At 35.0% G+C, this 57,671-nt stretch carries 64 protein-coding genes and 1 pseudogene (1 of these 65 running past the window's edge); 15 read left to right on the forward strand and 50 right to left on the reverse strand.

Translation table 11 applies throughout. The features are described from left to right. Positions 1-182: 182 nt before the first annotated feature. Together ACFWDE_RS11040 and ACFWDE_RS11045 are read right to left on the reverse strand one after the other, a co-directional pair. Positions 183-989: an ABC transporter permease subunit gene (locus tag ACFWDE_RS11040; RefSeq protein ID WP_002199699.1), complete on the reverse strand. Its 807-nt coding sequence runs from the start codon at positions 987-989 to the stop codon at positions 183-185. Beyond that, positions 982-1,875: an ABC transporter ATP-binding protein gene (locus ACFWDE_RS11045; RefSeq protein WP_377892270.1), complete on the reverse strand. Its 894-nt coding sequence runs from the start codon at positions 1,873-1,875 to the stop codon at positions 982-984. The genes ACFWDE_RS11040 and ACFWDE_RS11045 overlap by 8 nt, the downstream gene beginning before the upstream one ends. 164 nt (positions 1,876-2,039) lie before the next feature. On the opposite strand from ACFWDE_RS11045, the gene ACFWDE_RS11050 reads away from it, so the two are divergent. Beyond that, positions 2,040-2,633, forward strand: a complete 594-nt coding sequence (locus tag ACFWDE_RS11050; protein WP_377892273.1) for a TetR/AcrR family transcriptional regulator — start codon at positions 2,040-2,042, stop codon at positions 2,631-2,633. A gap of 24 nt (positions 2,634-2,657) precedes the next feature. Here the strand turns inward: ACFWDE_RS11050 and ACFWDE_RS11055 are convergent, their stop codons facing one another. The 8 genes from ACFWDE_RS11055 to ACFWDE_RS11090 form a co-directional block, all read right to left on the reverse strand. Beyond that, the gene (locus ACFWDE_RS11055; RefSeq protein WP_377892275.1) at positions 2,658-3,689 is read right to left on the reverse strand and encodes an oxidoreductase; all 1,032 of its coding nucleotides are present in this window, start codon (positions 3,687-3,689) and stop codon (positions 2,658-2,660) included. A 272-nt stretch (positions 3,690-3,961) separates the two neighbouring features. Then, the gene (gene parC, locus ACFWDE_RS11060; protein WP_377892278.1) at positions 3,962-6,385 is read right to left on the reverse strand and encodes a DNA topoisomerase IV subunit A; all 2,424 of its coding nucleotides are present in this window, start codon (positions 6,383-6,385) and stop codon (positions 3,962-3,964) included. Between the two features lies 1 nt (position 6,386). Then, on the reverse strand, positions 6,387-8,351 hold the full coding sequence (gene parE / locus ACFWDE_RS11065; protein WP_377892281.1) for a DNA topoisomerase IV subunit B: 1,965 nt from the start codon (positions 8,349-8,351) through the stop codon (positions 6,387-6,389). A gap of 376 nt (positions 8,352-8,727) precedes the next feature. Further along, positions 8,728-9,141 (reverse strand): CoA-binding protein, encoded by a 414-nt coding sequence (locus tag ACFWDE_RS11070; protein ID WP_002014313.1) that lies wholly within the window; start codon positions 9,139-9,141, stop codon positions 8,728-8,730. 135 nt (positions 9,142-9,276) lie between these two features. After that, complete coding sequence (locus ACFWDE_RS11075; protein ID WP_002066653.1) at positions 9,277-10,518, reverse strand: S1C family serine protease; 1,242 nt, start codon at positions 10,516-10,518, stop codon at positions 9,277-9,279. Positions 10,519-10,721: 203 nt separating this feature from the next. Next, positions 10,722-11,399 (reverse strand): response regulator transcription factor, encoded by a 678-nt coding sequence (locus tag ACFWDE_RS11080; protein ID WP_002087776.1) that lies wholly within the window; start codon positions 11,397-11,399, stop codon positions 10,722-10,724. A gap of 18 nt (positions 11,400-11,417) precedes the next feature. Then, positions 11,418-11,870, reverse strand: a complete 453-nt coding sequence (gene nrdG / locus ACFWDE_RS11085) for an anaerobic ribonucleoside-triphosphate reductase activating protein (protein ID WP_201040719.1) — start codon at positions 11,868-11,870, stop codon at positions 11,418-11,420. Then, positions 11,867-13,723 carry an anaerobic ribonucleoside triphosphate reductase gene (locus ACFWDE_RS11090; RefSeq protein ID WP_377892287.1) on the reverse strand — a complete coding sequence of 619 codons (1,857 nt, stop codon included), beginning with the start codon at positions 13,721-13,723 and terminating at the stop codon, positions 11,867-11,869. The genes nrdG and ACFWDE_RS11090 overlap by 4 nt, the downstream gene beginning before the upstream one ends. Before the next feature lie 225 nt (positions 13,724-13,948). On the opposite strand from ACFWDE_RS11090, the gene plsY reads away from it, so the two are divergent. Next, positions 13,949-14,545, forward strand: a complete 597-nt coding sequence (plsY, locus tag ACFWDE_RS11095) for a glycerol-3-phosphate 1-O-acyltransferase PlsY (RefSeq protein ID WP_002066645.1) — start codon at positions 13,949-13,951, stop codon at positions 14,543-14,545. Between the two features lie 108 nt (positions 14,546-14,653). Continuing rightward, the gene (locus ACFWDE_RS11100) at positions 14,654-14,944 is read left to right on the forward strand and encodes a HesB/YadR/YfhF family protein (protein ID WP_002146331.1); all 291 of its coding nucleotides are present in this window, start codon (positions 14,654-14,656) and stop codon (positions 14,942-14,944) included. Positions 14,945-14,971: 27 nt separating this feature from the next. Here ACFWDE_RS11100 and ACFWDE_RS11105 read toward each other — a convergent pair whose 3' ends face one another. Then, a complete protein-coding gene (locus ACFWDE_RS11105) occupies positions 14,972-15,391 on the reverse strand; it encodes an acyl-CoA thioesterase (RefSeq protein WP_000495819.1) in 420 nt (139 codons plus the stop codon). Positions 15,392-15,500: 109 nt separating this feature from the next. On the opposite strand from ACFWDE_RS11105, the gene ACFWDE_RS11110 reads away from it, so the two are divergent. Beyond that, a complete protein-coding gene (locus ACFWDE_RS11110; protein WP_002111131.1) occupies positions 15,501-16,793 on the forward strand; it encodes a glycoside hydrolase family 18 protein in 1,293 nt (430 codons plus the stop codon). A gap of 86 nt (positions 16,794-16,879) precedes the next feature. On the opposite strand, the gene sspN is transcribed toward ACFWDE_RS11110, so the two are convergent. The 4 genes from sspN to ACFWDE_RS11130 form a co-directional block, all read right to left on the reverse strand. Continuing rightward, the gene (gene sspN, locus ACFWDE_RS11115) at positions 16,880-17,014 is read right to left on the reverse strand and encodes an acid-soluble spore protein SspN (protein WP_000527988.1); all 135 of its coding nucleotides are present in this window, start codon (positions 17,012-17,014) and stop codon (positions 16,880-16,882) included. Between the two features lie 43 nt (positions 17,015-17,057). Beyond that, the gene (locus tag ACFWDE_RS11120) at positions 17,058-17,201 is read right to left on the reverse strand and encodes an FbpB family small basic protein (RefSeq protein ID WP_002014298.1); all 144 of its coding nucleotides are present in this window, start codon (positions 17,199-17,201) and stop codon (positions 17,058-17,060) included. A 132-nt stretch (positions 17,202-17,333) separates the two neighbouring features. Further along, positions 17,334-18,281: a 3'-5' exonuclease gene (locus ACFWDE_RS11125; RefSeq protein ID WP_377892295.1), complete on the reverse strand. Its 948-nt coding sequence runs from the start codon at positions 18,279-18,281 to the stop codon at positions 17,334-17,336. Between the two features lie 118 nt (positions 18,282-18,399). Next, positions 18,400-18,975, reverse strand: a complete 576-nt coding sequence (locus ACFWDE_RS11130; RefSeq protein WP_377892297.1) for a TlpA family protein disulfide reductase — start codon at positions 18,973-18,975, stop codon at positions 18,400-18,402. Between the two features lie 483 nt (positions 18,976-19,458). Between ACFWDE_RS11130 and ACFWDE_RS11135 the strand changes: the two genes are divergently transcribed. Continuing rightward, positions 19,459-19,674, forward strand: coding sequence for a hypothetical protein (locus tag ACFWDE_RS11135; RefSeq protein ID WP_377892299.1), 216 nt, complete (start codon positions 19,459-19,461; stop codon positions 19,672-19,674). A gap of 11 nt (positions 19,675-19,685) precedes the next feature. Next, a complete protein-coding gene (locus ACFWDE_RS11140) occupies positions 19,686-20,018 on the forward strand; it encodes a YmzC family protein (protein WP_377892301.1) in 333 nt (110 codons plus the stop codon). Positions 20,019-20,040: 22 nt separating this feature from the next. Here the strand turns inward: ACFWDE_RS11140 and ACFWDE_RS11145 are convergent, their stop codons facing one another. The 3 genes from ACFWDE_RS11145 to acnA all read right to left on the reverse strand — a co-directional run bounded on the left by ACFWDE_RS11145 (position 20,041) and on the right by acnA (position 24,987). After that, positions 20,041-21,699, reverse strand: coding sequence for an ABC transporter ATP-binding protein (locus ACFWDE_RS11145; RefSeq protein ID WP_377892304.1), 1,659 nt, complete (start codon positions 21,697-21,699; stop codon positions 20,041-20,043). A gap of 188 nt (positions 21,700-21,887) precedes the next feature. After that, positions 21,888-22,133, reverse strand: coding sequence for a CPBP family intramembrane glutamic endopeptidase (locus ACFWDE_RS11150; RefSeq protein WP_377892394.1), 246 nt, complete (start codon positions 22,131-22,133; stop codon positions 21,888-21,890). 130 nt (positions 22,134-22,263) lie between these two features. Further along, on the reverse strand, positions 22,264-24,987 hold the full coding sequence (gene acnA, locus ACFWDE_RS11155) for an aconitate hydratase AcnA (RefSeq protein ID WP_078180396.1): 2,724 nt from the start codon (positions 24,985-24,987) through the stop codon (positions 22,264-22,266). Between the two features lie 278 nt (positions 24,988-25,265). Here acnA and sspO point away from each other — a divergent pair, with 278 nt between their 5' ends. Further along, the gene (gene sspO, locus ACFWDE_RS11160; RefSeq protein ID WP_002033549.1) at positions 25,266-25,415 is read left to right on the forward strand and encodes a small acid-soluble spore protein O; all 150 of its coding nucleotides are present in this window, start codon (positions 25,266-25,268) and stop codon (positions 25,413-25,415) included. Positions 25,416-25,452: 37 nt separating this feature from the next. On the opposite strand, the gene pdaB is transcribed toward sspO, so the two are convergent. Then, the gene (pdaB, locus tag ACFWDE_RS11165; protein WP_377892310.1) at positions 25,453-26,178 is read right to left on the reverse strand and encodes a polysaccharide deacetylase family sporulation protein PdaB; all 726 of its coding nucleotides are present in this window, start codon (positions 26,176-26,178) and stop codon (positions 25,453-25,455) included. A 46-nt stretch (positions 26,179-26,224) separates the two neighbouring features. After that, positions 26,225-26,488: a hypothetical protein gene (locus ACFWDE_RS11170; protein WP_377892312.1), complete on the reverse strand. Its 264-nt coding sequence runs from the start codon at positions 26,486-26,488 to the stop codon at positions 26,225-26,227. A 121-nt stretch (positions 26,489-26,609) separates the two neighbouring features. Between ACFWDE_RS11170 and ACFWDE_RS11175 the strand changes: the two genes are divergently transcribed. Together ACFWDE_RS11175 and ACFWDE_RS11180 are read left to right on the forward strand one after the other, a co-directional pair. Next, positions 26,610-26,753, forward strand: coding sequence for a small acid-soluble spore protein P (locus ACFWDE_RS11175; RefSeq protein WP_002111142.1), 144 nt, complete (start codon positions 26,610-26,612; stop codon positions 26,751-26,753). A gap of 124 nt (positions 26,754-26,877) precedes the next feature. Then, positions 26,878-27,258 (forward strand): Hsp20/alpha crystallin family protein, encoded by a 381-nt coding sequence (locus ACFWDE_RS11180; protein ID WP_002014278.1) that lies wholly within the window; start codon positions 26,878-26,880, stop codon positions 27,256-27,258. Positions 27,259-27,316: 58 nt separating this feature from the next. Here ACFWDE_RS11180 and ACFWDE_RS11185 read toward each other — a convergent pair whose 3' ends face one another. Beyond that, positions 27,317-28,555: an MDR family MFS transporter gene (locus ACFWDE_RS11185; protein WP_377892316.1), complete on the reverse strand. Its 1,239-nt coding sequence runs from the start codon at positions 28,553-28,555 to the stop codon at positions 27,317-27,319. Positions 28,556-28,639: 84 nt separating this feature from the next. Beyond that, positions 28,640-29,032, reverse strand: coding sequence for a hypothetical protein (locus ACFWDE_RS11190; RefSeq protein WP_002087793.1), 393 nt, complete (start codon positions 29,030-29,032; stop codon positions 28,640-28,642). A gap of 137 nt (positions 29,033-29,169) precedes the next feature. On the opposite strand from ACFWDE_RS11190, the gene ACFWDE_RS11195 reads away from it, so the two are divergent. Then, positions 29,170-30,372, forward strand: coding sequence for an alanyl-tRNA editing protein (locus ACFWDE_RS11195; RefSeq protein ID WP_377892320.1), 1,203 nt, complete (start codon positions 29,170-29,172; stop codon positions 30,370-30,372). Between the two features lie 234 nt (positions 30,373-30,606). On the opposite strand, the gene ACFWDE_RS11200 is transcribed toward ACFWDE_RS11195, so the two are convergent. Then, the gene (locus tag ACFWDE_RS11200) at positions 30,607-31,050 is read right to left on the reverse strand and encodes an NUDIX hydrolase (RefSeq protein ID WP_377892322.1); all 444 of its coding nucleotides are present in this window, start codon (positions 31,048-31,050) and stop codon (positions 30,607-30,609) included. A 104-nt stretch (positions 31,051-31,154) separates the two neighbouring features. On the opposite strand from ACFWDE_RS11200, the gene ACFWDE_RS11205 reads away from it, so the two are divergent. Beyond that, positions 31,155-31,736, forward strand: coding sequence for a DUF6434 domain-containing protein (locus ACFWDE_RS11205; protein ID WP_377892324.1), 582 nt, complete (start codon positions 31,155-31,157; stop codon positions 31,734-31,736). A gap of 8 nt (positions 31,737-31,744) precedes the next feature. Here the strand turns inward: ACFWDE_RS11205 and ACFWDE_RS11210 are convergent, their stop codons facing one another. From ACFWDE_RS11210 to ACFWDE_RS11250, 9 genes and pseudogenes are all read right to left on the reverse strand, one after another. Beyond that, positions 31,745-32,842, reverse strand: a complete 1,098-nt coding sequence (locus tag ACFWDE_RS11210; RefSeq protein ID WP_377892327.1) for an acetyl-CoA C-acyltransferase — start codon at positions 32,840-32,842, stop codon at positions 31,745-31,747. Beyond that, positions 32,835-34,298, reverse strand: a complete 1,464-nt coding sequence (locus ACFWDE_RS11215; RefSeq protein WP_377892330.1) for an acyl-CoA synthetase — start codon at positions 34,296-34,298, stop codon at positions 32,835-32,837. Before ACFWDE_RS11215 ends, ACFWDE_RS11210 begins: the two co-directional genes overlap by 8 nt. A 65-nt stretch (positions 34,299-34,363) precedes the next feature. Then, on the reverse strand, positions 34,364-34,939 hold the full coding sequence (locus ACFWDE_RS11220) for a biotin transporter BioY (protein ID WP_377892332.1): 576 nt from the start codon (positions 34,937-34,939) through the stop codon (positions 34,364-34,366). 123 nt (positions 34,940-35,062) lie between these two features. Further along, positions 35,063-36,676 (reverse strand): long-chain fatty acid--CoA ligase, encoded by a 1,614-nt coding sequence (locus ACFWDE_RS11225; protein WP_377892334.1) that lies wholly within the window; start codon positions 36,674-36,676, stop codon positions 35,063-35,065. Between the two features lie 135 nt (positions 36,677-36,811). Continuing rightward, the gene (locus tag ACFWDE_RS11230; RefSeq protein WP_377892337.1) at positions 36,812-37,462 is read right to left on the reverse strand and encodes an ABC-2 transporter permease; all 651 of its coding nucleotides are present in this window, start codon (positions 37,460-37,462) and stop codon (positions 36,812-36,814) included. Continuing rightward, positions 37,463-38,314, reverse strand: a complete 852-nt coding sequence (locus ACFWDE_RS11235; RefSeq protein WP_377892340.1) for an ABC transporter ATP-binding protein — start codon at positions 38,312-38,314, stop codon at positions 37,463-37,465. It abuts the gene before it with no gap. An 81-nt stretch (positions 38,315-38,395) separates the two neighbouring features. Continuing rightward, entirely contained in the window at positions 38,396-39,184 is a 789-nt protein-coding gene (locus ACFWDE_RS11240; protein WP_377892343.1) for a helix-turn-helix domain-containing protein, read from the reverse strand. Positions 39,185-39,526: 342 nt separating this feature from the next. Next, positions 39,527-39,655: pseudogene (locus tag ACFWDE_RS11245) on the reverse strand (GNAT family N-acetyltransferase); the annotation flags it as partial. Next, positions 39,652-39,855 carry a hypothetical protein gene (locus ACFWDE_RS11250; RefSeq protein WP_377892346.1) on the reverse strand — a complete coding sequence of 68 codons (204 nt, stop codon included), beginning with the start codon at positions 39,853-39,855 and terminating at the stop codon, positions 39,652-39,654. The pseudogene ACFWDE_RS11245 and the gene ACFWDE_RS11250, both read right to left, overlap by 4 nt. Before the next feature lie 152 nt (positions 39,856-40,007). Here ACFWDE_RS11250 and ACFWDE_RS11255 point away from each other — a divergent pair, with 152 nt between their 5' ends. Next, on the forward strand, positions 40,008-40,820 hold the full coding sequence (locus ACFWDE_RS11255) for a GNAT family N-acetyltransferase (RefSeq protein WP_377892349.1): 813 nt from the start codon (positions 40,008-40,010) through the stop codon (positions 40,818-40,820). A gap of 324 nt (positions 40,821-41,144) precedes the next feature. Then, entirely contained in the window at positions 41,145-41,348 is a 204-nt protein-coding gene (locus tag ACFWDE_RS11260) for a CsbD family protein (RefSeq protein ID WP_377892351.1), read from the forward strand. A gap of 87 nt (positions 41,349-41,435) precedes the next feature. Here the strand turns inward: ACFWDE_RS11260 and ACFWDE_RS11265 are convergent, their stop codons facing one another. The 12 genes from ACFWDE_RS11265 to ACFWDE_RS11320 all read right to left on the reverse strand — a co-directional run bounded on the left by ACFWDE_RS11265 (position 41,436) and on the right by ACFWDE_RS11320 (position 49,703). After that, complete coding sequence (locus tag ACFWDE_RS11265; protein ID WP_377892353.1) at positions 41,436-42,422, reverse strand: HoxN/HupN/NixA family nickel/cobalt transporter; 987 nt, start codon at positions 42,420-42,422, stop codon at positions 41,436-41,438. Continuing rightward, entirely contained in the window at positions 42,409-43,041 is a 633-nt protein-coding gene (locus tag ACFWDE_RS11270) for an AmiS/UreI family transporter (protein WP_377892356.1), read from the reverse strand. The genes ACFWDE_RS11265 and ACFWDE_RS11270 overlap by 14 nt, the downstream gene beginning before the upstream one ends. Before the next feature lie 18 nt (positions 43,042-43,059). Next, positions 43,060-43,881, reverse strand: coding sequence for an urease accessory protein UreD (locus ACFWDE_RS11275; RefSeq protein WP_377892396.1), 822 nt, complete (start codon positions 43,879-43,881; stop codon positions 43,060-43,062). Continuing rightward, on the reverse strand, positions 43,878-44,495 hold the full coding sequence (gene ureG, locus ACFWDE_RS11280) for an urease accessory protein UreG (RefSeq protein ID WP_000594929.1): 618 nt from the start codon (positions 44,493-44,495) through the stop codon (positions 43,878-43,880). Before ureG ends, ACFWDE_RS11275 begins: the two co-directional genes overlap by 4 nt. A gap of 14 nt (positions 44,496-44,509) precedes the next feature. Further along, positions 44,510-45,208, reverse strand: coding sequence for an urease accessory protein UreF (locus ACFWDE_RS11285; RefSeq protein ID WP_377892398.1), 699 nt, complete (start codon positions 45,206-45,208; stop codon positions 44,510-44,512). Beyond that, positions 45,186-45,641 (reverse strand): urease accessory protein UreE, encoded by a 456-nt coding sequence (locus ACFWDE_RS11290; protein ID WP_000582803.1) that lies wholly within the window; start codon positions 45,639-45,641, stop codon positions 45,186-45,188. Before ACFWDE_RS11290 ends, ACFWDE_RS11285 begins: the two co-directional genes overlap by 23 nt. 18 nt (positions 45,642-45,659) lie before the next feature. After that, complete coding sequence (gene ureC / locus ACFWDE_RS11295) at positions 45,660-47,372, reverse strand: urease subunit alpha (protein WP_377892359.1); 1,713 nt, start codon at positions 47,370-47,372, stop codon at positions 45,660-45,662. Between the two features lies 1 nt (position 47,373). Then, positions 47,374-47,703, reverse strand: a complete 330-nt coding sequence (locus ACFWDE_RS11300) for an urease subunit beta (RefSeq protein WP_377892360.1) — start codon at positions 47,701-47,703, stop codon at positions 47,374-47,376. 14 nt (positions 47,704-47,717) lie between these two features. Next, a complete protein-coding gene (locus tag ACFWDE_RS11305) occupies positions 47,718-48,020 on the reverse strand; it encodes an urease subunit gamma (RefSeq protein WP_002066603.1) in 303 nt (100 codons plus the stop codon). A gap of 142 nt (positions 48,021-48,162) precedes the next feature. Then, positions 48,163-48,414 (reverse strand): DUF2164 domain-containing protein, encoded by a 252-nt coding sequence (locus tag ACFWDE_RS11310; protein WP_002111161.1) that lies wholly within the window; start codon positions 48,412-48,414, stop codon positions 48,163-48,165. A 17-nt stretch (positions 48,415-48,431) separates the two neighbouring features. Next, positions 48,432-48,884, reverse strand: a complete 453-nt coding sequence (locus tag ACFWDE_RS11315) for a peptidoglycan recognition protein family protein (RefSeq protein ID WP_377892363.1) — start codon at positions 48,882-48,884, stop codon at positions 48,432-48,434. A 15-nt stretch (positions 48,885-48,899) separates the two neighbouring features. Further along, positions 48,900-49,703 (reverse strand): protein phosphatase 2C domain-containing protein, encoded by an 804-nt coding sequence (locus ACFWDE_RS11320; RefSeq protein ID WP_377892364.1) that lies wholly within the window; start codon positions 49,701-49,703, stop codon positions 48,900-48,902. 143 nt (positions 49,704-49,846) lie between these two features. Here ACFWDE_RS11320 and ACFWDE_RS11325 point away from each other — a divergent pair, with 143 nt between their 5' ends. Then, the gene (locus ACFWDE_RS11325; RefSeq protein ID WP_377892365.1) at positions 49,847-50,656 is read left to right on the forward strand and encodes a YitT family protein; all 810 of its coding nucleotides are present in this window, start codon (positions 49,847-49,849) and stop codon (positions 50,654-50,656) included. Positions 50,657-50,676: 20 nt separating this feature from the next. Here the strand turns inward: ACFWDE_RS11325 and ACFWDE_RS11330 are convergent, their stop codons facing one another. Continuing rightward, on the reverse strand, positions 50,677-51,048 hold the full coding sequence (locus ACFWDE_RS11330) for a VOC family protein (RefSeq protein ID WP_377892367.1): 372 nt from the start codon (positions 51,046-51,048) through the stop codon (positions 50,677-50,679). A 236-nt stretch (positions 51,049-51,284) separates the two neighbouring features. On the opposite strand from ACFWDE_RS11330, the gene ACFWDE_RS11335 reads away from it, so the two are divergent. Continuing rightward, on the forward strand, positions 51,285-52,817 hold the full coding sequence (locus ACFWDE_RS11335; protein WP_377892369.1) for a BA3702 family sensor histidine kinase: 1,533 nt from the start codon (positions 51,285-51,287) through the stop codon (positions 52,815-52,817). Positions 52,818-52,890: 73 nt separating this feature from the next. Here ACFWDE_RS11335 and ACFWDE_RS11340 read toward each other — a convergent pair whose 3' ends face one another. From ACFWDE_RS11340 to ACFWDE_RS11360, 5 genes are all read right to left on the reverse strand, one after another. Then, the gene (locus ACFWDE_RS11340; protein ID WP_377892370.1) at positions 52,891-53,682 is read right to left on the reverse strand and encodes a phosphotransferase; all 792 of its coding nucleotides are present in this window, start codon (positions 53,680-53,682) and stop codon (positions 52,891-52,893) included. 210 nt (positions 53,683-53,892) lie between these two features. Further along, on the reverse strand, positions 53,893-54,507 hold the full coding sequence (locus ACFWDE_RS11345) for an alpha/beta hydrolase (protein ID WP_002146286.1): 615 nt from the start codon (positions 54,505-54,507) through the stop codon (positions 53,893-53,895). Positions 54,508-54,534: 27 nt separating this feature from the next. After that, positions 54,535-55,473 (reverse strand): ring-cleaving dioxygenase, encoded by a 939-nt coding sequence (locus tag ACFWDE_RS11350; RefSeq protein ID WP_377892372.1) that lies wholly within the window; start codon positions 55,471-55,473, stop codon positions 54,535-54,537. Between the two features lie 319 nt (positions 55,474-55,792). Next, positions 55,793-57,367 (reverse strand): glutamate synthase-related protein, encoded by a 1,575-nt coding sequence (locus tag ACFWDE_RS11355; RefSeq protein WP_377892373.1) that lies wholly within the window; start codon positions 57,365-57,367, stop codon positions 55,793-55,795. Positions 57,368-57,438: 71 nt separating this feature from the next. Continuing rightward, positions 57,439-57,671, reverse strand: partial view of an alkene reductase gene (locus ACFWDE_RS11360; protein WP_377892374.1) — the end only. The gene runs 895 nt beyond the window's last position; only the last 233 of its 1,128 coding nucleotides appear in the window; the start codon falls outside the window, past its right edge — the gene reads right to left on this strand; the stop codon is at positions 57,439-57,441.

Here is a 57,671-nt window from a genome sequence, read left to right on the forward strand (position 1 = left end):
CATAAAAATTCCATATAGTTTTTTAACATCGTTTTTTATCGTTACATATACACTAATTTAATAGTGTTAATTATATTTTCTAATAAACAGACTGTAGATTATCGTTAATAAATAATGTATATTTTAGAAATCTTTTTCCTACAAAAACGAAAAAAGCCCACTTTCTCAGTGGACTTTCTAATTTACAACGGTAAATCCCTCTTCCTAAATACTACAATTGCTACTATGAAGATACAAAGTGCTCCAGCAGTTAAACCTATACTTACCGGCCATATATTATATGTTCCTTCAGCAATTTCTTTCGGACGAAACAATGTAAACAAGGATATATTTCTCATCCACTCTAACTTATCGCTTAATTTCCCTACCATATCTAATACGAAAAATAGGATTGTTAAACTTGCTGAATAGCTAAGTGCCTTCCTTTCATCATTACATATACAGGAAAAGAAAAATGAATAGGCACTAACTACTAAAAATATTAGCCCCCCGACTACATTTATCTTCAAAAATAATTCTTTATTTAAATTATTATCTTTTAAAAACCATTCTGCACCTAATATACCAGCTACATAAGTAACAATTACAATAATTAGTAGTCCCAATATGAGAACAGCAGCTTGTGTAATTGCAATTTTCACCCTTGATACAGGTGTTGCTAATAAATATGCCATCGCCCCTTTATCTACATGACGAGCAATTAAATGCGTTGCAACCGTGACGCAAAAAATTGTTAAAATGATAATAAACAATAGGCTATAATATTCACCAGCTAAAAAATCCATTACATTTTGAATTGGGCTTTCCATTCCAACGATTTTTTTTACACTATCAGGCATGGCACTTATTAATTCATTTAACCCTTTCGCTGAAACCATCGATGGGAATATCCAAATTAATAACCATAAATAAAGAGCTGCACCAGTAGCATAGCTCAATATACTTTTTTGAGTTTCTTTCAAACTAGCTAAAAATAGTTGTTTATTCATGCTTTATCCCTTCTTTCTTCTCGTAATAATGCATAAATAAATGTTCTAAATCCGTCGCTCTCGTTTGAAGTGCCGTTACATTATAGTTTGAAAGTATTTGTAAAACAGTTTGATAGTTTCCTTGCACAATAATTGACGCCTCTCTACCTTTCACCCCTTCAAATTGCAAATCACATTGTTTAAGAGACTCGATTTCTTCCTCTGATGATACTGTTACATCTATTACTTGTCTTCGCATTCCTTGTAAATCATGAATATCTTCTACCGTTACAAGACGTCCATCTTTAATAATAGCTACTCTGTCACAAGTTCTCTCAATTTCAGTGAAAATATGTGATGACATAAGGATTGTTTTCCCTCTTTGCTTTTCCTCTAATATTAAATCTATAAATACTTGTTGCATAAGTGGATCGAGTCCTGATGTTGGTTCATCTAAAATTAGTACTTCTGGATCATGCATAAATGCCGCAACTATCCCTACTTTTTGTTTCATTCCTTTAGACATTTTTCGAATTGGTGTTTTCACATCGAATTGCAAACGTTCTATTAATTCATCTCGTCTTTTTATATCTTTTAACCCACGCATTCCTTGCATCAAATTTAAAAACTCTAATCCATTCATTCCTTCAATAAAAGAAATTTCTCCTGGTAAATAGCCAACTTCTCTTTGAATTTTCGCAGCATCTTCCCAACAATCTAACCCGAAAATTGTCGCTTTACCAGCCGTCGGTTTTATAAATCCCATTAAATTACGAATCGTTGTTGATTTCCCAGCACCATTTGGTCCTAAGTAGCCAAAAATTTCCCCTTCTTTCACTTCAAATGTAATATCAAACAAGCCTTTCCCATTTGAAAACTGTTTTGTGATATTTTGAACTGAAATCATAAGCCCACCTCATTTTTTGAAATATTTTAAGTATGATATTTCAAAATTATTGTACTCTTCATCTTTCATATTCGCAACAACTTTTTGAAATATTTATATGTCCATATTTCAAAATTATTGTTTTCAATTATTTTTTCTTGTATATTTTAAATGAGGTGATTGTATTGAACGGCTTTGAAAAAGTGAAAGAAAAGAAAAAACGTGCCATTAAAGAGGCAGCCTTCGTATTATTTTCAGAACGCGGATTTAATGAAGTAAAAATAGAACATATTGCAAAAAAAGCAAACGTTTCTCAAGTTACAATTTATAATCATTTTGGAAGTAAAGATGCGTTATTTAGGGAACTTATACAAGAATTTATAATATCTGAATTTCAATATTATAAAGAGCTTGCGGAAGAAAAATTACCTTTTCATGATATGATGCAAAAAATGATTGTAAGAAAAATGAATACGGGCGGGTTATTTCAGCCTGATATGCTACTACAAATGATGCAAAAAGACGAAGAGCTCCGAGAATTTATTTATAGTTATCAAAACGAAAAAATCCTGCCTTGGTATTTAGAAATATTAGAACAAGCACAGCGCAAAAATGAAATTAACCCTCATCTTTCAAAAGGAATGATGTTACTGTACATTCAAATGTTCACTAAATTAGGTGATGATTTCGGGGCACAGCTTCTTGAAGGAGATCGAGAAAAACATATACAAGATATAGTTACGATGTTCTTTTATGGACTTTCTGTTCCGCAAAAATAAAAAAGACACAGAATCGTGTCTTTTTTATTTTATCGAAATGACTCTACCAGTTTCACTACTTTCAATTGCCAATTGAATAAGTCTAATAACTTCCAAGCCTTCTTCTGCTGTTACAGGTGGTTTCTCACCATTTACAATACTATCTCTTACACCTTTATAATACATGTCATAACAGCCGACTTCTGTTGGAATACGTACTAACTCTTCTTCTGTTTCTAAAGTAGCAAAATTCTCTTCAGGGTCTGTTCCATAACCATTATCCCCTGGCTTCATTCCAGTCTTTAATTGTTCTTCCTGTGAATCCATGCCGTATTTCACAATAGAACCTTTATCTCCATGCAGTGTAAAATGCGGTCCAGCTTGCTTTACGTAGCTGCTACTATGTAAAATAACGCGCTTTACTCCGTAGTGAAGTACAACATGGAAGTAATCATCAACTTCTGCACCTGGTCGTTGTTTTATTACATCTGCGCTTATCGCATCTGGTTTCCCAAATAATGATAATGCTTGGTCAATTAAATGCGATCCTAAATCATATAATATACCTGATCCTGGTAAGTTCTTTTCTCTCCAACGATCGCGTACATGTGGGCGGAAACGATCGAAATGCGCTTCATATGCGTATACATTTCCTATTCTTTTTTCTTGTAATAATTTCTTTATCGTTAAGAAATCATTATCAAGACGACGGTTGTGATACACACTTAAAACGACATTATGTTGCTTCGCTAATGAAATAAGCTCTTCTCCCTCTTCAATTGAAACAACGAATGGTTTCTCCACAACAACATGCTTACCGTGTACAATCGCTTCTTTTACATATAGAAAATGAGTTGTATTCGGTGAAGTAATAACCACTAAGTCAATATCAGCTCGGTTTACTAATTCATCAATTGTACCAACAACTTCAGCATTTGGTAATGTTTGTTTCACTACTTCTTCTTTTGATGATAAAATAGCACGAATATCATACTCTTCTATCGTTTGTAATAACGGGATGTGAAATGTTGTACTAGAAAATCCAAATCCTACAATCCCTACACCTATTTTTTTCATGCTGCCCCTCCATTTATCCCGCTACTTGCGGGCAGTAAGATCCCTACCTCAAAATTCAACGAATGCAAAGAAGTTAGGTGAGGGTTGGGCTGCCCGTAAAAGCCCGATTGGTTCAACTAATAATCAGTGGGGAATGAAGAAAACCCCCACTGATTAAAGTTTCACTTTATGAGAACGATTTCATTTCATTATTATAACAAGATTATTTTTATATACATAATGATTTGCTTAGAAAAAAGCATCTTGCTATCATTCATAGCAAGATGCTCACTTTATTCCGTTCTTTTCTTCGTCCACGTTTCAATTACTTCACCAGTATCATTAACATCAAGTACTAAACTACCGTTACTATACCGGTCTTTATTTCGAAACGCTTTCGGATCAATTTCTTCTACAATGTGTTTCTCTGTCTTCATGTAAACTAATTCGTCATCTCGAACAATTTCAATACCGACAATGCGGTACGGATTACGTTTTAACTCTTTAAAAATTACAAGTCCTCGCTTCGCCCTCGTTGATTTCTCAATTTCCGATGCCTTTATACGTTTCACAGCACCTCGCTGCGTAACGAGAATAAGTTGATCTTTTTCGCCATTTAACGGTTTACCAGAAGCAACGTAGTCATCTTCTTTTAAGTTAATTGCTTTCACACCAGCTGCTCTTACACCAACTGGACTTACTTCTTCTTCATTGAATATAAGTGCATATGCACCATGTGTTGCAAGAACAATATCACTTGTCCCATCTGTCGCAAATATATCAACAACTTCATCATCTTTTTTCAAGTTTACAGCAACGAACGCCCGTGAATAACGCTGCACTTTATATTGGTTTAATTCTGTTTTCTTAATCATACCGTTTCGTGTAACAAATACGATAAATCGTTTTTCTTCTTCAAAATTCGGTACGACTGTTGCCCAAATTAACGATTCATCTCGCTCGAGTGAAACAAGATTCGCAACGTGTTGACCCAAATCTTTCCAACGAATTTCTGGCATTTCATACACAGGAAGATAAATATAATTTCCTTTGTTCGTAAATAAAAGAACGGTTTCTGTCGTGTTTGTATCGAAACGCTCAAGTAAGATGTCACCCTCTTTCATACCGAAGTATTTCCCGTTCGATGCATTATGCGAACGCCAACCTGTTCGTTTCACATAGCCTTCTTTCGTTACAGTAACGATGACATCTTCTTGCGGAATCATAACTTCCACATCAATTTTAATTTCTTCAATTTCCTCTTCAATTATCGCACGGCGATTATCACTATATGTTTTCTTTACTCTCTTCAAATCTGTTTTAATAACTTGAAAAAGTCTTTTTTCACTTTGTAGAATCGTCTGTAACTCTATAATTTTCTTACTAAGTTCCGCTGCTTCTTGCTCTAGCGCTGTAATATCTGTATTTGTTAAACGATATAATTGCAGTGAAACAATTGCTTCTGACTGCGCCTCTGTAAATCCAAATTTCGCACTCAAATTATCTTTCGCATTACGCTTATCTTTAGACCCACGGATCGTTTCAATCACTTCATCTAAAATTGATAATGCTTTCTTTAAACCTTCTACAATATGCTGACGATTTTCTGCTTTTCTTAATTCATATTGTGAGCGTCTTGTAACAACTTCTTTCTGATGCCCAATATATGCATCCAAGATCTTAGGTAATGTCATAAGTGTCGGACGACGATTATTTATCGCTACCATATTAAAGTTGTATGGAATTTGTAAATCTGTATTTTTATATAAATAATTTAAAATACCTTCAGCATTCGCTTCTTTTTTTAATTCTACAACGATACGAAGACCTGTACGATCTGTCTCATCACGTACTTCAGCAATTCCATCTAGCTTTTTATCTATACGTAATTCATCCATTTTCTTAACAAGATTCGCTTTATTTACTTCATACGGAATTTCTGTAATAACGATTTGTTGCTTCCCGCCACGAATCGTTTCAACCTCTGCTTTTCCGCGAATAATAATTTTACCTTTACCTGTTTCATACGCTTTTTTAATGCCATCTATCCCTTGTATAATACCACCTGTAGGGAAATCTGGTCCTTTAATAACTGTTAACAAGTCATCCACAGAACTATTCGGTTGATCGATACGCATCATTGTAGCATCAATTACTTCTCCAAGATGATGCGGTGGAATTTCTGTTGCATAACCAGCGGAAATCCCTGTAGATCCGTTCACTAATAAGTTCGGGAACATTGCCGGTAATACAACAGGTTCTTCACTCGTATCATCAAAGTTTGACACGAATTCTACTGTTTCTTTATCAAGATCACGTAATAACTCAGATGCGATTGGTGATAAACGTGCTTCCGTATAACGCATTGCCGCTGCTGGATCCCCATCAACACTACCGTTATTTCCGTGCATTTCAACTAAAACATTACGTACTTTCCAAGTTTGACTTAAACGGACCATCGCCTCATATACAGAGGAATCACCATGTGGATGATAATTACCGATAACATTACCTACTGTTTTAGCTGATTTACGAAACGCTTTATCATGTACATTTCCTTCTACATACATAGAATATAAAATACGTCTTTGTACCGGTTTTAAACCGTCACGCGCATCTGGAAGCGCGCGGTCTTGAATAATATATTTACTATAACGTGCAAAGCGGTCACCTAACACGTCTTCAAGCGGGAGGTCATGAAACTTCTCTGCCTGCATGTTATTCCACCTCCGTCTCCATAATCATTTCATTTTCTAAAATATTTCCTTCTTCTTGCATACCAAATTGTACATTACGCTCAATCCATTTACGACGAGGTTCTACCTTATCACCCATCAATGTCGTAACTCGGCGCTCAGCTCTTGATGCATCGTCAATTTTCACACGAATTAATGTACGTGTTTCAGGGTTCATCGTTGTTTCCCATAATTGATCGGCATTCATTTCGCCAAGTCCTTTATAGCGCTGCAACATATAGCCTTTACCGACCTTTTTCGTTACACCACCTAATTCTTCATCAGACCATGCATATTCAATTACTTCACTTTTCCCTTTTCCTTTACTTACTTTATATAAAGGTGGAAGTGCGATAAATACTTTACCAGCTTCAATAAGTGGTTTCATATAACGGTAGAAGAACGTCAGTAGTAACACTTGAATATGCGCCCCATCCGTATCTGCATCGGTCATAATAACAACTTTATCGTAGTTAATATCTTCAACAGCGAACTCATTCCCTACGCCGCCGCCAATTGCGTAAATAATCGTATTGATCTCTTCATTCTTAAAAATATCAGCAAGCTTTGCTTTTTCCGTGTTGATTACTTTACCACGTAATGGTAGCACCGCTTGGAAACGACGATCTCGTCCTTGCTTTGCTGAACCACCAGCCGAGTCACCCTCTACTAAATACAATTCGTTTTTCTGAGGATTACGTGATTGTGCAGGTGTTAACTTCCCGCTTAAAGTACCTTCTGATTTTTTCTTCTTCTTACCAGTACGCGCTTCTTCTCTCGCTTTACGAGCAGCCTCACGTGCTTGCGCTGCTTTAATTGCCTTTCTCACAAGAAGTGTAGCTACATCCGGATTTTCTTCTAAAAAGTAAGCTAAATGCTCAGATACAATTGCATCAATTGAAGAACGAGCTTCACTTGTACCTAGTTTCCCTTTCGTTTGCCCTTCAAACTGGAGTACGTCTTCTGGTACACGTACAGAAACAATCGAAGCTAATCCTTCACGAATATCTGTACCCTCTAAATTTTTGTCTTTTTCTTTTAATAAAGAAACTTTACGAGCATACTCATTGAACACACGTGTCATTGCTGTTTTAAATCCAGCTTCGTGTGTACCACCGTCTTTTGTACGTACATTATTTACAAACGAAAGAATGTTTTCTGAGTAACCATCATTAAACTGAAACGCTAACTCTGCTTCAATTCCATTTTGCTCACCCAAGAAATATACAACTGGATGAATCGAATCTTTCTCTTCGTTTAAGTATGAAACGAAAGCCTCAATTCCTGTTTCATAATGAAACACATCTTCTAAATCATTACGTTCATCTTTTATCGAGATTTTCATTCCTTTTAATAAGAATGCAGATTCACGTAATCTCTCACATAATGTTTCATAATTATAATTTGTTGTGCTGAAAATAGTTGTATCTGGTTTGAAGTGCATCGTTGTACCAGACTCTTTCGTTTTCCCGATTTTCTCTAACGTCGTTGCAGGAGTACCACCATTTTCAAAGCGTTGTTCATAAATGCTACCATCACGCTTAATCGTTACTACTAGCCATTCTGACAAGGCGTTTACAACTGATGCCCCAACACCGTGTAAACCACCACTCGTTTTATAGCCTCCTTGGCCAAACTTACCCCCCGCATGAAGTACAGTTAAAATAACTTCAGGTGTCGGTTTTCCAAGTTTATGCATTCCCGTAGGCATTCCTCGCCCTTTATCAATAACGCTAATACTATTATCTTTATGTATTACGACAGAAATTTCGTCGCCAAATCCCGCTAATGCTTCATCAACAGAGTTATCTACTATTTCATATACTAAATGATGCAATCCACGGCTATCCGTACTCCCGATATACATTCCCGGGCGTTTTCGAACGGCTTCAAGTCCTTCTAACACTTGAATTGCATCTTCATTATATTGGAACTGATGCTTCACCAAACTCCTTGCCCCTTTCCAAATTAAATAAGAACATATGTTTCTATTATAGAATAACGCCTCGACTATAGTTTTGGCAAGTTATCTTATCTCTTTTATATACTATTTTCAATAGAAAAATCCTTGTTTTTTCACAAGGATTCCTCTAGGCTACTATTTCAGAAAAATAATCGTTTGTCAACGAGAAATGGATATGTATTCCAACATTATACATTCCAGACCTTTATCATGATCCAAATGATCAATATCCAAAACGGGATAACAAGTAACAATCCCCAAAAACAGCCTTTAAAAAATCTCATGATGAACACCTCGTTCATCCGCCCTACTTATGTAAAAAGCGAGGGCTGAATCAATCTTTCTACCTTTAAAGTCTATACTATTTTGTCATTACATGCTCTACTTTAATACAACGATCCATTATTACTGTATAGCCTTTTTCTTGTAAAAGTTTATATGTATCTTCATCTTGTACTCCTAATTGTGCCCAGAAAACATCTGCATCAATCTCTACAAACTCTTTCGCAACATCCTTTAAAAATTCTGAGCGACGGAATACATTTACGATATCAACATGTTCTTTAATATCCGTCAGTGAAGAAACCGCCTTTTCTCCGAGTACTTCATCTACTGTTGGATTTACTGGAATAATGCGATACCCAGCATCTTGCATTGCTTTTGAAACCATATATGATGTGCGTTCTGGCTTATCTGATAATCCAACAACTGCAATCGTTTTACTTTTCTTCAATACTTCACCAATTTCCGTACGAGTTGGGTTTTCAATTATCATAATTAATCCCTCCTATACCTTTATTATATCCGATAAAGAAAGTCTCTTTCAACATGAAAGAGACTTTCTTTTATTCCAATTGATGTACGCTAATAAGCAGAAGGAAGAGAACTCTCCACTGATTAAATTTTATATTTATTGATTTTTTGTAGTTGAATTATCTGCTAATGTAGCCGATTTTGTCATTTTCTGACCGTTACGATAGAAAGTAACTTCTACTTTCTCGCCTACTTTTTTCTTTTCATATAAATATTTACGGAATTGAAGTGAATTTTCTACTTTTTGATCATCTAACGCTACTACTATATCATATTGCTCTAAACCTGCTTTTTCCGCTGGTGATATTGGATAGATTTTACCTAATACAACTCCATTTGTTACTTCTTTTGGCACTTTTAATTGATTTACTGCATAAGCTTGCACATCTTCTAATGAAACTACACCGACTCCAAGTGCTGGACGTTTCACTACTCCATCTTTTTCAAGTGATTCAATAACTGGTTTTGCGATGTTAATTGGAATTGCAAAACCAATACCCTCTACTGATTGCTGAGCTATTTTACTTGAGTTAATACCGATTACCTCACCGTTTTGGTTAAATAGTGCACCACCACTATTACCAGGGTTAATCGCTGCATCTGTTTGAATAACTTGTGCTTGCCAATCCGGACGCTTATCACCATCAATATCAACTGGAATTTCACGATCTTTACTACTAATGATCCCTTCCGTTACACTACCATCAAATCCTAACGGGTTACCAATTGCAATTGCTTTCTCACCAGCACGGAGCTTACTTGAGTCACCTAAACTTGCAACTTTATTAACATTTGACCCATCAATTTCCACAACAGCTAAATCTAACCAAGGGTCTTTCCCAACTAATTTCGCATCAACTTTTTTACCATCACTTAATTTTACAGTAAGTTTATTCGCTCCGTCGACTACATGGTTATTCGTTACAATATATGCTTTATTACCTGCTTTTTTATAAATAACACCTGATCCTGAACCAGCTTCTTGTTCTTGACCTGCCTGTTGCATCGCAAATGGATCAACACTTTGTTGCATATTAATCACACCAACAACAACATCTTTCGCGCCTTCGATCATTCCCGGTAAATCAGTTTCATTTTTCGCTTTATTTACAACTGGAACTACAGTTCCTTCTACTTGTTTATTAGAATTGAATGACGAAACAGCTGCACCATTATTTTGCACCCATGGCATGTACGGTGCTGCAAAACTAATCGAAACCGCCCCGACTACAGCTCCAACTAAACCTGTGAAAAAATATCCTTTTTTACTACCTGATTTTTTCATTTCTCTCGTTTCACTATGCTCTTCATTTAAATTCGGTCCGTCGTAATATCCCATGTTTTATTTCCCCTCCCTGGTGAATTCGTACTTTCAGTATAGTCACAGTTTGTGTCCTTCTTGTGAACTCATCGTGAAATCCAATTAAAAAAATACTCCTATCTATCATTGTAGACAAGAAAAGTATTTTTTGTACATTTCACCTACAAAGGAGAGTGTAGATTTGCTATATCCCAAAGCCGGGATGCATAGTAACTTAAAGGTTATTCTTCAAATTTGTAACCTACTCGAATAACAGTGCCGATATGCTTCGCCTTATCTCCTAGCTTATTTCGCAGTTTTTTAATATGTGTATCAACCGTTCGGTCATCACCGTAGTAATCATATCCCCATAACTGATCTAATAAATGTTGGCGTGACAACACAATTCCTTTGTTCTCCATTAAATAAACGAGAAGCTCAAACTCCTTATGTGTCAATATAATTTCTTCTCCATCTACTAAAACTGTTCTAGATAGTCGATTCACTTCTATTCCAGCTAATGACATAGTATTTTCTTCTGATACTCCTACGGCTCCATCCGCACGTTTCAATAACGTCTTTGCACGAGCTACTAATACTTTCGGACTAAAAGGTTTTGTGACATACTCATCTGCACCTAGTTCAAAGCCTAGTAATGTATCATCCTCATCAGAACGTGCTGTCAGCATAATAATTGGTACCGCTGACTCTTTTCTAATTCGTCTACAAACAGACCAACCATCTATTTCTGGTAACATAATATCTAACATAATTAAATCAATTGTATGTTCAGCAAATAATTCTAGCGCTTTTTTTCCATCTTCCGCTTCGATTACTTCAAAGCCTTCATTACGAAAATAATCACTAACAATTTCACGTAATCTTCTTTCATCTTCAACAAGTAATACTGTTTTATTCATATAACCTATCCCGCCTTTTTACTCTTTCAATCGAATAATACGTTGATTGGAGCTTCCGCGAAATGGAAGTGTTAAATCTTTTTTATCAAGTTCAAATCTTCCATCGACCAAAACATCCCCATAATGTAACAATTCTATCATATCATTATTTTGAGCACTCTGTATCTCTTCTAACGTGTAACCTGTATAAATCCATAGATTTTTTTTCAGATCCTTCACTGCTTTTGCTACTTTTTTCACTTCAGCAGCTTGAAAAAATGGATCTCCACCTGAAAATGTTACATCGGTTAATGAATTTTTTTCAATCTCTTTCACAATTTCTTCTACCGTCATTTCAGTTCCATTGCAAACATTCCATGATTTCGGATTATGGCAACCGATACAACGATGCGGACAGCCCGCAAAAAACACGACTGTCCGCAACCCTTCTCCATCTACTACACTATCATGAATGATAGTCATAACTTTCATTTATGCTTCACCCGATCCATCTCTTCACTACGTTTCGCGCTATTCCACTTTGACATATCTCCTACAAGATATCCTGTTATGCGGCGAATTCTTTCTATATTGACCTCGTCTTCATTGCCACAGCTTGGACATTCATTGCCAATAACTCCGTGATACCCACAACATTTACAACGGTCAACAGGATGATTAATTGAACCGTATCCAACGCCATGCTCTGCCATCGCTTGAACAATTTGTTTTAACGCCTTCTGATTATGCATCGCTGCTCCGTCTAGTTCAATATACGTAATATGCCCTCCATTACATAGAGCATGGAAAGGTCCTTCTAAACGAATTTTATTTATCGCTTGAATGTTATAATAAACTGGAATATGGAATGAATTCGTATAGTAATTATGGTTCGTTATACCGCTAATCACACCAAATTCTTCTCTATCTTTTTTCACAAACTTACCTGATAACCCTTCGGCAGGCGTTGCAATTATTGAGAAATTCAGTTGATGTTCTTCCATCGCCTTATCCATTCTCTTCCTCATAAAGGAAATGATTTCATATCCAAGCTTCCACGATTCTTCATTTTCTCCATGGTGCTTTCCTGTTAATGCTACTAAACATTCTGCAAGACCGATAAAGCCAAGACTTAACGTCCCTTGTTTTAAAATCGGCGCCACAGCATCTTCAGGTTGTAACGTTTCTCCACCACGCCATACACCTTGTGAATATAAGAACTGAAAATCTCTTGCTCTCTTTGTACATTGATAAGCAAATCTCTCTAATAATTGCTTAACGCCTAAATCTAAGTAATAACTTAGCGCTTCAAAAAACGCTTCTTTTGAACCACTAATTAGCGCTAATTTCACTAAATTAATAGAAGTAAACGATAAATTCCCTCTTCCAATTGCTGTTTCTTCCCCATGTATATTAGACATAACACGAGTACGACATCCCATATAACATACTTCACTTTCAGGTCGACCATCATAATGCACAGCATTAAACGGGGCATCTAAAAACGAAAAGTTAGGGAATAATCGCTCAACTGTCGTTTCTAACGCTAATTCAAATAAATCATAGTTCGGATCACACTCTTCAAAGTTCACGCCTTTTTTCATTTTGAAAATTTGAATAGGAAAAATCGGTGTTTCTCCTTTACCAAGTCCAGCTTGCGTCGCTTTTAAAAGTTGCTTAATTAAAAGCCGTCCCTCTTTCGATGTATCTGTTCCGTAGTTAATAGAAATAAACGGTACTTGTCCCCCGCCCCTACTATGCATACTATTTGAATTATGAACGAAAGCCTCGCACGCCTGATACGTATCATTTTCTGTTTCTTTCCATGCAAATCCCTCTATTTGTTCTTTCGTAAGCGGATATGACTGCAATCGTTTTTTATGTCTCTCTACTGTTTTTCTCACATATGGAGCTAAATCAATATCAAAGAGTGCAAACGATTGACCACCATGCTGCATATTTTGATTCGCCTGAAAAATAATTGAAGAAAGCGCCAACGCACTTTTAATATCTTGCGGTTGTCTCATATGTCCATGTCCAGTATGAAAACCATTAGCAAGCATTTGCGCTAACGGAATTTGTGAACAAGTCGTCGTTCCTGTTGCATAAAAATCTAAATCATGTGGATATAATATATTTTGATCTATCGCTTTTTTCACTTGATCTGATAATAATTTTTCTACTGCATAATACTTTGCGCTCTCAGATGCGAACGTTCCCATTACTCCCATTGGAGATCGGCCATCTACATTTGCATTTTCCTGCATTAAATCTTGTTCATTACCGTGAATAATTGTCTCAAATACTTTCATTAATTCTTCTCCACGTACATTTTGTTTCAACATTCATAACCCTCCACCAACATGTTGTTGTCTTTTGATTAAAATCATACAACATATAGTTCTTCTGTTCCTGTGAAAAATGTAACATTCCTGTGAAAGTTTTTTAAAAAATTAATGACTTTTTCATTTATAAAAAAGAAATGTGCTCTTTACAAATGTATGGTACAATGAACGGGAAAAACTCTTTTTACCCTTTATCAACACATTTGTATAAAGGAGACTGAACTCATGATTATTACATATCTTTTATTTATCGTTGCCTACTTGCTCGGTTCGATTCCATTTGCATTAGTCGTTGGAAAAATCGGTTATGGAATCGACATTCGTGAGCATGGAAGCGGTAATCTAGGCGGAACTAATACATTCCGTACGTTAGGGAAAAAAGCAGGTTTTATCGTAACAATTGCTGACATTTTAAAAGGTACATTAGCAACAGGTCTACCGATTATTTTCGGGTCAGATATTCACCCACTATGGTTTGGATTAGCCGCTGTTCTTGGACATGTCTATCCGATCTTCGCAAAATTCCGCGGGGGGAAAGCAGTTGCAACTTCTGCCGGGGTATTATTATGCTACTCACCAGTTGTATTTGCAATATTAGCTGTTGTATTTTTCACCCTTTTATTTACAACAAGATACGTATCACTTTCTTCTATGGTAACAGCTGTCGTTGCTGTTATTGCATCAATTGTTAGCGGGGATAAAATCTTCATTATTGCGATGTGTTTATTAGCTGGTATGGTTATTTATAAACACCGTGCAAATATCGGACGAATTATAAATAAAACTGAACCGAAAGCAAACTTTTCAAAAAAGCAAAAATAAGATCGTAACCCACATAACGCAAAAAGAAAACGTGAAGCATATTAATAGCGTCTTTTTGCGTTATTTTTTATACTTAAGAAAAAGCAACATAATTTGGAGGAACTATACATGAATCTTTCCGTAACAAAAGAAGCAGCACAATGGTATAAAAACGAATTACACTTACAATCAGGTGAAACAATACGCTTTTTCGTACAATACGGTGGTTGCAGTACTGTGCAAAAAGGACTTTCTTTAGGTATTCGTAAAGATGATCCTGCGCATCCTGCTGTTCAAATGCAAGAAGAAGGTATTAACTTCTTTATTGAAGGCGATGATGAGTGGTTCTTCGATGGACATAATTTATTAGTGACACTTAACGACGGTGATGATTTCCCTCAATTTAATTATGAAAAATAAAAAAACGTGGCTTCTGCCACGCTTTTTTTATTTCTTTTTAATTTCCTCATATTTCGCATACCACTCAGGATATAATTTTTTAAATGATACAGGGCGGAACCCTTCTTTTTTCGCACAAATATTCGTTGTACTTGCAGTAATACAAAGCTCGCCATCACCGTTATAAATTTCATAACCATATACAACACGAAGCGGGCTCACAGTATCAATCCATGTTTTCACAATGGCCTTTTCACCGTAACGCATCGCTTTACGGTACGAGATTTGCAAGTCTAATACAGGAGAGATAATTCCCTCTTTCTCCATTTCAACATACGAAAATCCTAATTCTTGTATAAGTTTCGTGCGCCCAAGTTCCAGCCACACTAAATAGTTTGAATGGTAAACAACACCCATCTGGTCTGTTTCCGCATAGCGGATTTCAACTTCATGTTCTGCTACAAACATTTCTATTCGCCTTCTTTCACTTCTGCTACCTTGCATACATTTAATCATAATACAGTGGAATCAAAAATAAAATAAAAACAGTGAATCTTTTACCGAAAGGGGCAAACACATGATTCAAATTGTAACTGTTCGTAGCGGTGATAGTGTTTATAGTTTAGCATCAAAATATGGATCTACACCTGAAGAAATTGTAAAAGACAATGGACTAAACCCAGCCGAAACACTCGTTGTTGGTCAGGCACTTATCGTTAATACAAAAGGCAATAACTATTATGTACAGCCTGGTGACAGCCTTTATCGAATTTCTCAAACATATAGCGTTCCTCTCGCCAGTTTAGCTAAAGTTAATAACCTTTCATTAAAATCTATTCTTCATGTCGGACAACAATTATATATACCGAAAGGAACAAAACGAGCAGTAGAATCCATCGCTTATTTACAACCTTCAACAATACCGATCAAAGAAAGTTTAGTAAATGCTACACGTGCTATTAATCCATTTTTAACATATTTAGCCTACTTCAGCTTTGAAGCAAAACGAGACGGCACTTTAAAAGAACCAACAGAAACAGCTAAAATCGCTAATATTGCAACGCAAGGTAAAACCATCCCTATGCTCGTTATTACAAATATTGAAAATGGAAATTTCAGTACCGAACTGGCATCTGTTTTTTTACGCGACGCAACGATTCAAAACAAATTTATTACGAACATTTTGCAAACAGCTGAAAAATACGGCATGCGAGATATTCATTTTGATTTCGAGAATGTAGCACCTGAAGATCGCGAAGCATATAATCGTTTTTTACGAAATGTAAAAACGCGCTTACCTAGCGGGTACACATTAAGTACAACGCTTGTACCGAAAACAAGTTCCAATCAAAAAGGGAAATTTTTTGAAGCTCATGATTATAAAGCACAAGGACAAATTGTTGATTTCGTCGTCATTATGACATACGACTGGGGTTGGCAAGGCGGGCCACCGATGGCGATTTCTCCTATTGGTCCTGTGAAAGAGGTACTTCAATATGCAAAATCTCAAATGCCACCACAAAAAATTATGATGGGTCAAAATTTATACGGTTTCGATTGGAAACTGCCGTTCAAACAAGGAAATCCACCTGCAAAAGCAATTAGCTCTGTTGCAGCTGTTGCACTAGCTCGTAAATACAATGTTCCTATCCGCTATGATTTCACGGCTCAAGCTCCACATTTTAATTACTTTGACGAAAACGGCGTACAACATGAAGTTTGGTTTGAAGATTCACGGTCCGTGCAAAGTAAATTTAATTTAATGAAAGAACAAGGAATAGGTGGCATTAGCTATTGGAAAATTGGTCTACCATTCCCACAAAATTGGCGTTTACTCGTGGAAAACTTTACAATCACGAAAAAAGGCTGACGAAAGTCAGCCCTTTTTTCATATTCCTGTTAAAAATATATCTTTAATTCCCTCACAAAAAAGAAGAATGATAACACTCTCCTTTTTTAACCGTTATCAACAATCGGTTGCTTACCAGTTTGGTCTTGCATTTGCTTTCCTTTATTGCCACCAGCTTTTTTCGATTGTGTTCCAATTTGATTTGGTGCAAAGTCTTTTGAATTCTTTTTCGGATTACCCATTACTATCGCCTCCTTAACACTAGTATCGTACTAGTGTTAAGAATTATTCAGCCTGCTTAAAAAGTTTCATTTCATAACGTTTTTCAATACGTTTTTCAATTCGATCCATTGCATCACGATCACTTAATAATTGTTGTTTATTTTCATTTACAAGTTCTTCAAACGATCTACGGCGACTTCTTCTCATGCTGCTCACCCTTTCTTCTACGTTTTCTTATTACATAGTATGAGCAAATGAAAAACTCTTTAATCAGATTTGCAAGAAAATTTTATGTTTTAACAAAAAAAACCATACGCAAATATTACGCATGGGATTTTTTCACATCATTATATTTAAATATTTTTTAATTTCTTCATCAGCATCTTCTTCATTCACTCTATATTCATGCAGTGCTCGCAATACAGAATCGTATTCTTCTAAAATGTAGCTCTCTAGCTTGAAAATGTCCTCTACACTGTCAATCATAATTCTCGTGTTGCCAATCTCACTTTTCAATGCTGCCTCACACGTTAAGCTCGTACAAATACCAATTACATCGTCTTCCATTTTTTCTGTTAACACATATTTCTTTCGCCCGTTTACCTTCATCCTAATAATTGGGTAAAAAGCTTTTATATCTAAATAGCTCCCGACATTCATACAGCGAATCCATTCGATATCACGTTTATTTCGCATAAGAATTTCTTTTACTGCTTCGTATGCTACCGTTTCATCAAGCACTTCTTTCTGCACTTTTCTTTTTCCTTCTTCCTCCATAGATGCACATCTTTGATAAACTGCCGCACACGTAATACAATCATCAAATGCATTATGAGAACTTAAGCGAATTCCAAGCATTCGCTTTAACGTTTCAAGTTTATGATTAGGCGCGTGCTCCATATATTTCTTTGCTAAAAACACAGTGTCAATCACTTTATTTTTAGGCTCCGGTAGCCCAAGCATATTTACATTACTTTTCAAAAAACGCATATCAAAAGATGCATTATGAGCGACAATTACATTTGTATGTAAAAATGCTAAAAATAAAGGTAATACTTCTTCAATCGTCGGTGCATCTGAAACACGATAATTTGTAATACCTGTTAAACTCGTTATTCGGTCCGGAATTGAACGCTCCGGATTCACATAGGAAACAAACTGATCTACTAGTTCATGATTACGATATTTCACTGCTGCTACTTGAATAATTTTATCATTATAAGGGTTAAATCCTGTTGTTTCAAAATCAATTACAACATAATCTAACGGTAAGGATATATTCCCCACTCCAAATACACTCCTTTATCTCTAAACGTTTATATTTCTTTTATCATATCACGAAGCTTTCACTACTTGAAAAAGAAAAGGCAGAAATGGCCACTTCCCATCTCTGCCTCCTCACTTATTATTTTAATTTCTCAATCCGTTTCTCCATCTCTTTTTGTGTCATCGGTCCAATGAACTTATCTTGAATGACACCTTTTGTATCTATAAAATACGAAGTTGGAATGGTTATTACTTTATAAGCTGTTGTCACATCAATGTTCTTGTCCAATAGAATAGGAAAAGTAATCCCTTTTTCTTTAGCGAAATTTCTTACTTTTTCTTCTCCCCCCCCTTTTTCTGAAGGAGTATAGTTTATAGCTAAAATTTCTACATTTTCTTTATGCTCTTTATAAAAGGCCTCCATATCGGGCATTTCTTGCTGACATGGGCCACACCACGTTGCCCAAAAGTTTAAAATCACTTTCTTTCCTTTTAAATCTGATAACTTTACATTTGTTCCATCTAACTTAGTTAATTCAAAATCAGGTGCACTCTTCCCTACTTCAATACCATTCCTTGCAATCATCTCTTTCATAACAGCTTCACTTTTTTCTTGCTTCCCTTGTACCGCCTGATCTTTATTACCGAACTGTTCATAAGCTGCATATCCCGCTAAACAAACTAACACTACAATAATCGTAAGCTTCCGCCACATTTTATATCACCCTAACGTGTTTATCTTCTTATAACATAATCATCAAAATACTATATACCTTATTTTAGCTTATACGGACAAGCTTGGAAATATTCACATTCGAAATAGTCGGAATATTTTTAACTAAGATGAAATATTTTCCTTTTTATCATATAATTAGAAAAATATATAAAAACTGCGAGGTGATATGTATTTTACAATTACTTATCAACCCTTTTTCTTTTGTTTTCTTCACTTTACCATTACTATGTATTTGTTTTAGCGGCTGGCTATACAAATTCAAATGGGCTGCTATTATTATTTCTTTTACTGTTCCACTTATATTTTTCATTATCGTCTCTGAATTTGATATACATCTAGCTTTACAAAACTTAGACGCTTGGATTGTTTATAGTGCTGTTTATTCTGTACTTTCCTACATAACGGCAGCGCTAATACGAAGAAGACTACACATGTAGAACTTTCAAAAAAGGGGATATTTTTATGAATTCATTTGAAAAAATACTATTATATATTCTTAGTTTTATATTTTCCCCAATCGGGATTATCACATGGATCATCTCACTATTCAGTAAAGATCCTGAAAAAAAACAAGTTGGGCGTATTTGTCTCTATATCGCTTTAATTTCATTTATCCTTTTGGCAGGTCTCGGTATTCTTAGTTTCTTCACGATGACTACCATTACTACTATAGAATAGTTATAGAAAGGATGATTGTTTTGGGAGAACACCCTATTAGCAAAGAACTTCGCTATATACGAATATGTTTAGTTATTTTAGTAATCGTTCTTTTATTTTTCAACGGTGGAAGAGTCGTTGAAATTTATACAAATCATGATTCCATAGAAAATGTTTCCACCAGTAATATGACTCAGATTGCTGAAAATACGTTTGCTATTCAAGAATATAATCCATCACTAAGTAGCGAACATACGGTCAAAATTTCCAAATATAATCCGGATACAAATCAACTTACTCTAGTCAAAGAGTTTAGTACTAGCGATACTGAATCATATACGTACCAACTTAATAATACTGAATAAAGATAAGAGCGCTACATAGCTCTTATCTTTTTATTAGCATTTCTTTAAGCAATGAATTACGATTTAATAACTCTCTAGGATTTCCACATTCAACAATACTGCCTTCTCTCATTACAATAACGCGATCTGCTAGTATTGCCCTCTCTACGTCATGTGTTGCCACAATTCTCGTTACATCTCTTCCTAGCCCTTCAATCATATTCCAAACCACTTCTTGATTGCCCGGATCTAACCCCGCAGTCGGTTCATCTAAAATAATGAGATTCGGATTTGATACAATCGCTCGCAATAGTGCAAGACGTTTTCTTTCCCCTCCAGAAAACTCTTCACCACTTTTATGTAGTACAGTTTGACTCCCTTCAGGTAACCCCCTAATAATCGGCGTTACATTTACAAGTTCAGCATTTTTTTCTAACTGGTTTTCTAAGCCCTCTTCCCCGAAATATATATTCTCTTTTATTGTCGTCCGAAAAAAACGTGGTTCTTGCCATACTGTAGTCATCCGAGCCTCATTACCATAATAAACAACGCTACCGTTAGATGGTTTATATAAACCCGTTATTAGTTTTAAAAGCGTCGTTTTCCCTGCACCACTTTCTCCCACAATGATCACGAATTCCCCAGGATTAATCTCCAAATGAATATTTTTAATTCTACACTTCGCTTCATCATTCTCTTGAAATGAAACATTTGTTATCTTCATTCCCATAGCTTGTTCCACCTCACTGTCTGCCACTCGTTTATCTAAAAAACAAAAAACTCGATCTGCCGAAGCGACTGCAACTTGTGTCATCATTAGTAACTCCCCCACGTAACGGACTGGAAAAAAGAGCATTTCAATTGTAGCTAACACTGCAACAAGTGAACCAACTTCCATTTCCCCTTTCATTATTTTTTGCGCACCTATAATGAGAGCAATGACATATGCTCCTGTTTCAATCACTGTTCCAACTACTCCCATGCAGTGTTGCATCATTGTCTTCTTTATTTCCGATTTATAAGATTGTGCCGTTACTCCTTTAAATAAGCCGATGGCCCATTTTTCTTTTTGTAAACTCCGTAAATCTTGTATACCTTTTACAAACTGTGACATCATCTCTACTACACTTGATTGATTCTTTTGAGCAATGCTTGCAATATTCCTTACCTTTTCTCCCATAAGTACTGGAACAATTGCACTTAAAAATAAAAACGGAGTTACCCACAATATGAACTGCATATCTATATGCTGTAGTGCTATAATCGCACCGATAAATTGCGCGATAGCATGTATATATTCTATTAATATAGATCCATATAACCTGATCCAGTTCGGGATATCAGAAACGACTAAAGTTTCTAACTCACCTTGCTGGATCTTCTCACTCTCTTCAAACGGTAATGAGAAAAAATGACGCAATACATCTATACGCTTCTTTTGTAATATACGTTGACTCGCTTTTGAGCTTACATAATCAAATAAAAGATTATTCATCCACAGCATAAAGCGGCTACCGGCAAACAATGCAATGTACAAATATGCACCTTTTAATTCCTGTTGAATAAGGTTATCTAAAATTAGCCCCATGAAAATTGGTCTAGATAAATTTAAAATGGCAGCTACTAACCCGCTACAAATCGCACTAATTAGCAATAGCTTTTCTTGTAATAGCGGCAACATTATTTTTCTATACTCATTCATTGTTATTCCTCCAATTTTTGCATAATAAAAGGAAAGGGATGAAACCATATGGTTTCATCCCTTTCCTTTTTGTTTACTCATATTAATTTAAAAACTTAAGTTTTAAAGCACAAAATAAAAGTTGCTAATTTATCAGGATCTAACTCTTCTGCCAATGACCTATTAAATGCCGATATTTAGTTCTTTTATTAAATAATTTTCATTAAAATTGCAAGTGTATTCATTGTCATATGAACAACAATAGGAACAATTAATCTATCCGTTTTTACATATAAAAATGCATATACCAATCCTGCTAAAGTATAGGGAATAACACTTGCTAACTCCATATGAAGTAATGCAAATACAAGGGACGTAATTAAGCAAGCAATGTAGACATTTGTTCGTTTTCGTAACGTATCAAGAATGATTTTTTTTGTTAGAATCTCTTCTATCCCACATTAACTGACAATAAGTTTTCCACTTAGAGGCCTTTAAATATGCCGATATTTTTCATACTAAAGAGGGATGAGAAAATCTCATCCCTCTTTAAAATATACATTCAACAAATATTGTTGAATCCTTTTAGTTCGACACTTTAGACTCTTCGATTTTCGAACGAAGAACCATTTGCAAGATACCACCGTGACGGTAGTAGTCAATTTCAACTTCACTATCGAAACGAGCTACTACTTCAAATTGCTTCTCTTTTCCTTCTGAATCGATTACAACTACTTTTACAAGATCGCGTGGTCTAACTGTTTTGTCAATTTGAATTTCAAATGACTCGTTACCAACAAGACCTAACGTTTCAGCGCTTTCGCCATCTTTAAATTGTAGTGGTAATACACCCATTAACACTAAGTTACTGCGGTGAATACGCTCGAAGCTCTCTGCGATTACTGCTTTAATACCTAATAAGTTTGTACCTTTCGCAGCCCAGTCACGAGAACTTCCCATACCGTAGTCTTTACCAGCAACAACTAGAAGGCCTGTGCCATCTTCTTTATATTTCATCGCAGCATCATAGATAGATGTTACTTCACCAGTTGGCCAATATGTTGTATATCCGCCTTCCGTTCCTGGTGCGATTTGGTTTTTAATACGGATGTTTGCGAATGTACCACGCATCATAACTTCATGGTTACCACGACGAGAACCGTAAGAGTTAAAGTCAACTGGTTGTACGCCGTTTTCTAGTAAATAACGTCCAGCTGGTGTATGTTTACCAATTGAACCTGCTGGTGAAATATGGTCTGTCGTTACAGAATCACCAAATTTACCAACTATGCGTAAACCTGATAATGTTTCAACTTCACCTGGCTCTTTAGATAATCCTTCAAAGAATGGTGGGTTTTGAATGTATGTTGAATCATTATCCCAAGTATATAAAGCTTCATTTGAAGTTTGGATTTCATTCCAGCGCTCATTGCTGTTAAATACTTGTGCATATTCTTTTTTGAACAATTCAGATGTAACAACACTTTGAACTACATCTTCAATTTCTTTAGCTGATGGCCAAATATCATTAAAGTACACAGCATTACCATTTACATCTTTACCGATTTCATCATTTTTCAGGTCAATATCAACAGTACCTGCAAGTGCATATGCCACAACAAGTGGTGGTGATGCTAAGTAGTTTGCTTTTACAAGTGGGTGAATACGACCTTCAAAGTTACGGTTACCAGATAAAACAGATGTTACTAATAAATCATTTGCTGCGATTGCTTCTTCTAATTCCTCTGCTAATGGACCAGAGTTACCGATACAAGTCGTACAGCCGTAACCAACTGTTTGGAAACCTAATTGATCTAGATACGTTGTTAAACCAGACTTATCTAAGTACTCTGTAACAACTTTAGATCCTGGTGCTAATGATGTTTTTACGTAACCAGGTACTTTAAGTCCTTTTTCAATTGCTTTCTTCGCAACTAAACCTGCTCCAATTAATACGTATGGATTTGACGTATTTGTACAGCTTGTAATCGCAGCGATTGCAATTCCACCTGTTTTCATCGTTACTTCTTGATCTTTCAATGTAACTTTCACTTCTTTATCAAACTCTTGCTCATTGAATCCAAGTCCTTGTGTTCCAACTGGTGCTACAACAGCCTTATGGAACTCCTCTTTCATATTTGAAAGCGGGATTAAATCTTGCGGACGTTTCGGTCCAGAAAGGTTAGATTCAATTGTATTTAAATCAATTTCAACAAGATCAGTGTAGATTGGATCTTTACTGTCTGCTGTATAGAACAAGCCATTTGCTTTACAATATTCTTCAACAACGCGAATTTGCTCTTCATCTCTACCTGTTAAACGTAAGTATTCTAATGAAATGTCATCGATTGGGAAGAATCCACAAGTTGCACCGTATTCTGGTGCCATATTTGAAATTGTTGCACGGTCAGCTAAAGGCATGCTCTTTAGTCCACTACCGAAGAACTCAACAAATTTACCAACTACACCTTTTTGACGTAACACTTGTGTTACTTTTAATGCAATATCAGTTGCTGTTGTACCACTTGGAAGTGTACCAGTTAATTTTACACCGATTACTTCAGGCACTGGGAAATATGAAGGCTGTCCAAGCATTCCTGCTTCTGCTTCAATACCACCAACGCCCCATCCAAGAACACCGATACCATTAATCATTGTTGTATGTGAGTCTGTTCCAACTAATGAATCTGGGTATGCAACTAAGTCACCTTCAGCATTTTTCACCGCATGAACAACCGGTGCTAAATATTCAAGGTTTACTTGGTGTACAATACCTGTTGCTGGTGGAACTGCACGGTAGTTATCAAATGATTTCTGTGCCCAGCTTAAAAATTTATAACGTTCTTCATTACGTTTAAACTCTAAGTCCATGTTGAATGCAAGCGAGTCTGCCGTACCCGCTCTATCAACCTGTACAGAGTGATCAATTACAAGGTCTACAGTAATTTCTGGATTAATTTTATCAGGATCTCCGCCCATATCTGCCATTGCTTTACGAAGCGAAGCCAAATCTACAACAGCTGGAACACCTGTGAAGTCTTGTAAGATTACACGAGATGGTTTAAATGGAACATCGATATCTTGAACATCTTTCGTTCCCCATTTCGCTAAATTTGTAACATGTTCTTCTGTAATTACGCGTCCGTCTACTTGACGAAGTACAGATTCAAGTAAAACTTTCACGGAATATGGTAATTGAGATACGTTGCCAACCCCTGCGTTTTCAAGCGCTTTCAATTGATAATAATGATACGTCTTTCCATCTAATTCAAAAGTTGCACGTGATTGAAATGGATTATGTTTGACCATTATGTTTCCCCCCTGTTAAACGTGGCTAAGTTGTCTGAATATAAAATGTAGACAAACTTTTCAATACCTTACGATAATATCTTATTACAACTTTCTAAATAAGTAAATAATAAGAAACTTATGGATTATAATAAGTTTTCTTTATCTTTCTAAATTTGAATAGTGTCCATGCTCCTTATAAATACTATTATTGTAAAGTAAAGCACTCTACTTTACGTTCATATATGTTATGAACAATTCATGATTCATCTTTAAAAAACATTATAGAGGTGAGAAAAATGGGTAAACGAAAAGCCAATCATATTATTTCAGGAATGAATGCTGCATCCGCACAAGGACAAGGAACTGGTTATAACGAAGAGTTCGCAAACGAACCTTTAACACCAGCAGAGCGACAAAATAATAAGAAACGAAAAAAGAATCAGTAACGAAAAATCCCAAAAGGTATACCTTTTGGGATTTTCTCTAATGTTTATAACGTAACAACTCCGAAACTGTTACAAATCGATACCCCTGCTTTTTCAGCTCAGGTAAAATTTTTGCTAATGCCGCCACTGTTTGACTACGATCACTTCCTCCATCGTGCAACAGTACAATATCTCCACTTTTAGCATTTTTCACAACATGATTTACAATGGATTCTGTACCTGGATTCGCCCAATCACGAGGGTCTTGATGCCATGACCATAGAACAATTTGATACCCAGCTTTTTTTGCCGTAGTAAATACAGCATCATTAATATATCCACCTGGGGGACGGAACAATAAAGGTTCTTTCGCCCATTTTTCAAAATATTTCTTTCCATTTAAAATATCATGTTCTAATTTTTCATCTGATGAATTGCTCGCATACAAATGATTCATCGTATGATTTCCAATTTCATGTCCTTCTTTCAACACTTGCTTTACTAAATATGGATTACGCTGAACTCTAAATCCAATCATAAAAAAAGTCGCTTCTGCCTTATATTGATGTAATAAATCTAGAATTTGCGGCGTGTATGTTGGATCTGGTCCATCATCAAATGTGATTGCAATAACCTTTTCATTATTTGGCACTTCCCACGTTACATAGCCAGTTGGCTCTAACTCTTTTCTTAATAACATTTTAGCTTCCACTTTATCCACTTGAAATATATGTACTACACAAATTAAAGAAAAAATTAATAGAATAATTTTTTGTTTCTGCATATTAGCGCTAAAAGTTTTGAGGTTGTTGAATTCACAACAACCTTTTTCACTTTTCTATTTGATCTACATTTCGCATAATATTTTGGAGATTACTTTCATATTGCTCAAGTTGTGGACGCTGCGTTTCTGATGCTACTTCAAGTGCATTTTGAATCTGTTCGTACGCCTCCTGAACTTCTTGGCGTAACTCTTTTAAATCATGGCCGTAATTCGGGTCATTTTTCACAATATTATTGAATATATTTTCCGCTTGAACAAACCCTTGCTGTGCAGCCTGAAAAGCCTGTTGCTTATCTTTATGATATGGCATATCATTTTCCCCTTCCTATATGAGTTAGTCCTACTTATCTTTACCCGTTTCCAAAAAAACATTCTCGTATAAATTCGCAAACTTCTCTCATTCTAAATAGGAAGAGGAGGTGTAAAATACAATGGGTAAAAACAATAATCAATCTAATCGTCAAAGCGAGAAAAAAGGGCAATCTTCTGGACAACCTGAACCATTAAGCGGATCTCATAAAGTAAAAAACCGTAACCATTCTCGTCAAAAAAATCATGCGCATCATGATATGTAAAACAAAGCATTCACACTAGCTACTTTTGCCACATACAATGTTTATATTTTTCCATTTATTCTTCACCCCTACTTCATTCATGCATAACATAGTATGAATTGAGATTTTACGGAGGGTGTCTTTCATGGGCAAGAAAAAGAAGGATTGTCTTTTTCATGTTGATGGTTTCGAAGAATGGATGGATCAATTTTGTTCTGATTCTTGTAGCAACTTTAGTTTTCCAAATCAAATTCATATTGACCTTTGTGAAACAGAACAAGAATACATTTTGGAAACAGATGTACCAAATGCAACTGCACAAAATGTACTCATTAAAAAGATGGAGACAGGCCTAAACATTTGTATACTTTATAAAAACACTTCTTTACAGCGGATTGTTCCTTTACCTACTAATATCATTTATAACAAGATGCTAGCCTGTTTAGAGAATGGATGTTTAGCCATTCATATTTCCAAAAACGAAGTTGCCAATAAACATGAAAAGAAAGTTCTTTTTTCAAATTAAGGATTACTATAAACACAAACATGAGCCCGAGCAACCTTTTAGTTTGCTCGGGCTCATGTTATTTCGCATGTATTTCTATTTTAGAATTTCTAATATATCTTTTTTTCATTAAACCTTTTGTCACTAAAAGAACTGGGAACGCTATGCTTGAAAATATAGCTAATATTAAAAATACTATAAAGCCATTTTGATATCCATACTGATCGAGAAGTATCCCGCCAAACCAAGGACCAATTACTACTCCAATTCCTGAAAAGCCCATAGCTCCAAAATATGTCCCTTTCAAATGTGAAACAGCTATCTCATCAATAAATACATCTGTCATTGAAAACATTAATACTTCTCCGAATGTAAAAATAATTGTACATATAGCAGCCCCTAACATAGATTCTACTAGTCCAAATCCAAACAATCCCCCGCTCACAAATAACGTTCCAACCATAATAGATGCTAACGGCGTATACTTTTTACACATTTGAATAACAGGGTATTGAATAACTACTACTGTAATCGCATTTAAAGTTAGCATATATGAGAACAACTTTACTCCATCTTGAAATATATGTGCGTTTGCAAAATATTGAGATAGTGTTGTCGTTAAATGTGAAAAACCACTATTACTCAAAATGATTCCGACTAAAGCAACTAAAAATACTATGTCTTTTCGCAAAATCCGAACCGCACTTAACATTGTGACCGGATTTTCTGTAGTTACTTTCTTTTTATCAAGTGGATATTTCTTAAATTGAAACGCTAATATAACTGTATATAAAATGTACACTCCAGCGGCTACCAAAAAAGGAATCGTTGATTTTGCACTTCCAATCTGTAATCCAACAAGTGGACCCATCGCTACTCCAACATTTATTGCACCGTAACGCAAATTATATACGAGTAAACGATACTCTGGTTTCGTTAAATCTGATAATAAAGCTCTTGATGTCGGTTCAAAAAAAGAACGACATAATCCATTCAAAGCGTTTAATAGAAAGAAACTCAAAACATGCTCTGCAACTGAAAATCCTATAAATACAAACACCCAAACAATCATGGACCATATTATAATCATCTTTCGACCAACTCGATCCGATAAATTGCCCCCAATAAAACTAGCAAACACTCCAACAAGCGCACTCGTTCCAATGATAGCACCGGTCATTCCAGCCGATACGTCTTTAACAGTCGTTAAATAAATCGCTAAAAAAGGAATGCTCATTGAAGTTGCAAACCTAGCAAATAATGTCCCTATAATGATACTCATTCCAAGTGGATGAATATTTTGTAACTTCCCCTTCATCTTTAAACCTACTCTCCCTTTTCCTACATAAAAAAAGAAAGCAAAGGATCTGCTTTCTTTTTCCTTTCTCTACACTTGAGATGTTTATACCCGAGCTGTTCTCGTTATTTCCATATCAATTCCATATGTAAACTGTAATTCCTTACAAACATCTTTAATCAAAATAGCTACATTATATTTTTCATTAAATTCTAAAACAATGCTTTCTACTTCTTCATATGTATACTTATATTCGCCAGTAATTACACTTTTTAAATCAAAGCATTCATTAATACAAAGCTGGACGAGTAATTGTTCATACTTCTCTATCACATCTTCTTTTTTCCAAAGTAACTCCTTTACATATAACCGATCAAATTTCACACTTTCTCGGTTACATTCCGTTAAAATCCGGGTCATTTCATTTAGTTCTCGATATAATTCGGAAATATTTCTGCTTAAACTAAGCAACTTATCCACGCCGTTTTCATATGGCATTTTCATTCCACCCCCGCATTTTCTTTTTCTTATTATAGCAAGAAAATTCTAAAAATAGTTTCTTTCTTCTGAAATATTAGGAAACTAATTTCAATTGCTTTACAATGAAACTAGCTAACACGAAAGGGGAAAGAAAATTGGAGCAAAAATTATATTACAACGATGCTTATCAGCAAACCTTTACAACTAAAGTTATAAAACAAGAGCATGATACAGAAGGAAACTTATATGTTGTCTTAAATGAAACTACATTTTATCCAACAGGCGGCGGGCAACCACATGACACTGGAACTTTAAATGGCATTCCGGTAATTAATGTTGAAGAAATAGATGGAGAAATTCGTCACTTCATTGCAGAACAACTACATACAGAAGAAGTAGACGGGAAAATAGATTGGCAACGTCGTTTTGACCATATGCAACAACATACGGCTCAGCACATTTTATCCGCTGCTTTTTGGGATCACTTTAACATACCGACGATCGGGTTCCATCTTGGAAAAGAAACTATAACCATTGATTTAGAAACTGCCAATCTTTCTACAGAAACTGTTGAGAAGGCCGCACAAATTGCTAATCAAATTGTTTTTGAAAACCACCCTATTCGTATTAAATGGATGAACTTAGAAGAGGCCAAAGCATTACCCCTTCGTAAAGAACCAACTATGACAGAAAATATACGGGTTGTTATCATCGAAAACTATGACTACAACGGTTGTGGTGGAACACACCCGAAACATACAGGTGAAGTAGGCCCTATTCAAGTACTAGGATGGGAGCGCAATAAAGGTGGTATACGCTTAACATTTATCGCTGGTTGGCGCTCTCTTAAATTAATGGGACAACATCAACAAATATTAACAGATGTTTCTAAGCAATTGAACAGTAGCGAAACTGATATTCCAGTAAAAGTGGCACAACTTCTTACCTCTCAAAAAGAAAACGAAAAGGCAGTACAAGCAATGAATGAAAAACTATTATTTGTAGAAGCAAATGAACTATTGCAACAACCTGCAGAAATATACGCTGGAATACTTATTTCTAAAGTATTTACAAATCGTTCCATGCAAGAAATCGCAAAACTATCCGCTATTATTACAGAACAACAAGAACACGCAATTACATATTTTGTTATTGAAAATGAGGACAAATTACAATGTATTCTTGCTTGTGGTAAAGCAGTGACACTCGATATGAATACACTTTTAAAAGATGCCCTCCCTTCTATTGAAGGAAAAGGCGGAGGAAATAAAAAGAGTGCTCGTGGTGGTGGGAAAGTGATTATGAGTGGGGATGAGTTTTTAAATCAACTTGTTTCTTCTTTACAGTCAGCGGTGTAGATTATTTTATGAATGGGATGTCATTGAACTGGATGATATCCTCTTTGCTGCTTTGCTTCATACATAGTAATACAGTAAATGAAATTATATTAACGATTTTTCAAATATATCTATCATAAATCAAAATATATCAACGATTCTATAAGAAATATCGATTTCCCAACAAAATACGACAATAAACACAACTTATAGAGTAAGAGGAGGCTGTTCTACAATAACAGCCTCCTCTTATGTTTACAAACCAATATTTTGTTTTAATCCTTGATAACTTCCTGCGTTCAAGAACTTTTCAGATGCAAGTTTAATGAACTTCTCAGAAAAACCATATCTACTCAATTCTTCTATCGCTACCATTTGTACATCATGAATTGGATTAAGATCAAATTCATTAGACGGAAGCTTGATTTCACCTGCAATCCTTTCAAGCAGAAATGTAATATGCAATAAAGATGGGATAGCATCTGGTTTATCACAAACATAGAGTAGTCTCTTAATCTTAACTTCTAATCCGGTTTCTTCTCTCATTTCTCGAATCATCGCTTCTTCTAACGTTTCACCGTTCTCTACTCTTCCCCCAGGTAAAGACCAATTCCGATTCGCAACTTTTTGTTTTATTAGCAATACCTTTTCACCTTCAATTAAAATCCCAGTAACACGAACTTGCATTACATTTTCCATATGTAATCTCCTCTTCCTATTAAATTTATAAATTAATCCTTCCACAAAAAGAACGTATGTTTTATAATTAAAGAAAATTATGGAAGAAAGAAGTTGTTATATGCATGCGCCCACCTTTAACAAAGTCTATATCTCTTGAAGATTTCCAAAACTATTATTGGTTAAAAGCTGAACTACAAATATTTTGTCGTGAGCATGATTTACCAGCTAGTGGCTCTAAAATCGAAATAACCGAGCGTATCTCACACTATTTAACTACAGGTAAAATATTAAAAAACTGTTCTCATCAAAAGGTAAGTAAAACTTCCCTCTCTTATAAAGATCTTTCTCTTCAAACAATTATTACTGAAAATCACCGCTGTAGTGGAGATGTGCGTGCTTTTTTCAAAGAAAAAATTGGAGCAAACTTCCGCTTTACAGTAGCCCTTCAAAAGTTTTTTAAAAAGAATACCGGAAAAACGTATGAAGACGCGATAACGTTTTGGTACGAAGAAAACGAACGTAAAAAAGAACCATCCTATAAAACAACTATCGGTACACAGTTTGAATACAATCGTTTTACTCGCGCTTTTTTCGAAGACCCATACAACAAAGGAAAATCAAAAACAGATGCTATCGCTGCTTGGAACAAAATAAAAGCAAAACCTGGTAACAACGCCTATATTCCTGAAAAAATAGAAAACTAGTTATCTTGCTAGTTTTCTACTTTCTCAAATAATAGAGCAAGCCCTATTCCTCCCCCAATTCCTAATGTAGCAATTCCATATTTCATATACTCTCTTTTAGCCTGATAAAACAAGCGTGTTACAAGCATAGCTCCAGACGCACCGTACGGATGACCAAGTGCTATTGCACCACCAGTTACATTTAACTTTTCATACGGAATTTGTAACGTTTGTGCACATGCAACAACTTTAGCGGCGAACGCTTCATTCATCTCAATACAATCAATATCTTCTATTACTAAATTCATTTCTCTAAGTAGTTTTTGTACGGCAAATATCGGACCAGTTCCTGGAAGATTCGGGTCAACTCCAACTACAGCACTATGAACGAAACGAAGAACTGGCTTATATCCTAATTCCCGAGCTTGCCCCTCTTCCATTACAAGAACAGCACATGCCCCGTCATTTACACCACACGAATTCCCTGCCGTTACTGTTCCATTTTGTAAAAATCCAGGTTTCGTTCTCTTAATCATTCTTTCATAATTCATTTCTCGCTTTATAGATTCATCTAATAATCCATTAAAATAATGAGGTAATATCTCTTCTTGTATATATCCTTTTTCTAATGCTTGCAGCGTTCTTTTATAGCTAAGACAAGCATATTCATCTTGCATCTCTTTTGTTATGTTATATTGCTCTGCAACATACTCAGCCGCTAATCCCATATCTGGATCCCCAATTGTTTCAGGCGAAAACCGTGCTCTATTTTGAAAAGATGACGTACTTGTACTCTCCACTCCCCCAGCGATATAGCAATTACCTGCACCCCCTTGAATAAAATGACACGCAGTACGAATTGCTTCTAAGCCAGCGCCGCATTGCCGATCAATCGTTACACCAGGAATATGATAACCGAGCCCCGCTTCTAAAGCAGACAACCTTGCGATATTCCCTCCTGGTCCAACGACATTTCCTAATATGACATCATCTATTTCTCTCTCAATTCCTTTACTTAGAAACGTAAGAAGCGGCGCTAGTAATTGCTGAACTTCATAATCTTTCAACATCCCGTTTTTTTTACCAATGGGCGTCCTTTTCGCTTCTACAATAACCGCTCTATTCATATATCTTCTCCTGATTTTCAATGATACTTTTTGCTGCATTGCGAGCTATTTTCCCGCTATTTGTATAAGGTATTTCATCAACAAAGTACCATTCTTTCGGTATTTTAAAAGATGATAATCGTTGTAAGCAAAAACTCTTTAATTGTTGCTTTGTAGCACTTCCTTTTACGATAGCGACAGGCTTTTCACCCCAGTAACTATCTTCTACACCAACCACAACTATTTCTTCAACAGCTGGATGTGTCTGTAATATCCTTTCTATTTCTTCTGGGAAAATATTGATTCCTCCAAATAAAATCATATTCTTCTCTCTACCAACAATATATATAAAGCCTTCTTCATCTTGGTAGCCCACATCTTCTACTGTCATCCAACCATCCTTAGACAATTGCGGGATTATAGCTCCATCCGATACATAGCCCATAAAAAACTGATCACTTTTCACATAAACGGTTCCTACCTCGCCTGCCTGTACTTCTTCTCCTACTTCATTACATATTCGAACTTGTACATTATGACAAGGTTTCCCTACTGAATTCGACTTTCTTTCACTCTCTTCATCGACCAATGCCGTTACAAAGCTTAGCTCAGATGCACCATAAAATTCATATCTTTTTGCATAAGGAAACATATTCTTCATCTTTTCTTTCGCTTCAGCTTCCCATTTCGCTCCTGACGAAATAATTTTCATTTCATTTTCTATTACTCTATTTTCTTTATATAAAGACTCAAGCATTGTCGGGACTGTATACATTACAGCAATATTCTCTATCTTTATACTAGCTAGCACTTGAACTGGTACAAACTTTCTCATTATGTGTACCGTTTGCCCTAAAAATAATGCACTTATTGCTCCATATAAGAATAAAGAATGAACAAGCGTCCCAGCTATTAAAATAGAATCTGTATTTTTTATATAAAAATCATGTACATTACAATCAAAACTATGTAACCATGACTGTTGAGCACGTAAAAATGCTTTTGCTTTTCCAGTCGATCCTGATGTAAATCCCATATAAAAAGGAGCGTTTTGTACATTTTCTACAGGATGATATGTAGGAAGATAGTTCTCAATCATTTCTTTCCATTCTTCAATCTCAATAACCCTTCCTTCTTCGCAGGATATATCACTAAGCCTATACTGCTCCGCCACAATAATATCCGGTTTACTAATCGCTAGTCTGTCTTGAAGTTCATCTCGTTTCCATTTTATATCTAGCGGCACACAAATCCATCCAGCCATTGCGGAACCCGCAAATATTTGTAAAAACTCAGTACAATTTTCTAATACAATTGCTACTGTTTTATTCTTCGATTCATTTTCATTCAAACAGTTTGCTACTTTACAAACTGAATCGTACCAATCTTTATAGGTTAACACTCTATCATTTTCTTTAATCGCTATTTTATTCGGTTGTAAAGAGGCATATTTTTTGTATTCTTTTGTAATCCCCATATGAGACGTCCTTTCTTTACAAAATAATAAAAAGAAACACGCACGTAACGTGTTTCTCCTTTTTCTTATCCTACATTTGTAATTTTTTTATTCTTCAAAGCAGGCGTAATAATATGTTTCAATGAGCGATGTAATCTTGTCACAAGAATCGCTGCTATAGTCGCCTTTATGCAATCACCTGGTAAAAATACGACACTTACTTTCATCGTTTCCCATACGGAAATATCCATTACGAAAGCTTGGACAATGATACCAAATACATAAACTACGAAAATACCACCAATTATATTAATGCATAATACTTTTATAATAGAAACTTCACGTAAACGTTCAATTAAATATCCAATTACAAATGCTCCAACGATATAACCAAGTAAATATCCTGCACTTGGCCCAACAAATACGCCTGGACCCCCGCGTCCACCCGCAAGTAATGGTGCTCCAACTCCAACAATAAGTAAGAATATGAGCTGACTGAGTGCACCAAGACGAGATCCTAACAATCCACCCGCAAGCATAACTCCAAGCGATTGTAATGTAATAGGAACAGGTGTAATAGAAAGAGCAATTGGAGGTATTAACCCTAGCACTCCCATAATAGAACTAAATAAAGCGACGAAAACTAAGTTTTTTGTATTCATGTTTGCTTCTCCTATTTGTAAACTTAAATTTTTTTTTAGATAACATATTATAGGAGTTATATTATCTTTCTATCTACCTTTTGTCAACTTAATTTTCGTCGTGGTTTACAATTATAAATTCAATTATTTCTCTTTATGCAAATACTCAAGTTCTTTTCGAAGTGCCTGTTTTAAAAACTTTCCAACAGATGTTTTCGGTATTTCTTCCATAAATACAATATCATCTGGTAACCACCACTTCGCAAACTGCGGTTTTAAAAACTCATATATCTCTTCTTTTGTAACCGTACTATTTTTCTTTTGAACAACGCAGGCAATTGGGCGCTCTTGCCACTGCGGATGAGGAACTGCAACGACAGCCGCTTCAAATATAGCATCATGTGCCATTAAAGCATTTTCAAGATCCACTGAGGAAATCCATTCTCCTCCGCTTTTAATAACATCTTTCGTACGATCAACAATTTTCACGCAGCCTTCCTCATCAACTGTAACGACATCACCAGTATATAACCAACCGTCTCGGAATCCTTCGACATTACGATCATCGTTATAATAGCTTTCAGCGATCCAAGGTGCTCGTAAACATAACTCTCCCATCGCAGTACCATCCCACTTCACTTCACCGTTTGTACCGACTACTTTCATCTCTACACCAGGGACAAGATATCCTTGTTTGGAACGGATTTCCAATTGCTCTTCATACGATAATTCTGTTTCATAACTTTTTAAACGTGCAAGTGTTACGAGTGGGCTTGTTTCAGTCATACCATATGCATGTACGAAAGGAACATTATATTTTTGCTCAAATGCTTTAATAACACTTTTCGGTGCAGCCGCACCACCGCATAATATTCTCGTAATACTAGATAAATCGTAACTATTATTTTCTAACTCTTGTAAAACACCAAGCCAAATTGTCGGCACACCCGCAGCTATCGTTACTTTTTCAGTTTGAATCATTTCTAATAAAATTTTCGGAGTAAACATTGGTCCCGGCAGAACTTGTTTTGTTCCAAACCAAGTAGCTGCAAAAGGAAGTCCCCAAGCATTCACATGAAACATTGGTACGATTGCCATCGCCGCATCACTTTCCGATAAAGCTGTCGTATCTGCTAACCCGAGCGCCATACAGTGCAACACTGTACTACGATGTGTATAAACAACACCTTTTGGATTCCCTGTAGTCGCTGACGTATAACACATACCGGCAGGTGTATTTTCATCAATATCTTTTACAAATTGGAAATTGGGATCGCCTTCTTCTAATAGCTTTTCATAATGATATACAGGCTGAAGTGTAGTTTTTGGAAGTTCGTCTTTATCAGTCATAATAATGTAGGCTTGTACGGTTGATAATTGTGATTGAATATTTTCAACAAGTGGTACGAGATCTTCATCAATAAGTAGAATTCGATCTTCTGCATGTTGAATAATGTATGAAATATGTTGAGGAGATAAACGAATATTAATTGTGTGTAAAACGGAAGCAATACCTGGAATAGCAAAATATGCTTCTACATGTCGATGATGATTCCACGCTAACGTTCCTATGCGCTCGCCTTCTTTAATCCCAAGCTTTTTTAACGCACTGGAAAGCCTTCTTGTCCTTTCTCCTAGCTGCTTATACGTTAAGGTCGTAACTGTATCATGCGTCCGTGAAATGATTTCTTTCTTTGGGAATAGTTTTTCTGCCCTTTCCATCATAGAACTAATTGTTAGAGGTACATTCATCATCATATTGTTTACATCCTCCCTTTAAAGCGTTTTCATTTCGTTCATTATAACAGACTTCTACAAAAAATTACGATATTTTTCTGTATTTTCTGAATTATTTCTTTGGAAATAATTCAGAAAATACTAGGAGAAAATCTACTAAAATTCCTTCTTACGATATATAAATACCGAAATAAAAAAAGAAAATATATATATGATAACGCCAAATATTGTATATAGAATTGAAACGTATACAGATGAATTTAAATTTGCTATTGGAAATTGTTCTATTAGATAGCCAATTACACTTTGTAATCCAAAATAAATAACAAGTCCCCCACATGCGCCTCCAATTGTAATAGCATCAGATTTTTCTGCTCCAAAAACATAGAGGAGTGGATAGGCTATTGCTCCGGCATTAAGAATTATGAACGTCCCTAAAGAAACACTCTTAAATATCCCATCATCGATTGGTGTATCTGAAACTAAACCATATACATAAAATATGCCATATGATAATACAGTACCAATAATTACAACTGAAAAATAGAAAAAGTAGTGGCTTTGTACAATATTACTTCTAGTAACCGGTAAAGTAAGCACATACTTTTCATAACCCGACTTACTCTCATATTTAATAACTTCAAGTGCAGGAATCGCAGCAAATAAGATAATGAACGTAGCAATTAAACGGTACATTGAAGCATCACCAAAATAAAACACGAATCCCGCTCCCAATATCGCTATTCCCATGAACATAAAGAAAGTTCGATACACTAGGTAATAGTTTGTCAATAATAAACCTCTCATTTATTTTTCACTCCTCGTTAATAAGACACTCATTTCTTCTATCGAGATGGTTCTATGAGCAATCCCACTTGGTAATTTATGTACATCTGATACGAGTACATTGAAATAAGAACCATGGTTCCTCTTTGCCACAACTATATCTTTGTTGATTAAAGTTAGTTGTTCCACGTCAACATCTACAATGGCGTAACTGTCCAAAACCTTATCTTTTTCTTCATTCAGTAAAATTTCTCCATCTTTTATAATGATAAGGTGGCTAGCTATTTTTTCTACATCACTCATAATATGAGAAGAAAGTAATATACCACCATTACTTTTACTCACAAAACTTTTTAATTCCTCTAACACGCCCTCCCTAGCTGAAGGATCAAGACCTCCCGTCGCTTCATCTAGGATTAATAATTTTGCATTATGCGACAGCGCAATAGCTATAGATAGTTTCATTGACATCCCACGTGAGAATCCACCTACTTTTTCATTGGTAGGTAAAGAGAAAGAATTAACTAATCGATAAAAATTTTCCCTATCCCAAGATTCAAACATCTTTGCAAAAACCTTATTTAGTTGTTTTATTGTAAGATGAGCTGGTAGATTCATTGCGTCAAATACGACTCCTATCTTTTCCTTAATCTTGGCATATTTACTTATATTTTCTTCACCAAATATTTTTACTGTACCGCTATCTTTAGAAATTAATTCTAGTACTGCTTTAAAAGTTGTTGATTTCCCAGCCCCATTATCACCAATGAATCCAACAATTGATCCAGGCGGCACATTGAAGGAAACATCTTTTAAAACAATCTTGTCACCAAATGATTTACTAATATTTTTAATCTCTAAAAGGTTTGACATCATTTCACTCCTATCTGAATAGTTGCAGCTCATTTCTTAATTTTTAATAAAAATATATTACTGAAAATATGTTTTCCTCTATTAAAAATTATCCACCTTTTCTCTCACTTTCTTTTTTAGTTTAAAAATGAATCGATTGCTATATTCTTTATTTTCCACTAAAATTCTGTACGTTTCTAACACGCCTAAAACACTAACAAAAAGATAGAAACCGATCGCAATAAGAACAACACAGTAAGGATAATACTGTACTAACTCTCCTGAAGTGATACGCTTTTTCTCAAACAAAAACGGAATTGCCCCTGCTGCTATGAAACAAAATCCAACAATCACTACTGCAGCATATTTCTTCTTAATAGTCGCATATCTTTTTGTTAATTCTTTTAAAAAGTTTTGATCAAATAATAGTTCTTCCTTTTTTAATACGTTGTATCGACTCTCTTCTATCGTTACAGGTACCATCATTGCTCCAATTCCCAAAACAGCAATAATAATGACAAGAAATGTAGACATTGTTGCATTTTCTTTAAATAATAAATACGGTATTGTCGATAAAATGAGCAAACTAAATCCTAACGCGATATATTTAGATATTTTTTGCCCATACACTACATACCCTTCTGCCATTTCTTTACTTACATAATAACCATGTTCCTTTTCATTACTTTGCTCAGCAGTTTCTTTTAATAAGTAATCAAGAGATACTTCAAATACATTTCCAATCATTATTAGTTTTTCAGTTTCAGGAAACCCTTGACCATTCTCCCATTTACTAACCGCTTGCCTTGTCGTGTTTAATTTCTCAGCTAATGCTTCTTGAGAAAGACCATTTTCCTTTCTTAATTTAAATAGTTTCTCACCAAATCCCATATGTGTGTCCCCCTTTGTTTTCTTAACTAAATTGTAAGCAAACATTCCCACTATCTCTATCTTCCTACGGTTGCATTTTGTCAACTTACAGTTGCGATTATGTTATATATGGTGTTTATATACGATTTAGCTGTCTATCTTGTATGTTTACAGCCTCACTAAAAATCAGCCTCCGCAATAACCAATTATAACAATTAAAGGTAATTATTGTTATAATAAATAAAAAAATCCCCTCTAAACAATTTAAAGGAGATTCTCATATAAAACCTTCTAGTTATTTATATATTGTTCTGGCGATATATAATATCTTTTCGCATCATCTAACACTCGATGAGCAGCCTACACAATATAAGTTGTTAACTTAAGATCCGAAGCATACTCAACTATATGTAAAATATCACTCATATCAATCTTCCTTAATAGAAGACGACTTGTATGCAGAGTTGGATATAGCCACTTCTCAACAATCATAACGGCTTCTGCTTAAACTTTTCATAATTCCGTACCTTTAATGAAAGGATATTCCCGCAATCTGTACAAATATAAGCATCTACTGGTGAAGATGTGAACATCGTTTCCTTTTTCCGTATTTGTGCATAACCGATAAACTCACCTTCTCCTATGTTATGAGAACCGCAATGAGAGCATGTCTGCACGTCTTTCTGTTTCATGAGAGCACCACCTTTAATCTGTTTCCACTCCCTTCGACAGTTCACTTCCATTTCCCTTCCAAAAAACCTCTTATTCTCTTACATTTCAACAGGAATCTCAGAACAAAAATCGTATATGTACTATGAACTATATTAATCGACGGAGGAATCTTATGAGTACTATTATGACATTCAATGCAGCACAAGAAATTGAAAACGCAGAAATAGATATGCTCTCTTCTAGATTAGCGCTACTACAAGCGATGAGCGGAAATCCAATGCAAATACAAATGAAAAAATTCGGGAGTGCTACTGCCTTTTCATCAAAAGTAATTGCTGGTCCTGCTTTTAATACGGTAAAAGGTATTACATATACAAATACAGATGCGATAGATGAAATCATCTCTTATTATGAATCGCTACAAATCCCTTGTCGTTTTGAAATTACACCAGCGCAAGGTACAGATGAACTATTTCAATACTTATCTAAAAAAGGTTTTTATCACTCTAGCTTCCATACCGCTTTATATAGTATACCGAGAGAAGATCCATCCCTTATTCCTTCTAACATTTCAGTACGCCAACTAAAAGAAAATGAATTTGATATTTTTGCAGACATATATGTACGCGGATTTAATATGCCCTCCTTTACAAAGGATGGTGTACGTCAAAATAACGAAGTTCTTTACAATAAACCAGGCTGGTATTTTTTCATAGCTGAAGTTCAAAATATTCCTGCAGGCATTGGTGTACTGTATGTAAATAAAGGTATTGCCTCATTAGCCGCTTCCGCTACTTTACCGGAATTTCAGCGTAAAGGTTGTCATACTGCATTAATTCAAAAACGAATAGAAACAGCTATAGCAACAGACTGTCATTTAATAGTTGGACAAGCTCGATTTGGTAGTAGTAGTCAAAATAATATGGAACGCGCTCATTTGAAAATCGCTTATACAAAATCAATATGGACTGCAAAAGACATGTAATTAACATTCTTTCTCTTTCCATTACAATCTTAAACATTTTATCCCGCATTAACGGGCAGTATGACCCCCAACCCAAAATTCAGCGAAAGCAAAGAAGTTAGGTGGGGGATCAACTGCCCGTAAAAGCCCGATTGGTGAAGGCTAATAATCAGTGGGGGATGAATAAAACCCCCACTAATTAAAGTTTCACTTTATGACAATTCCTTTTCTATCCTATTAATCATTTGAATATTCAAACTAGATTTGTTACGCTGTTACTAGATACATCATTCAACTTGCAATATGAAAAGAGAATTCTAATCAAAATACAAGGAGGAGAAATGTATGACAATGCATGATCATGGTTTAAAAGAAAAAGTAGAAGGTGCCATTGATAAGGTAAAAGGCGAAGTAAAAGAAGTTGTTGGGAAAGTAACGGACAACAAAAAATTACAAGCCGAGGGAAAATGGGATAAAATGAAAGGCACTGCTAAAGATACGGTTGGTAATATAAAAGAAAAAGCACATGAATATAAGGAACATAAATAATAAAAAACACGTTAGATGTATTTTCATCTAACGTGTTTTTTATTTCAGTTTATATACATAATTAACCAAATATCACACGGTATATTTTTATTTCTCTATACTCTTTGTAAGCGGTTCTTTAAATGCATTTCTATTCCACACAGCAAAAACAATAAGAGAAATAATAAAGAATACAACAAGACATATACCCAAATAATCAAAATTAACTACCTGTATGAGATTCCAAAACGGTCCCTGTAAATTATAGCTTTCAATAAGTAAAGATAATAGTTGATAACCCCCTATTAAAAAAGCCGTTATAACAGATATTGAGGTAATTAATACGTTATATGAATTTCTAATTCGACTATTTTCCATTGCCCACTTATAATTCGTATTCATGAATGTACTATCTAATGTATCCATCAACGACATTCCTGCAGCAAACAAAATGGGAAAAGCAAATATACTTACAAGCGGGATAGATTGACTTGTTGCAGTTACTGTAGAAAGAGCAATTAATCCGATTTCACTTGCTGTATCAAAACCAAGACCAAATAAAAAACCGATTATATACAATTGCTTTTGACTATCAATAAACGTAAATAAGCGTTGCGTGAAACGGTATATAAATCCTAAGTTTTCTGGTTGCTTATCCTCTTCGCTTCGTAACACTTTAATAAGATACATCAGATTGGTAAGACCGATAATAATAAGAAATGTACTAGAAACAATTGTGCCGATAATACCGCCTATAGTAGAAAAACTCTCCATTCCATGTTTTGCTGTTTTTCCAATTAAAGCAATTAATATGATCATCACAAATACTACAGTAGAGTGTCCTAATGAGAAGTAAAATCCCACCCCCTGTGAATTTTTACCTTTTTCAATTAATTTCCGAACAGTATTATCAATTGCGACAATATGATCACTATCAAACGCATGACGCAATCCTAAAGAATATGCAATAATAGCCATTCCAATTATGCTATTGCCTTTATACAGTGCAGGTAATAATAAGAGAATTCCAAGCACATGAAGAAATATAATAATAATAAAAAAATTAGTTGCTTTTTTCAGTTCACTTTTCCACATAGTTACTAACCCTTTCTACTTTAGATTGAATACTCTTGAAAAAGAAAAGTGCCATAATAAAAACTACAATCGTTATAATAGTCACTAAAATAATTACAAAATCATTTAACATGCCTGTATGATTTGTAAGTGTTAACAGAGCTGGTATCGTTGCAGTAATCCAAGATTCAATGAAGCAAACAATCCCTACATAAATATGAATCTTCTTTTTCAACCCATCTTGCAGGAAAAATAAAAACCAAAGGAACGCCCAAAAGAACCAAATTATTGTACTTTGTAGACTTCCACTCTCAAGTAATTGATTCACTATTCCCATAACCGTTGCAATAATAGCAACCCAAAGAGAATAGTAACCTACACCTGAAGAATCAAGTTTTAATATATTCGTAAGGCCAACATATAAATAAGTAAAACCAAATAAAAAAATAGTTCCATTAGATAGGATAGTCCACTCATCAGATTGACTTCCTGTAAATAATAAATATAATGGTGTCAAAGTTTGTAATGCCCCTACAAATAAATTGAAGTACCCTACACTTTTGCTATCAATGAGTTTAAAAGCTGCTAGTGCATTCATAAATAGAACTGCACCGACAAACAATAATCCCACATTAGTCATAGTATCCCCTTCTCCTACTTAATATTTTCGATAGGATGTTAATTCTTCATGCAGACAATTCTCTCTAACAAAACGATGACACTGAAAAAATATAGATTCCATATCCTCTGTATTATGACTAAGTATGCGTATGACAAAGCCTTTACATGGCATAGAAGATATTCCAATCTTCATATTGTTAGTGTTAGAAAGCGAAGTTTTCAATGCTGCAATTAAATCATTTGTAATGTTCTCATTAATAACTATGAAAGTACCATAATGGGAATATTGATTTAATATTCCCATTTGATCTAACGACTCTTTGAAAGGGTTTAACAATAGATGATCGTAAACTACAAGTTTGTTTTCCATATATATTTTTGTTAGCGAATCAAAATACTGGTATGTGAACTTCTCCATATTTGGAGACCAACCAGGCGTAACTGAATCGCATAAAATCAATGTAGAATTATTTTGCATATATATATTTGTTTTTTGCTTATATGCTGCATCCTTGTACATAATCAACGGATCTGGTAAATACTCCATAACAGCATTTTCACCAATATAAAAATTCAATTCTTGCAAAGCATAACTATTTGGAGTCTTGTAAACTTTCGTTGCTGATTGGCTTGTTATATATGTTTTCGCATCTTCATGAACATTTATATTTATAGAATAGAAATCTCCTTTTAAAAAACCTCCACCAGAATTCATGATATAATAATATGCTCTACCATAATCGTCCAAATACATTGGCTGCGTTACTTTTAAGGCATCTTTATGATAAACCTTAATAGGTACTGTTTTATGTCTCTTTTCCATCACATCAATGTTTAAGACACCTGTAGGGGCTTTCATTTTTTCAATCCTTCTAACATGATGTTTTGTCGCATCCAATTTATTAATCCCTGTAAGCCTTCCTCATCCTTCAAATTTGTAAAAAAATATGGTTTATTATGTCGGTAATTTTTCGTATCCTGCTCCATAACTCCAAGATCAGCCCCTACATAAGGTGCCAAATCCGTTTTATTAATAACAAATACATCAGATTTGATCATTCCTTGTCCACCTTTACGAGGAATCTTTTCTCCTTGTGCCACATCGATAATATAAATTGAAAAATCCACTAGCTCTGGACTAAATGTGGCAGCTAAATTATCACCCCCACTTTCAATAAAAATAATATCTAAATTACTATGTCTAATCATGAGCTCTTCAATTGCTTCAAAATTCATAGAAGCATCCTCTCGAATTGCTGTATGTGGACACCCTCCTGTCTCTACACCAATAATTCTATCTTCTGGCAAAACACCTGTTTTCAATAAAATCTTTGCATCTTCTTTCGTATAAATATCGTTTGTAATCGCTGCAATTTCATAATCTGTATTTAAATATTTTGTTAACTTTTCAACTAACATTGTTTTCCCAGCACCTACCGGGCCACCAATACCAATTTTAATAGGCTTTATCATTTTATTTTTCCTCCCTATGACATGAAGACTCTTATATTTACATCTTCATGTTGCATTTGATTTATTTCGAATTCAGGATCATTCAATCCAAAATCCTCTAATGAAAGTATTTGAATTCTATCAATAGATTCACAGATCAATTCATGGCATTCTTGTAATAGTTTTTGACCATCTGTTTGTCCAAGAGGAATGGCTCTCACACCATTTTGAATTATGCTTCCAACACTTGAATATAAGAAAACTAAGAGCGTTTCTTCTATTGTCATTTTCAATTCCGCCCCTAATATTCCGTATACGATACTCGGATGACCTTGTAATTTATTACCCATAACATCTTCTTTGTATATATTTAAATTTGCAAATGAGAACAGTTCACACAATAGTTTAGAAGTACTTTTACTAATCATTCTATTTGCTCTTCTACATTCAAAAGGCAATGTTTGTGCTGTTATTAAATCATCTAAAAATGTAATTTGTTTTCCATCATTATTCTTAGTGGCTTCGTAAGTATATTTGCAAATTAAGCCGTCCGTGTGTGTTAATTGCACTTTTACATATCGACTAATCCATTTGAAAAATTCGCCTTTATTTGTAACTTGTCCCTCTTGAATAAATGTTTCTAATCCAAAAGAGTGACTAAAACTTCCTGTTGGGAAGTTCGAATCACTAATTTGGAGTAGGTTAAGTAGGTTAAATATGTTTGTGTGAAGCATGCTTGAACGGTTTGGGTAATACTCTATTTTCTTTTTGATAAGGAACACCTTCCTTTTTGAGTAAATCTTCTACTAAGTAGTCGTTCGCCAAGATCATACACCCTTCATCGAATTGTGCTGGCAAATGTCTATTTCCTAAGTTATGCGCAATAATTCCCATTTCTTTTATTGACGTTGGAGTAATTACAATTACCTCTTCTGGTAACACTTCAATATATACAATACGATGTTCATCTTCATATAAAATATCACCGTTCTTTAATGTTTCTCCATTATCTAAAGACACCCCAATTTCAAAACCAGATTCTGAATATAATTTCTGAACCCTCTTTAGTAAAAGCTCACTAGAAATCAATATTCTATCAAGATGCTTTTTTGTATTTGCAAAATCATTCATATTGCATACGTTGTTATTAATTTTTTCAATAATCATTTTTTCTCCCCCGTTATATCAAAATAAAAAATATCTTTGAGCCATAGGTAATACATCTACTGCTTCACACGTAATAACTTGTCCATCAACTTTAACTTCATATGTCTGCGGATCTACTTCAATTTCTGGTGTTGCATTATTCAGCTTCATATCTTGCTTAGAAATCTCTCTCGTATTTCTAACAGGTAATACAACTTTATTTAAACCTAATTTTTCTTTAATATTATTCTCATAAGCTACTTTAGATACAAATGTAATCGAACTTGACTGTACCGCTTTTCCATATGCACCAAACATCTTTTTTTCATAATATGGTTGTGGTGTGGGGATCGAAGCATTCTCGTCTCCCATTAATGCCATCACTACCATCCCGTTTTTCAAAACCATATCTGGCTTAACACCGAAAAATTGTGGATCCCATATTACAAGGTCTGCATATTTCCCAGCTTCAATAGAGCCGACATATTCTGAAATCCCATGTGTAATAGCTGGATTAATTGTATACTTAGCTATATAGCGTTGAATTCTATTATTATCGTTATACTCTTTATCTCCCTCTAAACTACCAATCTGCTTTTTCATTTTATCGGCGGTTTGCCAATTGCGAATAATAACCTCTCCAACCCTTCCCATCGCCTGCGAGTCAGAGCTAATCATGCTGAAAACCCCTAAATCTTGCAAAATATCCTCTGCCGCAATTGTTTCTTTTCGAATCCTTGAATCCGCAAACATTACATCTTCTGGAATATTTGCTTTTAAATGATGACATACCATGAGCATATCTAAATGTTCATCCAACGTATTTACTGTATATGGCAAGGTCGGGTTCGTTGAAGAAGGTAAAATATTATTCAGTGCAGCAATCTTTATAATATCTGGTGCATGCCCACCACCAGCCCCTTCAGTGTGGTACGTATGAATAACACGATTATCAATAGCCTTTATCGTTTCTTCCACAAAACCACATTCATTTAACGTATCAGTATGAATAGCAACTTGAATATCATATTTATCAGCGATCTGTAACGAGTGATTAATTGCTGAAGAAGTCGCTCCCCAATCTTCATGAATTTTTAATCCAATAGCCCCTGCAAATATTTGTTCTTCCAGGGCAGGTAAACTTGAACTATTTCCTTTCCCTAAAAACCCAAGATTTATAGGAAAAGCTTCTGCTGCTTCTAGCATTTTTCTTAAATTCCAAGATCCAGGTGTTATCGTAGTTGCCTTAGTACCCTCTGCCGGTCCTGTTCCTCCACCAATTAAAGTTGTTATACCTGAAGCTAATGCTGTATCAATTTGTTGTGGGGATATGAAATGCACGTGTGTATCAATACCTCCAGCTGTAACGATTTTCCGCTCACCAGAAATTACTTCCGTTGATGTTCCAATGATGATATCAATATTATCCATAATTGAAGGATTACCACTCTTACCAATTGCTGAAATCTTTCCATCTTTTATACCAATATCCGCTTTATATACTCCTGTATAATCAATAATAATTGCATTGGTAATAACAACATCCACAACACCCTGTTCCCTTGTAAGTTGCGAATTTTGTCCCATACCATCCCTAATTGATTTTCCTCCACCAAAGACAGCTTCATCACCATATACGGTGTAATTCCGAGCAATATGTGCGAATAATTGTGTATCCGCTAAACGAATAGAATCTCCTGTAGTTGGACCATATAAATCAGTATATTGTTTACGTGACATCTTAAAACTCATGCTATCTCCCTCTTTTTTTGTAAGATTGAATATCGCCATCCACTTTATTTTTAAATCCATATACTTCTTGCTTCCCTGAGTATGGAACTAATTCAATCGTTTTTTCATCCCCAGGCTCGAATCTTACCGCTGTACCCGCTGGAATATTTAAATGTTGTCCAATTGCTACACTACGATTGAACTTTAACGCCTCATTCACTTCATAAAAGTGGTAATGAGATCCAATTTGAATCGGTCTATCTCCCTGATTTAACACCTTAACTTTCGTTGCTTTTTTATTTTCATTACATACTATGTCTTCTTTCGCAAGGATATATTGCCCTGGAATCATCTCATTCACTTCCTTTAATGAATTGGTTGATGAATAGTTACTAATTTTGTTCCATCAGGAAAAGTTGCCTCAACTTGAATATCTGATATCATGTCTGCAATACCATCCATAACATCTTCAGCACTTAAAATATTTTTTCCAAGTTCCATTAATTCCGCTACATTTTTACCATCTCTTGCTCCTTCCAAAATTTCATACGTAATAATAGCGATACTTTCTGGATAGTTTAACTTAAGCCCTCTCTCCTTTCGTCGATAAGCTAAATCAGCCGCAACAACTACCAGCATTTTATCAATTTCTCTTGGCGTTAATCTCATTGCACTCTTCCTTTCTGAAGTATTTTAAAACTAAGAATATTCTAAAAATAAAAGGTGTACTTCCAATGTCCTTTCCGTGTTTTCTCCATGTTTTTTTTGCTGCCAATCAAATAAAAAAAAGACTAGAATTTCTAGTCTTTTTTTATTTCCCTTCATTCTTCTCTAACACATATAAATCTTCTTCAATATTTGATAACTTTTCAGTTACAAGTTTTCTTGCATCTCCAATTGCTTGATTGTATGCAAATGGTCCTACTAATTTAATCATTTCCTCTATTAAACGCTCTGCTTGAAAACGTCCAATCTCATCTAAATCTTCTTCAACGAAAAATTGTTGAATTTGTGCTACAAGCTCTTCTTTTTTATCAGTCGGTATTTTTATGTTCATCATCATGAGTTACTCCTCTATATTTAAGATAATACTTTTCTTAACTCTACCATAGAAAAGCGATTTCCTGGACAAGTTTTTGTAACCCCTTCTAACTCCCTATGGCCGAGTATATTCCCTTTCTCTATGGCAAACTGCTTCATAAACATTTTACATAAAGAATATAATGAATTCATTTGTGCAGTAGTTGGATCATATTTATCAAAATTTCCCGTCATACATATTCCAATTGTATTACTATTATTATCTTTCGCATGTGCTCCAATATGTAAACCTCGTCCTTCGACTACAGTTCCATCTTCTTCAATAAAATAATTGTAACCAATCCCGCTCCATCCTCTTACCTTTTGATGAAATTCGTGAGTTTTATACACATCCCAGCCATCTTCTGACGTATGGTGGATAATCAGTTTATTTACTTTTTCTAAAGGAACTAACTCATTTTGAAACGTTAAAATTGCACATTTAATTTCCATATGAACATCCTCCTCTTACAAATCGATCATAATAACTGTTTTATCATCTGGTCTTATTCTATTTTCTCCTTCTAACCTTTCAATGATTGCTACATATTCTTTTATACTATTCTTTCTTATATATGCTACAGTTTGTTCTAACGACCACTCTGGGTGAAACAATCCGTCTGAACAAATAAAAATCCCACTTACTTCAGCTACCTGTAATTCACCATATTGTAAATAATCCATAGCTTCTTTCATCCCATTTGCAACTGAGTAGCCGTTTGGCATATTTGCAAGATAGCGATTGTATTTTAACTGCTCCCGAACATCTTGAAAAACGTGTTCTTCAGGTACAGGTAATCCCTTTTCTCTATCTTCCTCTCTCTTCTTTTTTGCACGTTTACTAATTCCTTGAACCGTATCTTTCGTTAATACTCTCATCGCTCCATTTTGAAGTATTGCAACGACCATACAATCACCTAACTGTGCATATTCAAGTTTTTCGCCTTCTATTTGAACTGCTGCAATACATGTACACCACAGATGGTCTTTTTTTCTCATATCAACCTTGTACTCTAGCATCTTGTTTTGCAATAATTCATTCGCCTTTGCAACTTCATCTTGTAAACTATTGATCTCTCGTAGCGAAGTAAAATGACTTGCAAATAAATGTGAAGCGATGTATGCTCCATTATGTCCTTCTTCATCACAAAATGGAACTAACGGTGTTGCTCCATCGCATACACCGTAAATCATTTTATCTTCATTACAAAAAAATGAATCCTCACACTCTTGTTTTAAAGGACTCTTCTGTTGATAAGTCGTTATCTTCATATCTGTATCCCCTCCCAATTTATCAAACACTCTAACTGTTTAGATTAATCTAATTTTCCAAAATAAACTGTTTTCCCAAAAAACTTTCAATTTCATATATAATCTTGAAATAATATGATTATTTAGTGAAGGACGGGAAAGAGATGGTCAGATTTCTTGGTGTTATTTTTGGTTCTATTATTATCGCAATTGCCTTTAATCTTTTCCTTATCCCCCATAAAATTTTAAGTAGTGGAATTGGCGGAATTGCTATTATTTTAGGGATTGCAACCCCTGTAAACACAGGCATTATTAACTTTGTATTGAACTTACCTATCCTTATTTTAGGATACATAGGTCTTGGAAAAAAAGTAATTTTTAACACAGTTGTCTCTGTAATTGTATTATCTGTTGCACTATACTATATTCCTGTAAAAGTCGTAGCAACAGATCCACTTTTATCATCTGTATTTGGAGGGGTTATCGCCGGAGCTGGTATTGGTCTTGTCTTTAACTGCCATGGTTCAACTGGTGGTTTTGATATTATCGGTATGTTGTTATCTCGCAAGCGAGATATTAAACTTGGTGGATTCCTTATTGCATTAAATACTGTTGTTGTTGTCATTGCAGGATTTTTCTTCACTTGGGATGTTGCCCTTACAAGCTTACTTTCAATTTATGTAACTGGTAAAGTAATTGATGCCGTTCATACAAAACATCGTAAAGTTACACTTATGATTGTAACAAATCAAGCGGAAGAAATGAAAAAAAAGCTTCTTTCAACTGTAGTACGCGGAATTACGTTACTTGATGGTGAAGGTGCTTATTCAAACGAAAAAAAGCGTGTACTTATGACAGTCGTTTCTCTTGAAGAGTTAGCAAGTATGAAACTAACGATTTCCGAAATTGATCCTCATGCATTCGTTAATATTACAGAAACTGTTGAAGTATTAGGATTGTTTAGAAAAGCATAAAAAACTAGGTGAACCTTCACCTAGTTTTTATTTTGCATAAATTCAATTCGATTTCCAAACGGATCTGATACGTAAAATCTAATTACATCTGGTCGTGCATTATCATCTATTACTTCAACATCTTGCTTTATTAACTCTTGTTTAAATTCATCAATTTTTAAAACATAAAAAGCTGGATGCGCTTTTTTAGCTGGATTAAAGTTTTGCTCAACTCCGATATGAATCTCTTGATTTCCACACTTAAACCAACACCCACCACGCTTCTTTAATTCCTCCGGCTTTGGAATTTCCTCCATTCCAATTTTATTACCATAAAATTCTCGCGCTTCTTCTTCACATCCTACGGGCGCAGCTACTTGTACATGATCAATTCCTTGAATATAATTTTTCATATTCCTTCCCCCTCTTCTAGTCTAATCGTATAACGAAAACACATTCATGTAACTTACAGAAAATTAATTAAGCAATATAAGATTCTCTTATTACTACCTTTTATACCTTCCACTAATAATAAAAAAAGAAAATTTATTCTGTAATTTCCATTTTTTATAGAAATAAACGTCACACCTATATTATAGTTATTAATAGATCCATCTTTTTTAGATGCTAATTGTACGGAGGAAATATTATGAGTCGTAAAAAATATTCATCTACTCAAAAAAAGCGTCATCCGAACGTATCTGGACGCCTGCGAAACCATATACAAAATCGTTCTTTAGCAGAAATGTACGCATCTCTTTTCGAACATAACCCTGATAGTATTATTTCATTGAATTTAGAAGGAGTTATTTTACATATTAATCCCTCTGCTGAAAGAATATTAGGTTATACTTCTAACGAATTAGAGCGAAAAACAATCACTTCTATTTTAGAAGCACATATTTCTGATCAAGTGCTACAATACATAAAAAATACTGCAGCTGACAATCAAAAAGAGTATATCGTCTCTATTTATCATAAAGACGGATATTTACTAGATGTCGTAACAAAATTAGTTCCTATTTTTGCTAAAAATCGTTTAACAGGTGTATACGCCATTATGAAACCCCTTGAAAAATCAAAAAGAATTGAGAAAGTATTACAAGAGAGTGAGAAACGATTACGCACATTAATGAATTCAATGCCTGCATTTGTTATTTTTAAGGATCATGAAGGACGCTGGCTTGAAGCAAATGACTATGCGCTTTCTTGTTTCAATTTCCATAACGTACCTTATCATGGAAAAAGAGATAATGAACTCATTCAATATAACGAAGCGTACCGTGAATCTTTTTTGCATTGTGAAGAAGTCGATGAACTAACATGGCAAAAGGGACAAATTCTTCACGGAGAGGAATTTATTATACATAGAGATGATTTCGACCTAGTTTTAAGTATTTCAAAAGTCCCACTCTTCCACCCTGATGGCTCACGCAAAGGTCTTATAGTGATGGGAAGGGACGTTACCGAACTAAAAGAAACTGAAAAGTTATTACGAAAATCCGAAAAGCTTGCAGTAGTAGGACAACTGACAGCTGGAATTGCCCATGAAATTAGAAACCCGCTCACTTCATTAAAAGGATTTTTAACGTTATTACATCCAGAAATAAATGAGGAAAATAAATGGTATGTGGACGTTATGTTGAGTGAGATTTCACAAATGGAATCTATAACAAGCCAATTTATGGCGATGTCTAAACCACAAGTGTTATCTATTCATACATGCAACGTACAAACATTAATTGAAGAAGTTGTAACTTTTATTTTACCAACAGCAATTATGCATAGCGTTCATATCATCATGGATCATTTCGATTATATTTCTGACATTCAATGTGACAGTAATCAATTAAAACAAGTTTTGATTAACATATTAAAAAATGCAATCGAGGCGATGCCTGATGGTGGTAACATATTCATTCAAACAACTTCGTTAGAAAATGATTTTGTTTCAATACGCATTATGGATGAAGGTTGTGGGATTCCTGAAGAGCGCATGGCTCGTCTTGGCGAACCTTTTTATAGCTTGAAAGAAAAAGGAACTGGCCTTGGCTTAATGATGTGCTATAAAATCATTCAAGAGCATCACGGAAAATTATTCATTTCCAGTGAATTAAACATAGGAACAACTGTCGATATCCAATTACCGATTGCTACAGCTCATCCTGTAACAAACTCGTAACTATACATCTACACTAAAAAGCTCAAAGTCCCTATATGACTCTGAGCTTTATTTTTGTATAAAACGTATTTCATTACATCCATTCTCTTCCATGTTCACGAATGAATTTAATATCGTTTTCATAATGGTCAAGGTGTCCTTCATCTATCATTTTTTTGAAGTTCATATCGCCTTCTTTAGCTTTTCTTTTCATATATTCACATAACCCCTCTAATCGTAGCAATACCATCTCCAGATAATCTTCTTCCATACCCCCACCGTAAGATTCAAAAAACAATTTAACCCTTTGCTTTATACGATCCGCATGCTGTAATGAACTATAATAAACTGCCTCACCTGTTTCCTTATAATAAACTCTACTTAATGGGACACAAGTGTAAAGAGTATAGGCTATGTCCCAAAGTCTTGGTCCAGGACCAGCAACATCAAAATCAATAATACCTACTGGTTTTTCGTTATTAAAAATAATGTTGTATATTGCAAAATCATTGTGGCATACAACCTCTATTTTATTTGGAGTATTATCCATCGGTTTCCAATCATCTGATAACGGGAAATCACTCACAGCATCATGATAAAGACGGAGCATCTTCGCTATTTCTTTTAAAACATCATTAGACCACATATACTTTTTTAAAGGATAATTACCAGCTTCTCCTTCAATAAATGATAATATCTCTCTATCTTTATCATCAATACCTAAAAACTTTGGTGCATAACTAAAACCTTTGTTTTCCAAATGATTTAATAGCTTATGAATTTTGGTACTGCCTTGCTTTAATTCTCGTCGAACAGTATCTTCCGAACGATATACGTTTGAGACATTCCCTCCCGTTAGCATTTCTTCATTTTCGTAGTTTGACATCTAATAGTTTCCCCCTCATTATTAGAAAAATCGACACACTTAAAACAAAGTGCCAATTATTCTACACCCCTGCTCATTAACAAAACAGGAACCCCTTTGCTTTTCTTTATATTTTAACATAACTTTCCTATTCTCTTTTAATTCCTTAAATTGCAACAAAAAAATCGAGTATAAAATCTTCGTGATTTTATACTCGATTTAGTCTACTATTTATGCACGTGAAAATATTTTTCCATACCATTCTGTTGCCTTCTCTACTTCATTCATCGTTAATTGATGTCCTCTATTTTCCCAATGCATTGTTACATTAGCGTTTGCATTTTCTAATAGCATCTTCAATTCCTCTGACTCAGAAGGTGAACAAATTGGATCATTTGTTCCAGCAGCAATAAACACTGCTTTCTCTACTAAATTAGGAAGTTCTATCCCTCTTCTTGGGACCATTGGATGATGAAGAATGGCACCTTTTAAGGCATTTTCATAATGGAATAATAAACTCGCTGCAATATTTGCTCCATTTGAATACCCAACAGCTACGATATTATCTCTGTCAAATTCATATGTTTTTGCCGCTTCATTTAAAAATTCATTTAATTCATTCGTACGGAAAATTAAATCTTCTTCATCAAAAATACCTTCTGCTAATCTACGGAAGAAACGTGGCATGCCATTTTCTAATACATTTCCCCTAACACTTAATACAGAAGCTTCTGGATCAATTCTTTCTGCAAGTGGTAATAAATCTAATTCATTACCACCTGTACCATGAAGTAATAACAACACTGGTTTTGATGTATCTTTTCCTTTTTGAAAAACATGTTTCATCATAATCCTCTTCCCCTTTCAATCACTTTAGTCTAAATTTCTCACTTCAAATGGTAAGAGCGTTTGTTCAATCTGTTTTCTATTTGGTTCATATTGCTCCGGTAACTTTAAATCCTCACCCATCGTCTCTACAGATTCGTCATGAGCAAAGCCAGGAGGATCTGTCGCAATTTCAAATAAAATTTCCCCGTGTTCTCTAAAATAAATCGCATTAAAATAATTTCGATCTTGCACAGGAGTTACACCGTACCCAAAGCGAGATACATGTTCTCTCCAATCTAGTTGATCAGCATCGTCGCTCGCTCTCCAAGCAATATGATGAACTGTACCAACGCCCATCTGACCGCGTCCGATTGTTGATAATTTTAAATCAATAATATTTCCAATATCAGCAGAAGAACGGAATCGAACAAATTCACCCTCTTCTCCAATTTTCTCAAGACCCATAACGTGTTCTAACAATTCAGCAGTTTTTTGAGGTTGTACCGATAAAAGAACAGCACCGCCAAATCCTTTAATTGCTACTTCTGGCGTAACTTCTCCAAAATTCCAATTATTTAATTCGCCTTCTTCTCTTTCAACTAATTCTATATGCAAACCATGTGGATCATCAAATTCTAAATACTGCTCCCAAAATCGAGTCATCTTTGTATATGAAACATCAAACTTTTCTAGTCTATTTTCCCAAAACTCCATTGCACCTTTTGGTACGACATATGAAGTAATTCCTACTTGACCATCTCCAATAATTCCTTGGCGAGCACCTGCCCATGGGAAAAACGTAATAATTGTTCCAGGTTTTCCTCCTTCATTACCAAAATAAAGATGGTACGTACCTGGATCATCAAAATTCACTGTTTGTTTCACTAAACGTAACCCTAATACACCAGCATAAAAGTCTACATTTTCTTGTGGATGCCCTACAATTGCTGTAATATGATGTATCCCCATTGTTTTCTTTTCCATTTCACCCACTCCTTTTTTATTTCGTTATAAAAAACTGTTTATACACTACAATTCATTATTCATTTTGTCCATACTACAAAGTAAAATCCGCCATTATAATTTTATCTCGAATTCGAGATAATTTACAAAAAAATATTTGTTCGATTTATACTCATAATAAATCTTTATTTAGAATACGATTTATCTCGAACTCAAGATTTATTATAAGTAACTTATTTTTCATTGTCAATAAGTTACTTATTTAAATTATTCTTCTCTTGATTAACTTTATTATCGAATAAAAAAGTCATACCAACGTATGACTTTTAACACATATATTTTATTTTTGATTTACTGTAGGGAACAGCTCCGATAGCGGAACAATTTTTCCCCTTTCATCTTTAAACACAATATGCTCTCTCGTTAAATGGCGCGGGCTCTTTTCTCCCGCCGCTGCCGCTAATGAAAACAAACTATATCTCATACTAATAATATAGTTCATTACCCTCCATTTCTTCTCATACGGATCTAACGCTTTTTGGTAGTGCGGATTCGTAGTTGCAACACCCGATGGGCATTGCCCTGAATTACATTGAAGCGCCATAATACAGCCACTTGCCATCATGAAGCCGCGTGCTGAATTTACGGCATCTGCACCGATAGCTAAAGCAATCGCTACTTTATCTGGTGTGATTAATTTCCCTGAGGCAAACACCTTTAATTTATCCCGAACACCGTAATGATTCGCCGTATCAATAAATGTAAGTAATGCCGGTATAAGCGGTAGCCCCATACTATCTGCCATCGATTTATACGTTGCACCTGATCCACCTTCTGAACCGTCGATTGTAATAAAATCTGGATAGATGTTTAATTCTTTCATTGCTTTTAATAAATCTTCCAAAGGCTTCTGTTGACCAATTACAATTTTCATGCCCACTGGTTTACCACCGTTTTCTTGCAAATCTTGAATAAAATATAAAGCCTCTGCCGCACTATTAATAAATGAGAATCGATTTGGCGAATTAATCGTTTCACCTTCTCGTACTTTCCGAACGGAAGCGATTTTCTCATTTACCTTCTGTCCTTCCAAATGACCACCACGTATTTTTGCTCCTTGCCCAAATTTCAATTCAAACGCTTTAATATTACTTTCTTTCGCCTTCTCCATAAATTCCTTCATCGAAAAATTCCCGTCCTCGTCACGGTATCCGAATAATCCTGGACCAATTTGCGCAACGATATTCGAACCCGTATGTAAATGTTCCGGAATTACGCCCCCTTCCCCAGTATTAATCCACGAACCACCTGCCATTTTTGCACCAAACCCAGCTGATAAAATATAATTTTCTCCAATCGCACCGTAAGATGTCGCTGACGCTCCAAACATCCCATACAGTTTCCATGGATATTTACGATTTTCGCCGACTATAATTGCATCATCTTCTTCATACAACCAAAGGTTTGTTGTATCCGCTGTCAATTTTTCTCTTCTTGAAAATAACCCTTCTTTATGAATCATATACTTTTTTCCCTCACGTTCTTGCGTGAGATTCACACTTAATTCATCTGTTAATGTGGGGAATAATGTATTAGCAATATAATAGCCAGATTCCTCAAAATCCCGTTTTGATCCAAAACCAAGTATTTCCGAACGGTATTTTGCTAGAAACATAACACTTTGAAAATCGTAGCGCGAAAAAGGCTTTCCGTCAGTATCATGATCAAACCAATATTGCCGAAATTCTGGACCTATTTTTTCGAGTAAATAGCGCATTCTACCTAAGTATGGATGCAGTTTTAATATAGAATGATGCGTCCGTTTTTTAATAAAAAATGTAATGATAAAAAAGACAATTAAAAGTAGCATCAAAAAGAGCAATATACTAATAATAACGAGTAGCGCTTCACTCATTCCGCTTCCCCCTATATATGAAATTCCATAATAAAAAGAGAACACTCCATGTGTTCTCCTTTTATCCTTATTCACACTAACGTAGCAAGATGCTCTTTCGCGTCATATTCAACTAAACTTTCAGCATTTTTAATTCGCTGAACAAAATCTGGGTTAGCGATTAATGGTCTTCCGAACGCCGCTACATCAATTGTTCCTTCTTGCAATGCTTCTTCTGCCTCTTTCGGATTCAAATTACCTACTCCAAAGACAGTACCATCCCAATATTTTCTTACTAATTGATGAAAATTCTTTCCATCAGTAA

The sequence above is a fragment of the Bacillus sp. NPDC060175 genome, from assembly GCF_042728695.1.
Classification (GTDB): domain Bacteria; phylum Bacillota; class Bacilli; order Bacillales; family Bacillaceae_G; genus Bacillus_A.

Excerpts from the sequence above, each read along its gene's own strand:
- ACFWDE_RS11250 (WP_377892346.1), bottom strand. The coding sequence starts at position 39,855 with ATGAAACAGAAAGACGTGCAGACATGCTCTCATTGCGGTTCTCATAAC.
- ACFWDE_RS11265 (WP_377892353.1), bottom strand. The coding sequence starts at position 42,422 with ATGTGGAAAAGTGAACTGAAAAAAGCAACTAATTTTTTTATTATTATT.
- ACFWDE_RS11120 (WP_002014298.1), bottom strand. The coding sequence starts at position 17,201 with ATGAGAAGAAGTCGCCGTAGATCGTTTGAAGAACTTGTAAATGAAAAT.
- ACFWDE_RS11140 (WP_377892301.1), top strand. The coding sequence starts at position 19,686 with ATGATTGTTTTGGGAGAACACCCTATTAGCAAAGAACTTCGCTATATA.
- ACFWDE_RS11320 (WP_377892364.1), bottom strand. The coding sequence starts at position 49,703 with ATGAAGATAACGACTTATCAACAGAAGAGTCCTTTAAAACAAGAGTGT.
- ACFWDE_RS11355 (WP_377892373.1), bottom strand. The coding sequence starts at position 57,367 with ATGAGTGAAGCGCTACTCGTTATTATTAGTATATTGCTCTTTTTGATG.
- ACFWDE_RS11240 (WP_377892343.1), bottom strand. The coding sequence starts at position 39,184 with ATGGGATTTGGTGAGAAACTATTTAAATTAAGAAAGGAAAATGGTCTT.
- ACFWDE_RS11135 (WP_377892299.1), top strand. The coding sequence starts at position 19,459 with ATGAATTCATTTGAAAAAATACTATTATATATTCTTAGTTTTATATTT.
- ACFWDE_RS11045 (WP_377892270.1), bottom strand. The coding sequence starts at position 1,875 with ATGATTTCAGTTCAAAATATCACAAAACAGTTTTCAAATGGGAAAGGC.
- ACFWDE_RS11110 (WP_002111131.1), top strand. The coding sequence starts at position 15,501 with ATGATTCAAATTGTAACTGTTCGTAGCGGTGATAGTGTTTATAGTTTA.
- ACFWDE_RS11230 (WP_377892337.1), bottom strand. The coding sequence starts at position 37,462 with ATGAGAGGTTTATTATTGACAAACTATTACCTAGTGTATCGAACTTTC.
- pdaB (WP_377892310.1), bottom strand. The coding sequence starts at position 26,178 with ATGCAGAAACAAAAAATTATTCTATTAATTTTTTCTTTAATTTGTGTA.
- ACFWDE_RS11330 (WP_377892367.1), bottom strand. The coding sequence starts at position 51,048 with ATGAAAAATTATATTCAAGGAATTGATCATGTACAAGTAGCTGCGCCC.
- sspO (WP_002033549.1), top strand. The coding sequence starts at position 25,266 with ATGGGTAAACGAAAAGCCAATCATATTATTTCAGGAATGAATGCTGCA.
- ACFWDE_RS11350 (WP_377892372.1), bottom strand. The coding sequence starts at position 55,473 with ATGGAAAAGAAAACAATGGGGATACATCATATTACAGCAATTGTAGGG.
- ACFWDE_RS11270 (WP_377892356.1), bottom strand. The coding sequence starts at position 43,041 with ATGACTAATGTGGGATTATTGTTTGTCGGTGCAGTTCTATTTATGAAT.
- ACFWDE_RS11170 (WP_377892312.1), bottom strand. The coding sequence starts at position 26,488 with ATGCCATATCATAAAGATAAGCAACAGGCTTTTCAGGCTGCACAGCAA.
- sspN (WP_000527988.1), bottom strand. The coding sequence starts at position 17,014 with ATGGGTAATCCGAAAAAGAATTCAAAAGACTTTGCACCAAATCAAATT.
- ACFWDE_RS11175 (WP_002111142.1), top strand. The coding sequence starts at position 26,610 with ATGGGTAAAAACAATAATCAATCTAATCGTCAAAGCGAGAAAAAAGGG.
- ACFWDE_RS11315 (WP_377892363.1), bottom strand. The coding sequence starts at position 48,884 with ATGGAAATTAAATGTGCAATTTTAACGTTTCAAAATGAGTTAGTTCCT.
- ACFWDE_RS11300 (WP_377892360.1), bottom strand. The coding sequence starts at position 47,703 with ATGATTCCAGGGCAATATATCCTTGCGAAAGAAGACATAGTATGTAAT.
- ureC (WP_377892359.1), bottom strand. The coding sequence starts at position 47,372 with ATGAGTTTTAAGATGTCACGTAAACAATATACTGATTTATATGGTCCA.
- ACFWDE_RS11070 (WP_002014313.1), bottom strand. The coding sequence starts at position 9,141 with ATGATAATTGAAAACCCAACTCGTACGGAAATTGGTGAAGTATTGAAG.
- ACFWDE_RS11130 (WP_377892297.1), bottom strand. The coding sequence starts at position 18,975 with ATGTGGCGGAAGCTTACGATTATTGTAGTGTTAGTTTGTTTAGCGGGA.
- ACFWDE_RS11080 (WP_002087776.1), bottom strand. The coding sequence starts at position 11,399 with ATGAATAAAACAGTATTACTTGTTGAAGATGAAAGAAGATTACGTGAA.
- parC (WP_377892278.1), bottom strand. The coding sequence starts at position 6,385 with ATGCAGGCAGAGAAGTTTCATGACCTCCCGCTTGAAGACGTGTTAGGT.
- ACFWDE_RS11260 (WP_377892351.1), top strand. The coding sequence starts at position 41,145 with ATGACAATGCATGATCATGGTTTAAAAGAAAAAGTAGAAGGTGCCATT.
- plsY (WP_002066645.1), top strand. The coding sequence starts at position 13,949 with ATGATTATTACATATCTTTTATTTATCGTTGCCTACTTGCTCGGTTCG.
- ACFWDE_RS11235 (WP_377892340.1), bottom strand. The coding sequence starts at position 38,314 with ATGTCAAACCTTTTAGAGATTAAAAATATTAGTAAATCATTTGGTGAC.
- ACFWDE_RS11220 (WP_377892332.1), bottom strand. The coding sequence starts at position 34,939 with ATGAATACAAAAAACTTAGTTTTCGTCGCTTTATTTAGTTCTATTATG.
- ACFWDE_RS11200 (WP_377892322.1), bottom strand. The coding sequence starts at position 31,050 with ATGGAAAATGTAATGCAAGTTCGTGTTACTGGGATTTTAATTGAAGGT.
- ACFWDE_RS11210 (WP_377892327.1), bottom strand. The coding sequence starts at position 32,842 with ATGAATAGAGCGGTTATTGTAGAAGCGAAAAGGACGCCCATTGGTAAA.
- ACFWDE_RS11340 (WP_377892370.1), bottom strand. The coding sequence starts at position 53,682 with ATGTCAAACTACGAAAATGAAGAAATGCTAACGGGAGGGAATGTCTCA.
- ACFWDE_RS11275 (WP_377892396.1), bottom strand. The coding sequence starts at position 43,881 with ATGAAAGCCCCTACAGGTGTCTTAAACATTGATGTGATGGAAAAGAGA.
- ACFWDE_RS11305 (WP_002066603.1), bottom strand. The coding sequence starts at position 48,020 with ATGAGATTAACGCCAAGAGAAATTGATAAAATGCTGGTAGTTGTTGCG.
- acnA (WP_078180396.1), bottom strand. The coding sequence starts at position 24,987 with ATGGTCAAACATAATCCATTTCAATCACGTGCAACTTTTGAATTAGAT.
- ACFWDE_RS11325 (WP_377892365.1), top strand. The coding sequence starts at position 49,847 with ATGGTCAGATTTCTTGGTGTTATTTTTGGTTCTATTATTATCGCAATT.
- ACFWDE_RS11185 (WP_377892316.1), bottom strand. The coding sequence starts at position 28,555 with ATGAAGGGGAAGTTACAAAATATTCATCCACTTGGAATGAGTATCATT.
- ACFWDE_RS11205 (WP_377892324.1), top strand. The coding sequence starts at position 31,155 with ATGCGCCCACCTTTAACAAAGTCTATATCTCTTGAAGATTTCCAAAAC.
- ACFWDE_RS11105 (WP_000495819.1), bottom strand. The coding sequence starts at position 15,391 with ATGTTTGTAGCAGAACATGAAGTTGAAATCCGCTATGCGGAAACAGAC.
- ACFWDE_RS11180 (WP_002014278.1), top strand. The coding sequence starts at position 26,878 with ATGGGCAAGAAAAAGAAGGATTGTCTTTTTCATGTTGATGGTTTCGAA.
- ureG (WP_000594929.1), bottom strand. The coding sequence starts at position 44,495 with ATGATAAAGCCTATTAAAATTGGTATTGGTGGCCCGGTAGGTGCTGGG.
- ACFWDE_RS11255 (WP_377892349.1), top strand. The coding sequence starts at position 40,008 with ATGAGTACTATTATGACATTCAATGCAGCACAAGAAATTGAAAACGCA.
- ACFWDE_RS11290 (WP_000582803.1), bottom strand. The coding sequence starts at position 45,641 with ATGATTATTGAAAAAATTAATAACAACGTATGCAATATGAATGATTTT.
- ACFWDE_RS11335 (WP_377892369.1), top strand. The coding sequence starts at position 51,285 with ATGAGTCGTAAAAAATATTCATCTACTCAAAAAAAGCGTCATCCGAAC.
- ACFWDE_RS11215 (WP_377892330.1), bottom strand. The coding sequence starts at position 34,298 with ATGGGGATTACAAAAGAATACAAAAAATATGCCTCTTTACAACCGAAT.
- nrdG (WP_201040719.1), bottom strand. The coding sequence starts at position 11,870 with ATGAAAGTTATGACTATCATTCATGATAGTGTAGTAGATGGAGAAGGG.
- ACFWDE_RS11225 (WP_377892334.1), bottom strand. The coding sequence starts at position 36,676 with ATGATGATGAATGTACCTCTAACAATTAGTTCTATGATGGAAAGGGCA.
- ACFWDE_RS11100 (WP_002146331.1), top strand. The coding sequence starts at position 14,654 with ATGAATCTTTCCGTAACAAAAGAAGCAGCACAATGGTATAAAAACGAA.
- ACFWDE_RS11075 (WP_002066653.1), bottom strand. The coding sequence starts at position 10,518 with ATGGGATATTACGACGGACCGAATTTAAATGAAGAGCATAGTGAAACG.
- ACFWDE_RS11055 (WP_377892275.1), bottom strand. The coding sequence starts at position 3,689 with ATGAAAAAAATAGGTGTAGGGATTGTAGGATTTGGATTTTCTAGTACA.
- ACFWDE_RS11310 (WP_002111161.1), bottom strand. The coding sequence starts at position 48,414 with ATGATGATGAACATAAAAATACCGACTGATAAAAAAGAAGAGCTTGTA.
- ACFWDE_RS11345 (WP_002146286.1), bottom strand. The coding sequence starts at position 54,507 with ATGAAACATGTTTTTCAAAAAGGAAAAGATACATCAAAACCAGTGTTG.
- ACFWDE_RS11145 (WP_377892304.1), bottom strand. The coding sequence starts at position 21,699 with ATGAATGAGTATAGAAAAATAATGTTGCCGCTATTACAAGAAAAGCTA.
- ACFWDE_RS11285 (WP_377892398.1), bottom strand. The coding sequence starts at position 45,208 with ATGCTTCACACAAACATATTTAACCTACTTAACCTACTCCAAATTAGT.
- ACFWDE_RS11190 (WP_002087793.1), bottom strand. The coding sequence starts at position 29,032 with ATGCCATATGAAAACGGCGTGGATAAGTTGCTTAGTTTAAGCAGAAAT.
- ACFWDE_RS11040 (WP_002199699.1), bottom strand. The coding sequence starts at position 989 with ATGAATAAACAACTATTTTTAGCTAGTTTGAAAGAAACTCAAAAAAGT.
- ACFWDE_RS11090 (WP_377892287.1), bottom strand. The coding sequence starts at position 13,723 with ATGTTGAAACAAAATGTACGTGGAGAAGAATTAATGAAAGTATTTGAG.